Source organism: Thermobifida cellulosilytica TB100 (assembly GCF_001517975.1).
Taxonomy (GTDB): domain Bacteria; phylum Actinomycetota; class Actinomycetes; order Streptosporangiales; family Streptosporangiaceae; genus Thermobifida; species Thermobifida cellulosilytica.
In genome coordinates this window covers 130,158-179,336 of sequence record NZ_KQ950185.1, presented here as the reverse complement: position 1 = coordinate 179,336, position 49,179 = coordinate 130,158, and the positions used below count along the sequence as shown (strand labels likewise).

Annotated in this window: 44 protein-coding genes and 2 pseudogenes; 20 read left to right on the top strand and 26 right to left on the bottom strand. The window is 70.7% G+C overall.

The features are described 5' to 3' along the window. Positions 1-96: 96 nt before the first annotated feature. The 11 genes from hrpA to AC529_RS16480 all read left to right on the top strand — a co-directional run bounded on the left by hrpA (position 97) and on the right by AC529_RS16480 (position 13,095). On the top strand, positions 97-4,062 hold the full coding sequence (gene hrpA / locus AC529_RS16530) for an ATP-dependent RNA helicase HrpA (protein ID WP_068758265.1): 3,966 nt from the start codon (positions 97-99) through the stop codon (positions 4,060-4,062). A gap of 620 nt (positions 4,063-4,682) precedes the next feature. Further along, complete coding sequence (locus AC529_RS16525; RefSeq protein WP_068758264.1) at positions 4,683-6,263, top strand: ATP-binding protein; 1,581 nt, start codon at positions 4,683-4,685, stop codon at positions 6,261-6,263. Between the two features lie 46 nt (positions 6,264-6,309). Then, on the top strand, positions 6,310-6,732 hold the full coding sequence (locus tag AC529_RS16520; protein WP_068758263.1) for a roadblock/LC7 domain-containing protein: 423 nt from the start codon (positions 6,310-6,312) through the stop codon (positions 6,730-6,732). Between the two features lie 45 nt (positions 6,733-6,777). After that, on the top strand, positions 6,778-7,140 hold the full coding sequence (locus tag AC529_RS16515) for a DUF742 domain-containing protein (protein WP_083948355.1): 363 nt from the start codon (positions 6,778-6,780) through the stop codon (positions 7,138-7,140). Positions 7,141-7,150: 10 nt separating this feature from the next. Continuing rightward, a complete protein-coding gene (locus AC529_RS16510; protein ID WP_068758261.1) occupies positions 7,151-7,714 on the top strand; it encodes a GTP-binding protein in 564 nt (187 codons plus the stop codon). A 267-nt stretch (positions 7,715-7,981) separates the two neighbouring features. After that, positions 7,982-8,710 carry a thioesterase II family protein gene (locus AC529_RS16505; RefSeq protein ID WP_068758260.1) on the top strand — a complete coding sequence of 243 codons (729 nt, stop codon included), beginning with the start codon at positions 7,982-7,984 and terminating at the stop codon, positions 8,708-8,710. A 118-nt stretch (positions 8,711-8,828) separates the two neighbouring features. Beyond that, the gene (locus AC529_RS16500) at positions 8,829-9,890 is read left to right on the top strand and encodes a lactonase family protein (protein ID WP_068758259.1); all 1,062 of its coding nucleotides are present in this window, start codon (positions 8,829-8,831) and stop codon (positions 9,888-9,890) included. A gap of 229 nt (positions 9,891-10,119) precedes the next feature. Then, positions 10,120-10,710: a biotin transporter BioY gene (locus AC529_RS16495; protein ID WP_068758258.1), complete on the top strand. Its 591-nt coding sequence runs from the start codon at positions 10,120-10,122 to the stop codon at positions 10,708-10,710. 16 nt (positions 10,711-10,726) lie between these two features. Then, a complete protein-coding gene (locus tag AC529_RS16490; protein WP_068758257.1) occupies positions 10,727-11,410 on the top strand; it encodes an energy-coupling factor ABC transporter ATP-binding protein in 684 nt (227 codons plus the stop codon). Then, entirely contained in the window at positions 11,407-12,003 is a 597-nt protein-coding gene (locus tag AC529_RS16485) for an energy-coupling factor transporter transmembrane component T family protein (protein ID WP_068758256.1), read from the top strand. Before AC529_RS16490 ends, AC529_RS16485 begins: the two co-directional genes overlap by 4 nt. Before the next feature lie 192 nt (positions 12,004-12,195). After that, positions 12,196-13,095 (top strand): serine hydrolase, encoded by a 900-nt coding sequence (locus AC529_RS16480; RefSeq protein WP_394326452.1) that lies wholly within the window; start codon positions 12,196-12,198, stop codon positions 13,093-13,095. Between the two features lie 18 nt (positions 13,096-13,113). On the opposite strand, the gene AC529_RS16475 is transcribed toward AC529_RS16480, so the two are convergent. The 3 genes from AC529_RS16475 to fabG all read right to left on the bottom strand — a co-directional run bounded on the left by AC529_RS16475 (position 13,114) and on the right by fabG (position 16,273). Then, positions 13,114-14,247, bottom strand: coding sequence for an acyl-CoA dehydrogenase family protein (locus AC529_RS16475; RefSeq protein ID WP_068758254.1), 1,134 nt, complete (start codon positions 14,245-14,247; stop codon positions 13,114-13,116). Beyond that, positions 14,244-15,446, bottom strand: a complete 1,203-nt coding sequence (locus AC529_RS16470) for an acyl-CoA dehydrogenase family protein (RefSeq protein WP_068758253.1) — start codon at positions 15,444-15,446, stop codon at positions 14,244-14,246. The genes AC529_RS16475 and AC529_RS16470 overlap by 4 nt, the downstream gene beginning before the upstream one ends. 68 nt (positions 15,447-15,514) lie before the next feature. Next, a complete protein-coding gene (gene fabG / locus AC529_RS16465) occupies positions 15,515-16,273 on the bottom strand; it encodes a 3-oxoacyl-ACP reductase FabG (protein WP_068758252.1) in 759 nt (252 codons plus the stop codon). 604 nt (positions 16,274-16,877) lie between these two features. On the opposite strand from fabG, the gene AC529_RS21010 reads away from it, so the two are divergent. Continuing rightward, a complete protein-coding gene (locus tag AC529_RS21010) occupies positions 16,878-17,222 on the top strand; it encodes an ATP-binding protein (protein ID WP_232306788.1) in 345 nt (114 codons plus the stop codon). A gap of 238 nt (positions 17,223-17,460) precedes the next feature. Beyond that, positions 17,461-18,292: pseudogene (locus tag AC529_RS16455) on the top strand (helix-turn-helix domain-containing protein). A gap of 68 nt (positions 18,293-18,360) precedes the next feature. Here AC529_RS16455 and AC529_RS16450 read toward each other — a convergent pair. From AC529_RS16450 to AC529_RS16425, 6 genes are all read right to left on the bottom strand, one after another. After that, positions 18,361-18,594 (bottom strand): DUF397 domain-containing protein, encoded by a 234-nt coding sequence (locus AC529_RS16450; RefSeq protein WP_068758250.1) that lies wholly within the window; start codon positions 18,592-18,594, stop codon positions 18,361-18,363. Positions 18,595-18,884: 290 nt separating this feature from the next. After that, the gene (locus AC529_RS16445) at positions 18,885-19,832 is read right to left on the bottom strand and encodes a metal ABC transporter substrate-binding protein (protein WP_198156461.1); all 948 of its coding nucleotides are present in this window, start codon (positions 19,830-19,832) and stop codon (positions 18,885-18,887) included. 67 nt (positions 19,833-19,899) lie between these two features. Next, a complete protein-coding gene (locus AC529_RS16440; RefSeq protein ID WP_068758248.1) occupies positions 19,900-20,568 on the bottom strand; it encodes a potassium channel family protein in 669 nt (222 codons plus the stop codon). 18 nt (positions 20,569-20,586) lie between these two features. Further along, positions 20,587-22,008, bottom strand: coding sequence for a TrkH family potassium uptake protein (locus tag AC529_RS16435; protein WP_068758247.1), 1,422 nt, complete (start codon positions 22,006-22,008; stop codon positions 20,587-20,589). Positions 22,009-22,154: 146 nt separating this feature from the next. Next, positions 22,155-23,399, bottom strand: coding sequence for a Na+/H+ antiporter NhaA (nhaA, locus tag AC529_RS16430; RefSeq protein WP_068758246.1), 1,245 nt, complete (start codon positions 23,397-23,399; stop codon positions 22,155-22,157). A gap of 188 nt (positions 23,400-23,587) precedes the next feature. Then, on the bottom strand, positions 23,588-24,487 hold the full coding sequence (locus AC529_RS16425) for a cation diffusion facilitator family transporter (protein ID WP_068758245.1): 900 nt from the start codon (positions 24,485-24,487) through the stop codon (positions 23,588-23,590). Positions 24,488-24,592: 105 nt separating this feature from the next. Between AC529_RS16425 and cmtR the strand changes: the two genes are divergently transcribed. Then, a complete protein-coding gene (gene cmtR, locus AC529_RS16420) occupies positions 24,593-24,931 on the top strand; it encodes a Cd(II)/Pb(II)-sensing metalloregulatory transcriptional regulator CmtR (RefSeq protein WP_198156460.1) in 339 nt (112 codons plus the stop codon). A 27-nt stretch (positions 24,932-24,958) separates the two neighbouring features. Here cmtR and AC529_RS16415 read toward each other — a convergent pair whose 3' ends face one another. Both AC529_RS16415 and AC529_RS16410 read right to left on the bottom strand, forming a co-directional pair. After that, positions 24,959-25,741 (bottom strand): (2Fe-2S)-binding protein, encoded by a 783-nt coding sequence (locus AC529_RS16415; protein WP_068758243.1) that lies wholly within the window; start codon positions 25,739-25,741, stop codon positions 24,959-24,961. Beyond that, a complete protein-coding gene (locus AC529_RS16410; protein WP_068758242.1) occupies positions 25,738-26,223 on the bottom strand; it encodes a MarR family winged helix-turn-helix transcriptional regulator in 486 nt (161 codons plus the stop codon). Before AC529_RS16410 ends, AC529_RS16415 begins: the two co-directional genes overlap by 4 nt. A 229-nt stretch (positions 26,224-26,452) precedes the next feature. Between AC529_RS16410 and AC529_RS16405 the strand changes: the two genes are divergently transcribed. Further along, positions 26,453-29,653, top strand: coding sequence for an efflux RND transporter permease subunit (locus tag AC529_RS16405; RefSeq protein ID WP_068758241.1), 3,201 nt, complete (start codon positions 26,453-26,455; stop codon positions 29,651-29,653). 179 nt (positions 29,654-29,832) lie between these two features. Next, positions 29,833-30,072: a hypothetical protein gene (locus AC529_RS16400; RefSeq protein ID WP_068758240.1), complete on the top strand. Its 240-nt coding sequence runs from the start codon at positions 29,833-29,835 to the stop codon at positions 30,070-30,072. Here the strand turns inward: AC529_RS16400 and AC529_RS16395 are convergent. Further along, on the bottom strand, positions 30,061-30,504 hold the full coding sequence (locus AC529_RS16395) for an ATP-binding protein (RefSeq protein ID WP_068758239.1): 444 nt from the start codon (positions 30,502-30,504) through the stop codon (positions 30,061-30,063). The genes AC529_RS16400 and AC529_RS16395 overlap by 12 nt on opposite strands. Positions 30,505-31,113: 609 nt before the next feature. Between AC529_RS16395 and AC529_RS16390 the strand changes: the two genes are divergently transcribed. The 4 genes from AC529_RS16390 (at position 31,114) to AC529_RS16375 (ending at position 37,570) form a co-directional block, all read left to right on the top strand. After that, entirely contained in the window at positions 31,114-33,162 is a 2,049-nt protein-coding gene (locus AC529_RS16390; RefSeq protein WP_068758238.1) for a PhoX family protein, read from the top strand. 147 nt (positions 33,163-33,309) lie between these two features. Next, the gene (gene mgrA, locus AC529_RS16385) at positions 33,310-34,383 is read left to right on the top strand and encodes an L-glyceraldehyde 3-phosphate reductase (protein WP_068758237.1); all 1,074 of its coding nucleotides are present in this window, start codon (positions 33,310-33,312) and stop codon (positions 34,381-34,383) included. Between the two features lie 50 nt (positions 34,384-34,433). Then, positions 34,434-35,339: an ABC transporter permease gene (locus AC529_RS16380; RefSeq protein WP_068758236.1), complete on the top strand. Its 906-nt coding sequence runs from the start codon at positions 34,434-34,436 to the stop codon at positions 35,337-35,339. A 92-nt stretch (positions 35,340-35,431) separates the two neighbouring features. Next, complete coding sequence (locus tag AC529_RS16375) at positions 35,432-37,570, top strand: dipeptide ABC transporter ATP-binding protein (protein WP_083948350.1); 2,139 nt, start codon at positions 35,432-35,434, stop codon at positions 37,568-37,570. A gap of 31 nt (positions 37,571-37,601) precedes the next feature. Here the strand turns inward: AC529_RS16375 and AC529_RS16370 are convergent, their stop codons facing one another. From AC529_RS16370 to AC529_RS19745, 14 genes and pseudogenes are all read right to left on the bottom strand, one after another. After that, positions 37,602-37,985, bottom strand: coding sequence for a hypothetical protein (locus AC529_RS16370; RefSeq protein WP_232306787.1), 384 nt, complete (start codon positions 37,983-37,985; stop codon positions 37,602-37,604). Positions 37,986-37,994: 9 nt separating this feature from the next. Continuing rightward, positions 37,995-39,326 carry a hypothetical protein gene (locus AC529_RS16365; protein WP_232306786.1) on the bottom strand — a complete coding sequence of 444 codons (1,332 nt, stop codon included), beginning with the start codon at positions 39,324-39,326 and terminating at the stop codon, positions 37,995-37,997. 89 nt (positions 39,327-39,415) lie between these two features. Further along, the gene (locus tag AC529_RS16360) at positions 39,416-40,354 is read right to left on the bottom strand and encodes a MinD/ParA family ATP-binding protein (RefSeq protein ID WP_232306785.1); all 939 of its coding nucleotides are present in this window, start codon (positions 40,352-40,354) and stop codon (positions 39,416-39,418) included. A gap of 388 nt (positions 40,355-40,742) precedes the next feature. Beyond that, positions 40,743-41,513, bottom strand: a complete 771-nt coding sequence (locus AC529_RS16355) for a hypothetical protein (RefSeq protein WP_068758235.1) — start codon at positions 41,511-41,513, stop codon at positions 40,743-40,745. A gap of 40 nt (positions 41,514-41,553) precedes the next feature. Beyond that, entirely contained in the window at positions 41,554-42,213 is a 660-nt protein-coding gene (locus AC529_RS16350) for a C40 family peptidase (protein ID WP_083948348.1), read from the bottom strand. A 24-nt stretch (positions 42,214-42,237) separates the two neighbouring features. After that, positions 42,238-42,768 carry a hypothetical protein gene (locus tag AC529_RS20195; RefSeq protein ID WP_157080236.1) on the bottom strand — a complete coding sequence of 177 codons (531 nt, stop codon included), beginning with the start codon at positions 42,766-42,768 and terminating at the stop codon, positions 42,238-42,240. Positions 42,769-42,818: 50 nt separating this feature from the next. Continuing rightward, a complete protein-coding gene (locus tag AC529_RS21005; RefSeq protein WP_232306784.1) occupies positions 42,819-43,865 on the bottom strand; it encodes an OmpA family protein in 1,047 nt (348 codons plus the stop codon). Between the two features lie 116 nt (positions 43,866-43,981). Next, a complete protein-coding gene (locus AC529_RS16340) occupies positions 43,982-44,686 on the bottom strand; it encodes a pilus assembly protein TadG-related protein (protein WP_068758234.1) in 705 nt (234 codons plus the stop codon). Positions 44,687-44,727: 41 nt separating this feature from the next. Continuing rightward, positions 44,728-44,967: a hypothetical protein gene (locus tag AC529_RS20610; RefSeq protein ID WP_068758233.1), complete on the bottom strand. Its 240-nt coding sequence runs from the start codon at positions 44,965-44,967 to the stop codon at positions 44,728-44,730. A 124-nt stretch (positions 44,968-45,091) separates the two neighbouring features. Beyond that, positions 45,092-45,748: a LuxR C-terminal-related transcriptional regulator gene (locus AC529_RS16330; RefSeq protein ID WP_068758321.1), complete on the bottom strand. Its 657-nt coding sequence runs from the start codon at positions 45,746-45,748 to the stop codon at positions 45,092-45,094. 26 nt (positions 45,749-45,774) lie between these two features. Next, positions 45,775-46,989, bottom strand: coding sequence for a sensor histidine kinase (locus tag AC529_RS16325; protein WP_068758232.1), 1,215 nt, complete (start codon positions 46,987-46,989; stop codon positions 45,775-45,777). Between the two features lie 4 nt (positions 46,990-46,993). Continuing rightward, complete coding sequence (locus AC529_RS16320; protein ID WP_068758231.1) at positions 46,994-47,902, bottom strand: type II secretion system F family protein; 909 nt, start codon at positions 47,900-47,902, stop codon at positions 46,994-46,996. Between the two features lie 35 nt (positions 47,903-47,937). After that, the gene (locus AC529_RS16315) at positions 47,938-48,867 is read right to left on the bottom strand and encodes a type II secretion system F family protein (RefSeq protein WP_068758230.1); all 930 of its coding nucleotides are present in this window, start codon (positions 48,865-48,867) and stop codon (positions 47,938-47,940) included. After that, positions 48,864-49,179 (bottom strand): annotated as a pseudogene (locus AC529_RS19745) (CpaF family protein); the annotation flags it as partial. The pseudogene AC529_RS19745 and the gene AC529_RS16315, both read right to left, overlap by 4 nt.

Below are 49,179 nucleotides of genomic sequence, written 5' to 3'. Positions count from 1 at the left end.
CCCGCTTCCGGTCCCCCGGGGGCGGCCCCGACACCGCGGTGCGACCCGGGCCGCCCGGGAAAAACCGGTTGGCACGGTGCCTATGCTGGCTGTGCGATGAAAACGCCGTCCGTGAAATCCCCGCTTGCCGACCTGCGGCGCCGCCTGCCCGGCCTCATGCCGCGCGACCGCCACCGACTGCGCCGCCGCATCGACGGCGCGGAGAAGATCCGCGACCTCGACCGACGCCGCTCCGTCGCCGCGGAGATCAGCGCCGACATCGACGACTGCGAGGCCAGGGTCGAACGGCGCCGCTCGGCCTTCCCCTCGATCGACTACCCGCCCGAGCTGCCGATCAGCCAGCGCAAGGACGACATCCTCGCCGCGGTGCGCGACCACCAGGTGGTGGTCGTGGCGGGGGAGACCGGATCCGGCAAGACCACCCAGCTCCCCAAGATCTGCCTGGAACTGGGGCGGGGAGTCCTCGGACAGATCGGCCACACCCAGCCGCGGCGGCTGGCCGCGCGCACCGTCGCCGAGCGCATCGCCGAGGAGTTGGGCACCACGCTGGGCGAGGGCGTCGGCTACAAGGTCCGCTTCACCGACACCTCCAGCGACAACACCCTGGTCAAGCTGATGACCGACGGCATCCTGCTGGCCGAGATCCAGCGGGACCGGATGCTGCGCGACTACGACACCCTCATCATCGACGAGGCCCACGAGCGCAGCCTCAACATCGACTTCATCCTCGGCTACCTCAAGCGGCTGCTGCCCCGCCGCCCCGACCTGAAGGTGATCATCACCTCGGCCACCATCGACCCCGAGCGCTTCTCCCGGCACTTCGACGACGCGCCCATCATCGAGGTCTCGGGCCGCACCTACCCGGTGGAGGTGCGCTACCGGCCGTTGGCCGCCGAGGCGCTGGTGGACGACGACGCCGACGCCAACGCCGTCACCGACGACCGCGACCAGATCCAGGGCATCTGCGACGCCGTGGACGAGCTGTGCGCCGAGGGCCCCGGCGACATCCTGGTCTTCCTCAGCGGCGAACGCGAGATCCGCGACACCGCCGAGGCGCTCGGCAAGCACCTGGCCCGCCGCTACCCCGAGGGCAGCCCGCAGGCCGTGGACATCCTGCCGCTGTACGCGCGGCTGTCCGCGGCGGAGCAGCAGCGCGTGTTCCGGCCGCACTCCCGGCGGCGCGTCGTGCTGGCCACCAACGTGGCCGAGACCTCGCTGACGGTCCCGGGCATCAGGTACGTGGTGGACCCCGGAACCGCCCGCATCTCCCGCTACAGCCACCGCACCAAGGTGCAGCGGCTGCCGATCGAGCGGATCTCGCAGGCGTCGGCCAACCAGCGCAAGGGCCGCTGCGGCCGGGTCGCGGAGGGCGTCTGCATCCGGCTGTACTCGGAGGAGGACTTCCTCTCCCGCCCGGAGTTCACCGACCCCGAGATCCTGCGCACCAACCTGGCCTCGGTCATCCTGCAGATGGCCGCGCTCGGGCTCGGCGACGTCGCGGAGTTCCCGTTCGTGGACGGCCCCGACCGGCGCCAGGTCAAGGACGGTGTCGCGCTGCTCACCGAACTGGGCGCGCTGCAACAGGCGGAGGACGGGCGGACCCGGCTCACCCCGCTGGGCCGCAGGCTCGCCCAACTGCCCATCGACCCGCGGCTGGGCCGGATGGTCCTGGAGGCCGAACGCAACGGCTGCGTGCACGAGGTCATGGTCATCACCGCGGCGCTGTCCATCCAGGACCCGCGGGAGCGCCCGGTCGAGCAGCAGCAGGCCGCGGCCCAGAAGCACGCCCGCTTCGCCGACCCGGAGTCGGACTTCCTGGCCTACCTGAACCTCTGGAACCACCTGCGCGAGCGGCAGCAGGAGCTGTCGGGCAACCAGTTCCGGCGCATGTGCCGCGAGGAGTTCCTCAACTACCTGCGGGTACGGGAGTGGCAGGACATCTACTCCCAGCTCAAGCAGATCGTGCGGTCCCTGGGCATCGAGGTCAACACCGCGCCCGCCGACTCCAAGCGCATCCACCTGTCCCTGCTGTCGGGCCTGCTCTCCCACATCGGGCTGAAGGACCCCGAGAAGCACGAGTACCTGGGGGCGAGGGGCGCCCGCTTCGCGATCTTCCCCGGCTCGGCGCTGTTCAAGAAGCAGCCGCGGTGGGTGATGTCGGCCGAGCTGGTGGAGACCTCGCGGCTGTGGGCGCGCGTCAACGCCCGGATCGAACCCGAGTGGGTGGAGGAGCTCGCCGGCCACCTGGTCAAACGCACCTACAGCGAACCGCACTGGGAGAAGCGGCGGGGCGCGGTCATGGCCTACGAACGGGTGACGCTGTACGGGGTGCCGCTCGTCACGCAGCGCAAGGTCGACTACGGCCGCATCGACCCGAAGACGGCGCGGGAGCTGTTCCTCCGGAACGCCTTGGTGCAGGGGGAGTGGGACACCCGGCACGAGTTCTTCCACGCCAACCGCAGGCTCCTGGAAGAGGTCGAGGACCTGGAGCACCGCGCCCGCCGCCGCGACATCCTCGTCGACGACGAGGTCCTGTTCGACTTCTACGACCAGCGCGTCGGCGCCGAGGTGGTCTCGGTCCGCCACTTCGACAGTTGGTGGAAGCGGGTGCGCCGCACCCAGCCCCGCCTGCTGCACTTCGACCGGTCGATGCTGGTCAGCGACGCGGCGGGCGAGGTCACCGAGGAGGACTACCCGGACTTCTGGCAGCAGGGCGAGCACCGCTTCCGGCTCACCTACCAGTTCGAGCCGGGGGAGGCGGCCGACGGGGTGACCGTGCACATCCCGCTGAAGGTGCTCAACCAGGTCAGCGCCGAGGGGTTCGACTGGCAGATCCCGGGCCTGCGGGAGGAGCTGGTGACGGCGCTGATGCGGTCGCTGCCCAAGGCGATCCGGCGCAGCTTCGTCCCGGTGCCCGACCACGCCGCCGCGGTGCTCAAGCGGCTCAGGCCTCGCACCGAGCCGCTGCTGGAGGCGCTGTCCCGGGAGCTCACCGCGATGGGCGGCCCCCGGGTCACGGTCGACGACTGGCAACTGGACCGGGTGCCCGACCACCTGCGGATGACCTTCCGCGCCGTGGACGAGAAGGGACGCTCCCTCGCCGAGGCCAAGGACCTGGAGGAGCTGCGCCGCCGCCTGCAACCGCGGCTGCGCGAGGCGATCTCGGCCGAGGCCGCCGGGATCGAGCGCACCGGACTGACCTCCTGGGACTTCGGTCCGCTGCCCCGGACCTTCGAGCGCCGCACCGCCGGGCACGTGATCAGGGGCTATCCGGCGCTGGTGGACGAGGGGACGAGCGTGGGGGTGCGCATCTTCGACAACGCGGCGGCCCAGCGGCACGCCATGGTCGCGGGCACCCGGCGGCTGCTCATGCTCACCGTGCCCTCCCCGGCCCGGTTCCTCCAGGGCCACCTGAGCAACCAGAGCAAGCTGGTGCTCAGCCGCAGCCCGCACGGCTCGGTGGCCGCGCTCTTCGACGACTGCGTGGCCTGCGGCGTGGACGCGCTGGTCGCGGAGGCGGGCGGTCCGGTGTGGGACCCGGACGCCTTCGCGAAACTGCGTGAGCACGTCCGGGTCCACCTGGTCGAGCGGGTCATGGACATCCTCGCCACGGTGGAGAAGATCCTGGCCGCGGCGCAGCGGCTGGAGAAGCAGCTCAAGGGGACCACGAGCCTGGCGGTGCTGCCGTCGGTCACCGACATCCAGAACCAGCTCGGCGCGCTGGTGGGGCCGGGGTTCGTCACCGCCGTCGGGTACCGGAGGCTGCGGGACCTCGTCCGCTACCTGCGGGGGATCGAGGTGCGGCTGTCCCGGCTGCCGCACAACCCCCGGCGGGACCAGGTGAACACGGCCAAGGTGGCGCAGATGCGCCAGGCGTACCAACAGCTCCTGGACAGCCTGCCCCCGGGGGTGCCGCCCGGCCCGGAGCACGAGAGCATCCGCTGGATGCTGGAGGAGCTGCGGATCAGCTACTTCGCGCAGGAGGTGGGCACCGCCCACGCGGTCTCCGACAAGCGCATCCTCAAGGCCATCAGCGAGGTCCGGTCGGGAGGGGGCGGCTGAGCACCGCCCCGCAGCCGCGGGCGCCGGGGCCGCTCCCGGCATTCCGATTCCCGGGAAAACGGCAAATGGCGGAGAGGGCCGTCGTGGAATTCTTCGGGGTGTCGGTGCTTTCCCGGAAAAGGACAGGAGAGTACGCGGCGTTCGCTGTTCCGGCTGGACGGAACGACAAGCACATATGCATCCAGATTGTCTAAAGAATCGAGAAAAAGTGACGAGTGTCACTCTTCTGTCGGTGTGAGAGAGTGGTGCCCTCTCTTCAAGAATGCCGGAGGAGCTGCGCTGCGGCGCGGCCCTGCGGAGCCGGGACGGGCGGCCGCCGGCTGTTGCGGAGTGTGACGGAAAGGTGGGTTGCGGTCACCGCCGATCAGCTTGGAAAACGTCGGCTTTGCCGAAGGGCTAGGCTTTTCTGTGCTAGTGTGACCGCCGATTCACTCTTTATCAGCATTTAGGCGGCATGCTGTCAGGAATGGCGGTCACGTCCCGTGGCCGACGCCGTCGTCCCTGCGCACGGTGCTCCTGCCGTACGCAACCGGCTACGGCGCGACCCGTGAGAGTGGATGCCCTTACCGCAACCGCGCCGCCGATGTCAAACAGCCCCCGCAATATTGAGGAGATGTGCCGTGGCACAGGTGCCGTCACCAGGTGAGCACACGGGGCACCCCCTGTCGCACGCGCCGCAGGCGGAGGCGGACTCCTCCCGTGACGGGAGGTCGGGGACAACCCGCCGCCTGTTCTCCCGGATCTTCGCCAGGCTCGGTAGGACGCCGAAGCACTCCCCCGGCTCCGAGGCGGTCCCGTACGGCTATCCGGCTCCCCAGGGCTACCCGCAGGGACAGCCGTACCCCCCGCAGGAGGGCTACCACCCCTACCCGCAGGGCTACCCGTACCCGCAGGGCTACCAGCCCTATCCGCAGGAGTACTTCCCGCCGACGCCGTACGGCTACCCCCCGGTGCAGCCGTACGCCCCCCACGGCCACCCCCCGGCCCCCTACGGAGGGCAGCAGGACCCGGCGGCACCCCCGGCGCCCGCGGCCCCGGCGGAGCAGTACGCCCCCGGCTACCAGGCGCCGCCCGCCGTGCAGCAGGAGCCCGAGCCCGCGGCCGAGCAGGCCGAGACGGCGCCCCGGGCCGAGGCCGTCCAGGAGGCCGTCTCCCAGGAGCAGGCCGCGGTCCAGGAACAGCCCGCCGTCCAGGAGCAGGAGGACGCGCACCGCGACCGGCTCGAGGTCTCCGAGAACGACGTCACCAGCGCGCTGGTCAACCTGGCCATGCGCGACCTGACCCTGGTCGAGTCGCTGCTGGACATCGTCGAGGAGCTCGAGGACACCACCGAGGACTCCGAACTCCTCGAGAAGCTGTTCAAGATCGACAACCTCGCCACCCGGATGCGGCGCAACGGCGAGAACCTGCTCATCCTCGCCGGCCAGGACACCGGGGACCCGCAGATGGAGCCCGTCTCGCTGCTGGACGTCTGCCGTGCGGCGATCTCCGAGATCGGCGACTACGACCGGGTCCGCCTGGGCCGGATCCCCCCTCTCTTCATCGAGGGCCGGGTGTCCGACGACCTCAGCCACCTGCTGGCCGAACTGCTGGACAACGCCACCGCCAAGTCCCCGGACTACGCCCAGGTCGTCATGAGCGCCCAGAGCATGGGCGACGGGCGCCTGCTCATCACCGTCGAGGACGAGGGCATCGGCCTCCCCGAGGACCAGCTCGCGGAGATCAACCGGCGCTTGCAGTGCGCCCCGGTCCTGGACGAGGACACCCTCCGGCACATGGGCATGTTCGTGGTGGGGCGGATCGCGCACCGGCACGGGTTCCAGGTACAGCTGCAGGCGCGCGCCTTCCGCGGCATCAGCGCCCATGTGGTCGTGCCGACCGAGCTGGTCGGCGAGGAGGGCCCCAAGCCCGAGCCCGTGTTCGAGACCGTGACCGCCGCCCCAGCAACGATGAGCCCGCCCGCCATGACCTCCCCCACACCGCGCCCGCCCAGCAGGGACGACGGCCCCGCCTTCACCGCTGCGGGACTGCCCCGACGCGGCGCACACCGCAGCAACCGAACACCTCTTCCCCTGCCGGGCACACCGGTCCAGGAGGCGGCGGACGAGCCGGAGGACGCCGAGAGCCGGGCCGCGCGCATCCGCGCGGACCTCGCGGAGTTCCTCGAAGGCGAACGCGCCGCCACCGAGAACGAGCGATGAATGCCCCGTGCAGCCACATCCCCGCCACAACAGGAGCAGGACGGACATGGACAACCGCTTGAGTGAGAGCGCTGAGAACTTCACCTGGCTCGTCTCCAACTTCGTCTCCGAAGTGCCAGGCGTCGAACACGCGATCGTGGTCTCCTCCGACGGCCTGCTGCTGACCGCGTCCCGGGACTTCCCCGAGGAGCACGCCGAGCAGCTCGCCGCGATCGCCAGCGGTCTGCAGAGCCTGGCCGAGGGCACCGCGCGGATGTTCGGCAAGGGAGACTCCGAGCAGCTCATCCTGCGGATGAAGCACGGCTACCTGTTCGTCATGTCCATCAGCGACGGTTCCTCGCTGGCGGTGCTGACCTCCAAGGAAGCCGACATGAAGATCGTCGCCTACCAGATGACCCTGCTCGTGGAGAACGCCGGTCACGTGCTCACCCCGCAGCTCCGCTCCGAACTGCGCGAGATCGTCCGCTGACCCCGGTGACGGCGCTGGGCGAAAGATGAAGAGGAAGCCATTTCCATGAGGAGTCACCGCAGACGACGGAGAGCGCGCATCCGCCCGTACACCTTCACCGGCGGACGCACCCGGTCGCGCCATCCGCTGATGGTGCAGACCCTGGTCTCCCGCGCGGACGAACGGGTCGAGCCGCCTCGCAACCTGATGCCGGAGTCGGAGCGGATCTACCGGTTGTGCGCGCAGGTGCGCTCGGTGGCGGAGATCTCGGCGGAGCTGAAGCTGCCGCTGGGCGTCACCCAGGTGCTCATCAGCGACCTGGCCGACCAGGGACTCGTCTACATCCACCCCACGATCACCGGGCACAGCCCGTCCGAGAACCAAGTACTGGAAAGGGCGCTCCGTGGCCTCGAACGTCTCTTCCAATAAGCGCCCCTCTGTGGCGTCGACCAAGATCGTCATCGCGGGAGGCTTCGGCGTGGGCAAGACGACACTGGTCGGCTCGGTGTCGGAGATCCCGCCGGTCACCACCGAGGCGGTGATGACCGAGGCGAGCGTCGCCCACGACGACGTCTCCGCCACACCGGACAAGGTCACCACCACCGTGGCGATGGACTTCGGCCGCCTCACCCTGGACGACGAGCTGATCATGTACATGTTCGGCACCCCGGGGCAGGCGCGGTTCTGGTTCATGTGGGACGACCTAGTGCGCGGGGCGATCGGCGCGGTCGTGGTGGTCGACGCCCGCCGGCTGGCGGACTGCTTCGACGCGATCGACTACTTCGAGAAGAAGCAGGACATCCCCTACCTCATCGCGGTGAACAAGTTCGACGGGAAGCTGGACTACACCCTCGAGCAGATCCGGGAGGCCGTCGAGGTCGGCCCCGAGGTGCCGATCGTCGAGTTCGACGCGCGCGACCGCTTGGAGAGCGGCAACGTCCTCAAGACGCTGCTGCGCTACACGCTCTCGCGGGCCAGGGAGCGGCAGCGGGAGGCCGACTGAGCCTCCCCGCGCCCGGAGCCGCGTCCGGGACGGGCGCCCGGCCGCACCGTCGGGCCTGTGGCCTCCCGCAACGGGGGAGGAGGGCCACGGGCCGCAGACGGGGCCGCCCGTCCGTCGGCTCCGTCGCGCGGGCGACCGCCCCGCTCCGGCGGCCCCGGAGGCGGCGCGGTCCTGCGACCGCCCCTTCTCCCCGCCGGGTGTCCCGCAAAAGAAAAGTGGGTAGGTTTGCGGCGTTGTGTCTAGAAAAGGGAAACGAGGCCCGAACCTATGAACCAGGCACGGACCAGCCCGTCGACACGCCCCGGTGTGCACCGCTTCGCCGAACCGACCGCCGAGGCCGACCTCGTCTGCTTCCTGCACGCGGGAGGGCTGCCCACCGCCTACCGCCCCTGGGCGGCCGAACTGGGTGACAGGTTCACCGTGTGGGTCGCCACGGTACGCCACCAGAAGGCCACGGGTGCCGCATCCGACCCGTGGTCCGACTACGTCCGGCAGCAGACCGACGCGCTGGAGGACCTCGACGGCCCGCTCACCCTCTACGGCCACAGCCTGGGCGCGCTCTCGGCCTACGAGACCGCCCGGGAACTGCGGCGGCGCGGGCGGGAGGTCACCCGGCTGGTGGTCAGCGGGGCGGACGCGCCGCACCTGCCGCGGAAGGTGGACCTGCCCACCGATCCGGTCGCCCTGGTCCACGCCGTCGCCGACTACTACGGCGGGATCCCCGAGGTCCTGCTCCACGACGAGGAGCTGGCGCGCGCCTTCGGCGAGGAGATGAGAACCGACTTCGCGGCGGTCTCCGCCTACACCTGGCGCCCCGGACCGCCGCTGGACGTCCCGCTGACCGTCGTGGGCGGCACCGACGACCCCGTCGTCACCGACGAGGGACTACGCGCCTGGCAGCAGCACACCACCGGACCGTTCCGCCTGGAGCGGCTGCCCGGCGGACACTTCTTCACCGACACCCAGCGCCGGGCGCTCCAGGACCTCCTGGACTGAACACGCCTCCGGACCGCCGCCCCCGGTGAACGGACCGACACTGTCCGGATCGGGGGCGGCGGCATAGAGTGTCGCTGGCCCCGGAAGGCGGGGGCGTGCGACAACCGGAAGGAACCCGATGACACGACGCCGGCTGCTGTGGATCGGCTCCTACACACCCGATTCCGGAATCACGGGCAGCGCGGCGGGGGTGCAGAGCGTCTGGTTGGACACCGGAAGCGGCACCCTGGCCGAGGCGGAACTGGCGGTCCCGGCCAGCGGCCCCTCGTTCGTGGTCCGCTCCGCCGACGGGCAGCGGCTCTACGCGGTCAACGAACTCGGTGAGGGGCGCGTCAGCGCCTTCAGCGTCACCGGGCAGCGGCGGCTGGCCGATCTGGGCGGCGCCCCGACGGACGGCTCCTACCCCTGCCACCTGCTGGCCCACCCGGCGGGACGGCACCTGATCGCCGCCAACTACGGAGACGGCAGCGTCAGCGTGCACCCCCTCGGCCCGGACGGCGTTCCCGGGAAACCGGTCCAGCGGCTGACCCACACCGGTTCGGGACCCAACGCCGAACGGCAGGAGGGACCGCACGCGCACAGCGTCTACCCCGCCCCGGGCGGCACCCACCTCCTGGTCGTCGACCTCGGCACCGACGAACTGCGCTGCTTCCCCTTCGACGCCGCCGCCGACCGCCCCGCCGGACCGCAGCACGTCGCGGCCCGCCTGGCGCCGGGCAGTGGTCCGCGCCACCTGGCGGTGCACTCCTCCGGCCACCTGTACGTGGCCGGAGAACTGGACTCGCGGGTGCACGTCCTGCGCTTCGACCCCGCCGCCGCGCGGGCCGAGGCCGTGGAGTCCGTGCCCGCGACCGGGGCCGAGGGGGACAACTACCCGGCGGAGATCGCGCTCTCCGCGGACGAGCGCCGCCTCTACGTCGCCAACCGGGGCGCCGACACCATCGCCACCTTCGAGGTGTCGGCCGACGGGACCCGGGTGCGCCACCTGGCCGACACCCCCACCGGGGGAGCCTGGCCGCGCCACTTCGCGCTGGTCGACGGGTACGTCGTGGTGGCCAACCAGAACTCCGAGACGCTGACGGTGCTCGCGGTGGACCCGGACGACGGTGTCCCCCGACCGCCGCACCACACCTTCGAGATCCCCACCCCGGTGTGCGTGCTGCCCGCCCAGGCCGGATGAGCCCGCGCCGCGCCGACGGGAGGCGACGCCAGTCGGCGCGGCGGGCCGCCTCCCCAGGAGCGGGACGAAGGTCACGACGGTGCGGAAAACCCGGGAGGTCCTTGGACAGTCCCCACAACTTCCTCGCCGGGAAAGCTGTCCCACTCCCCATTCCTCCTGCTCACGGTCGAGTGGCCACAATAGGGCTGGAGATTTCCTCCAAAATCCCGACAAGTACGAGGAGTGGCCCATGACCGTCTCCCCACCGCCCGCCCCCCGCTACCGCGGCCTGGCCACGCGCGACCTCGCACTCATCGCCCTGTTCGCCGCCCTGCTCGCCGCAATGAGCCTGGTGCCCGGGATCCCCGTCGGCAGCGTGCCGATCACCTTGCAGACCCTGGTCGTCGTCCTCGCCCCCAGCATCCTCGGTGCCAAACGCGGCGTCCTGGCGGTCGTGACCTTCCTCGCGCTGGCGGCGGCCGGACTGCCGATCCTGTCCGGCGGGGCAGGAGGACTGGCCTCCTTCGCCGGAGCCTCCGGCGGCTTCCTCGTCAGTTGGATCTTCGTCGCGCTGTTCATCGGCCTGCTCACCGACCGCATGCTGCCGAAGTACCGGTTCTGGCGCGGCCTGGTGATCAACCTGGCCGGCGGAATCGTGGTGTGCTACCTGATCGGCGGCCCCTGGATGGCGCTGGTCGCCGGACTGGACCTGACCGCCGCCCTGGTCGCCCTGGCGGCCTTCGTGCCCGGCGACGTCGTCAAGGTGGTCGTGGCCACCCTCATCGCGACCAGCGTGCACCGCGCCTACCCGGTGCCGCCCGCGGGCAACCGGGTCGCCTGAGCGGGACTGGTGACCCATGATCCGGCTGGAGAACGTGACCCACGCCTACGGCGACCGGGTGGTCGTCGACGGCGTCTCCCTGGAGCTGAGCGAGCACCGCATCGGCCTGATCGGCGCCAACGGGTCGGGCAAGTCGACCCTGGCGCGGATGCTCAACGGCCTCGTCGTCCCGGACGCGGGCCGGGTGCTCGTCGACGGCCTGGACACCCGCACGCACGCCCGGGAGGTCCGCCGCCGGGTCGGCTTCGTGTTCTCCGACGCCGACACCCAGATCATCATGCCCACGGTCGCCGAGGACGTGCGGATCGGACTGCGCGGCAGCGGACTCGGCCGGGCCGAGATCGAGGAGCGGGTGGACGCGGTCCTGGCCCGGCACGGTCTGGCCGACCACCGCGACCACCCCGCCCACCTGCTGTCCGGCGGGCAGAAGCAGATGCTGGCCCTGGCCTCGGTCATGGTCACCGAACCGCGGGTCCTGGTCTGCGACGAGCCGACCACCCTGCTGGACCTGCGCAACGTGCGGATCGTCACCGAGACCCTGCGCGCCCTGCCCCAGCAGGTCATCCTGCTCACCCACCACCTCGACACGCTCGCCGGGTTCGACCGGGTGCTGGTCATGGACGCCGGAAGGATCGTGTTCGACGGCGCTCCCGAGGCCGCCGTCGAGTACTACGTCGACCTGATGGGGCAGCACTCGTGAACACGATCGGCCTGTACGTCCCCGGGACCTCGCTGCCGTACCGGATTCCGGCCGGGGCGAAACTGCTCGTCCTGCTGGGCGTGGTCACCGTGCTGCTGGTGCTGGGCGACCCCTGGGTGTCGCTGGGGGCCGCGGCCGCCGTCGTCCTGCTGTACCCGCTGTTCGGACTGGCCGGCCACCTGTGGCACGCCTTCCGGCCGGTGCTGCTGTTCCTCGCGGTCGTCGCGGCCTTCCACCTCCTCCTCACCGACGCACAGACCGCGGTGCGCGTCTGCTCCCAGCTCGCCGCGGCCGTGCTGCTGGCCGGACTGGTCACCCGCACCACCCGGGTCAGCGAGATGCTCGCCCTGTTCGAGCGCCTGGCCCGGCCGCTGCGGCGGGTGGGGGTGCGTCCGGAGCGGGTGGGGCTGGTGCTGGCGCTGACCATCCGCTGCATCCCGATGGTGGCCCAGTCCTGGCGGACCTCGCGCGAGGCGTACCTGGCGCGGGGCCTCAGCGGCGGAGCCCACCGCATGGTGGTGCCGGTCATCGTGAACCTGATCCGCTCGGCCGAGGCGCTCGGCGCGGCCATGAACGCCCGGGGCATCGACTAGGGCGGCCCGCGGAGCCGGAACGCGCGCCGCCGCGGCCCGGGACGACACGGCGTTTCCCGGGGTGAACGCCCGCCTCCGCTGTGGCATGGTGGGGGAACCAGTCCGCATCGCGGACCCGTTTCATTTTTTCGAAGGCGTTTCGACATGCGAAAGCGTTCGGCGTCGCCCGCCCATCCGCCCGAATCCGTGCCGTTGCGCGGGGCAATCCTGGGGACGGTGCTCTTCCTGCTCGCCACGACGGTGCTCGCGGTGTTCTCCCCCGGCGCCTCCCGCTCCCCCGAGCCGCTGCTGCGGACGAAGCCGTCTCCCCCGGAGCAGACCGCACCGGAGCCCGAACCGCAGCCGCCGCCCCTGAGCGCGGACGAGTACGACAGGCTCACCCGCACCCTGGACGGCTACCTCACCGGACGGGACTGCCGGCTCTCGATCGCACTGCACGACCTGCGCAGCGGCGCCACCTACTCCTACGGCGCGGACCGGACCTACGCCACGGCGAGCCTGGCCAAGCTCAACATCCTCGCGCTGCTCCTGCTCCAGGCCGACGACGAGGACCGCGAGCTCTCCGCCGACGAACGCCGCCTGGCCGCCGAGATGATCCGCTACAGCGACAACGACGCCGCCGACGAACTGTACGCGCGCATCGGCTTCGACCAGGGGTTCGTCGCGGGGAACGAACGGCTCGGGCTGCACGCCACCGAACCCGGCGCCGGCGGCGTGTGGGGCGCCACCCGGACCACCACCACCGACCAGCTCCGCCTGCTGCGCGCCGTCTTCACCGGGATGAGCCCACTGTCCGAGCGCAGCCGCGACTACGCCCGGGAGCTGCTGGGAAACGTCGCACCGGAGCAGGCGTGGGGCGTGTCGGCGGCAGCGGGCGAGGGCGACACGGTGGAGCTGAAGAACGGCTGGGTGCCCCGCAGCAGCGACGGGGACCGGTGGACCGTCACCAGTGCGGGGCGCGTCGTGAGCGCCGACCACGAGTACCTCATCGCGGTGCTCTCCGACCACCACCCCGACTACTTCAGCGGGATCGAGTGCGTCGAGCACGCCGTGGCCACGGTCGTCGCCGCGGTGGACGGCGGCGACGCCTAGCGGCAGGCGCGGGCCGCATCACGGCGCGGGAGGCAGGTCCACCAGTTCGGCGATCCTGGCGCGGTGCCGGTCGGCCGTGCCGAGGGCGATGGCGGAGCTCTTGGCGCGCTTCAGGTACAGGTGGACCGGATACTCCCAGGTGAAGCCGGTGCCCCCGTGCAACTGCACCGCCTCCTCCGCGGCGCGCACCGCCACCTCCGACACGAACGCCTGCGCCAGGGCCGCGGCCAGCGGGGCGTCCGGCGAGCCGTCGGCCAGCGCGCCCGCCGCGTTGCGCACCACCGCCCGGGCCTGGGAGAGGGAGACCCACAGGTCGGCGAGCCGGTGCTTGAGGGCCTGGAAGGACCCGAGCGGGCGGCCGAACTGCACCCGCTCCTTCAGGTGGGCCACGGTCGTGTCCAGCGCCCACTCCGCCGCGCCGAGCTGCTCGGCGGCCAGCAGCGCCGCCCCCGCCACAAGGGCGGACTCCAGCGCGTCGGCCGCTCGCCGCCCGGAGGCCACCGCCACCGCCGCGGCCCCGTCCAGGCGCACCTCGGCCAGCGGCCGGGTCTGGTCCAGGCTCACCACGGGAGTGCGCACCGCCCGGTCGGCCTCCACCAGGTACAGGCCGGGGCCGTCCGCGGCCACGGCGGGCACCACCAGGACGTCGGCGGTGAGTGCGTCGGCCACGCCGGGGACGGTTCCGTGCAGGGTCCCGCCCTCGGCTCGCACCAGGGTGGGGAAGTCCGCTCCGGGTGCGGTGGACAGCGGCACCGCCAGAGCGGCGGTGCGCCCGCCCGCGGCCAGGTCGGCCAGCAGCGCGCGGACCGGCTCCCGGCCGTCCAGCGCGGTCAGGGCGGAGGTGGCCAGCACGGCGCTGCCCAGGAACGGCACCGGGGCCACGGCGCGCCCCAGCTCCTCGGCGACCACCGAGCTCTCGCGCGCCGTGGCGCCCGCCCCGCCCAGGTCCTCGGCGACGGACAGGCCGGCCACCCCCAGGGCCGCCAGCTCCCGCCACAGCGCGAGGTCGGCGGCCTCGGCCGGGTCTCCCGGACCCGACACCCGGTCCAGCACCGACCGCCACGGGCACCTGTCGGCCAGCAGCTGCCGCACGCTGGCGCGCAGCTCCTGCTCGACGTCGCTGTACAGCAGGTTCGGCTCGGATGTGCTCACCTCGGCAGGTCCTTCCAGGCGACGTCCTTGTCGGTGCGCGGCTCGGCGGGCAGGCCCAGGACGCGTTCGGCGATGACGGTGCGCAGGATCTCCGAGGTCCCGCCCTCGATCGAGTTCCCCCGGGAGCGCAGGTAGCGGAAGCCTGCGCCACGGCCCAGCAGGTCCGGCCCGTCGGGGCGGCGGAACGACCAGTCGTCGTAGGTGAGGCCGTCGACGCCCAGGAGTTCCAGTTCCAGCCCGCTGATGCGCTGGTTGAGCTCGGCGAAGGAGAGCTTGACCGCCGACCCCTCGGGGCCGGGCTGGCCGACGGCCGTCTGCTGGCGCAGCCGTTCCCTGGTCAGCCGGGCGGCCTCGGCGGCCACCCACAGCCTCAGCAGCTCCTCGTGCAGCCCGCGGGTGCGCAGTTCGGGGCGGGTGCGCCACAGGTCGCTGACGATCCCGATCAGTCCGCCCTCGCGGGGCTCGGGACGGCCGCCGATGGAGACCCGCTCGTTCATCAGGGTGGTCAGGGCGACCTTCCAGCCCTGGCCGACCTCGCCGAGCCGCAGGCTGTCGGGCAGCCGCACCCCGTCCAGGTAGACCTCGTTGAACTCGGCCTCCCCGGTGATCTGCCGCAGCGGCCGCACGTCCACGCCCGGAGCGGTCATGTCGCAGATGAAGTAGGTCAGCCCGCGGTGCTTGGGCACCTCGGGATCGGTGCGGGCCAGCAGGAGGGCCCAGCGTGCCCGGTGGGCCAGCGAGGTCCACACCTTCTGGCCGTGGACCACCCAGTCCGCGCCGTCGCGGACCGCGCGGGTGCCCACGGCGGCCAGGTCCGACCCGGCGCCGGGTTCGCTGAACAACTGGCACCAGACCTCCTCGCCGGTGTAGAGCGGCTTGAGGAAGCGGTCCCGCTGCTCCCGGGTGCCGAAGGCCGCGATGGTGGGCGCGGCCATGCCCAGGCCGATGACCAGGCCCTCGCGGCCCGCGGGGACGAAGCCGTGGCGTTCGAACTCCGCGTCGACGACGTTCTGCAGGGCGCGGGGAGCGCCCAGGCCGCCCGCGCCCACGGGGAAGTGCACCCAGGCCAGGCCCGCGTCGAAGCGGGCGGCGAGGAACTCGGTCTGGTCGGTGGCGGCGGGGTCGTGCTCCGCGACGAACTCGGCGACCCGGCGGCGCAGTTCCGCGGCGTCCGGCGGTGTTCCGGTGGATGGTGTCACGACGAACCTCTTCCGGGGAGACGGTGCGGCCCGGCGGGCGGGCCGGTGCGGCCCGCCCGCCGCGGCGCCTAGTCCAGCGGGCCGCCGGCCACGTAGATGACCTGGCCGGACACGTATCCGGCCTCCTCGCTGGCGAGGAAGGCGACGGTGGCGGCGATGTCCTCGGGCACGCCCACCCGGCGCACCGGGATCTCGGCGGCGCGGGCGGCCTTGAACTCCTCGAAGTCCACCCCGATCCGTTCGGCGGTCGCCCGGGTCATCTCGGTGGCGATGAAGCCGGGAGCGACGGCGTTGACGGTGACGCCGAACTTGCCGAGCTCGATGGCCAGGGTCTTGGTGAAGCCCTGGATGCCGGCCTTGGCGGCGGAGTAGTTGGCCTGGCCGCGGTTGCCCAGCGCGGAGCTGCTGGACAGGTTGACGATGCGGCCCCAACCCTGCTCGGTCATGTACGCCTGGGCCGCCCGCGACATCAGGAACGTGCCGCGCAGGTGGACCCGCATGACGGTGTCCCAGTCGTCGTCGGTCATCTTGAACAGCAGGTTGTCGCGGATCACGCCGGCGTTGTTCACCAGGATGGTCGGCGGGCCGAGCCGTTCGGCGGTCGTCTTGACCGCGGCGTCGACCTGGTCGGTGTCGCCGACGTCCGCGCCGATCGCGATCGCCCTTCCGCCGGCCTCGGTGATCGCGTCCACGGTGGCCTTGGCGCTCTCCTCGGTGAGGTCGAGCACCGCGACCGCGTGCCCTTCGGCGGCCAGCCGCCGGGCGGTGGCGGCGCCGATGCCGCGTGCCGCACCCGTGACGATCGCGACGCGAGGGGTCTGGGACATGGTGGCTCCTCCAAGTGACGATAGGCGGACCGGTCCTGGTCCGGGCTGTCCAGTGCGCGGTCGAAGCGATCCTAGCCATTCTTACCGACCGGATGGTATGTCGGGGTGGCTCTCCCGGCGCCGCTCCGGACGGCACCCCGCCGGAGGGCGGGCGCCTCGCGCGGCGGCGGGGCGGTGCCGCCGCCGCGGAGCGGCCGGTGTTTCCTCGGAGTGCGGGGTCACCGGGGAAAGGTTCCCGGCCCGGAACCCCGCAGACGGAATCGCGGTCTTTTTTGTCCGCACTTCAACTGATAGAAGGGCGTGAATGTTCTAGGATGCCTCTCAGGAGGCTCGTGCACGTGCATTCGGACCTTGCATTTGCATAGTCCTCGAACCTGTGAGCGATCGAGACGACGGCAAGGGGACCGCGGTGACCGGACAATCTACCCAGAGGTCTGTCAGGGGGGCGCCGAGACAGGAAGCAGCACCCACGCCGACTCTCGACGCGACGGAACGGGCCTGGTGGCTGCCTGCCCTGCGCAACGGGACGCCCTGCTGGGGCAGCCATCCGGGGACGGCGAGCTACGACAGCCTGGTGTGGCGCCTGAATCCGGACTACGGAGCCGTGAAGATCGCCCGCGACCTGGCCGCGGGGGCGCTGCGCGACTGGGGAATGGCCCACCACACCAGCGACGTGGAACTGGTGGTCTCCGAACTCGTCACCAACGCGCTGCGCCACGCCCGCACCGAAAACGGTCGGGAGAGTATCGTCCAGCTCAGTGCCCTGCGCCGGGGGGCGGAGCTGGTCTGCGCGGTCCGTGACGGCAGTGACCGGCTCCCCCAGCAGAAGGAGGCGGGCTTCATGGCCGAGAGCGGGCGCGGCCTCCACCTGGTCTCCTGTTTCAGCCGTACCTGGGGAGCGGTCCGCACGGCCGTCGGAGGCAAATTCGTCTGGGCGCTTTTCTGCTGACCGGAGAATATGACTGCGGTTCGGCGGAACGCCGGACGATATGCGCGGTCATCGGACGGTCTGCTCCGTGGAACGGCGCAAAAACTGAACTCTCTGGCGATATCGTGTAACCATTGGAACGGTAGTGCACGGGCCGGTGTCCCGGTGTGACCGGTTCCGACCAGACCAAGAGGGTGGGGAGGCAGCAGCGGTGAGCGTGGCCCAACCGGAGCCGGGCAGCGGCCCGACCGTCCGCCGGATACTGCTCGGCTACCAGCTCCGCCAGCTGCGCGAGTCCAAGGGGGATCTCCCGGGCGGACGCCGCCTACAAGATCCGCGGGTCCGAGTCCAAGATCAGCCGCGTCGAGCTGGGCCGGGTCGGTTTCAAGATCCGCGACGTCGAGGACCTGCTCACGTTCTACGGCGTGGAGGACCCCGCCGTTCGGGCCTCCTTCCTCACCCTGGCCCGCGAGGCCAACGAACCCGGTTGGTGGCAGAAGTACGGGGAGTCCCTCCCCGCGTGGTTCCAGTCCTACGTCGGCATGGAGGAGGCCGCCACCCAACTGCGCGTCTACGAGACCCAGTTCGTGCCGGGCCTGTTGCAGACCGAGGACTACGCCCGCGAGGTCATCACGCGCGGCGGCAAGAAGAAGCTGGACGACACGGCCAGGGACCGGATCGCCACGCGGATGCGCAGACAGGAGCGCATTCGGAAGAACCGCAACGTCAAGCTCTGGGTGATCATCGACGAGCCCGCTGTGCGGCGTCCGGTGGGAACGCCTGCAATCATGCGCGCGCAATTGCAGCATCTCTACGAGCTCAGCCACGAGCCCAACATCACGTTGCAGATCGTCCCGTTCCACCAGGGGGTGTTCGCGGCCGAGACCGGCTCCTTCACCATCCTGCGCTACCCGGAGTACGACCTGCCCGACATCGTCTACGTGGAGCAGCTCACCGGGGGCATCTTCCAGGAGAAGCGCTCCGACGTCGAGCAGTACACCATGGCCCTGGAGTGGCTGGCGGTCGTCGCCGAGCGTCCCGAGCAGACCCGCAAGCTGTTGCAGCAGATGATCCGGGAGCTGGAGGACTGAGTCCCCGGGGCGCCGGTGGAAACAACAAAAGGCCCCAGTGCAGGTGTGCACGGGACCGAGAGGGCTGGTTAGCCGAGCAGGTTGTCGAAGTCGCCGTCCTTCGCCCCCAGGATGAGGGCGTTGATCTCGGCCTGGGTGTAGATCAGGGCGGGACCGTCGGGGAAGCGCGAGTTGCGCACGGCGATGGAGCCGTCCGAGAGCCTGGCCATCTCCACGCAGTTGCCGATCGAGTTGCTGCGGCGGCTCTTCTGCCAGGTGACGTCGCCCAGTTCGGTGGCGGGAATACCGTTGTAAGCGTTCATGTGCACGCTCCCTCTGTCAGTCTTCGTGCGGGGTTGCCACTGTGCGCATGCCTTTGCATCGTCAAATGCACGTGCATTCGCATGTGACTTTGCTCAGGATAGCGCATGGGTATGTGATTTCCCGGTGAAACGGCTGAGGTCGCGGCAGACCACGGCGACCCCGCGCGCGTTCCGCGGGGCCGCGATGCTCTGAAATCGAGTGACAAAGACCGATAAGAAGGACGGGTGCCGGCGGGGGAAGCAACCCGATTGTTATGGACCCGGACGAGGGCGGGCGGGGACCGCAGTGCTCAGGAACAGTCCAGCGCGGCGGTGAGAGCGTCCAGGTTCGCCCGCATCACCGACGGGTAGTCCGTGCCGGGCGACTCCTCGGTGAGGCTCTCCAGGGGATCCAGCAGCGAGACCTCGATGCCGGCCTCGTCCGCGACGGTCCTGGCGAGGGAGGGGTCGGTCAGGGGAGAGGTGAAGATCGTCGTGGCGCCGTGCTCCTCGACGGCGTGCACCACCTCGGCGATCCGGCCCGGTGAGGGCTCGGTGTGGCTGTCCAGGCCGGTGACGCCGATCTGCTCCAGACCGTGGGCGTCGGCCAGGTAGCCGAACGCCGCGTGGGCCACCACCAGTTCGCGCCGTGCGCACCCGGACAGGCCGGAGGCGTACGCGCTGCCGAGGTCGGCCAGCTCCGCGGTGACCGCATCGCGGTTCTCCCGGTAGACGTCCGCGTGCTCGGGGTCGGCCTCGCCCAGCCGGTCGGTCAGCGCTTCGGCGAGCACGGCCATGCGCTCGGGGTCCAGCCACAGGTGCGGGTCCAGGCCGCCGTGCTCTTCCTCTCCGTGCTCTCCGTGGTCCTCCTCGTGCTCGTCGAGCTCCAGTTCGGGGGCCGGGAGCAGGTCGACCACCTCGGCCGCGTCGAGGGAGCGGTCCGCGGCGTGCTGGCTGACCGCCTCGTCGATGGCGGGCTGCATCCCCCCGATGTGCAGGACCACGTCGGCGTCGCCGATCGCCCCGATCTGCCGGGGGGACAGTTCCAGTTCGTGCGGGTCCGTGCCCGCCTCCGCCAGGTTGGTGACCGTGACCGCCTCGCCCCCGATCCGGGAGGCCAGCCACTCCAGTGGATAGACGCTGGTGACCACCTGGGTCCCCGAGGCCCCGCCGGTGCCGTCGGAGCACGCGGTCAGGGAGGCCAGCAGCGCGCCCGCGGCACCGGCGGTGATCACTTTCGTCGTGATTCCTGAGTTCATGGAACCATCATCACGAAAGTGAAAACCATTGTCAATTTCGGTTGTATGTCCGCTTTGCTGGCTGTCGCTACCGCAGCTCGGCGAACCGCTCCACGTCGTTGGTCCTGCCTGCGACGATGATGATGTCCCCCTTCTGGGGGACGGTGTCCGCCGTGGCGTAGGTGAACGACTCGCCGTGCCGCTTGATGGACACCACGGTGATCCCGTGGGTGGCCCGCACCCCGCTGTCGCCCAGCCTGCGGCCGATGATCTCCATGGGGGCGCGGGTCTTGCCGAGGGCGAAGTTCTCCTCGATCTCGACGTAGTCGAGCATCCGCCCCGACAGCAGGTGGGCGACCCGCTCGCCCATGTCGTGCTCGGGCAGCACCACGTGGTGGGCGCCGATCTGCTGGAGGATGCGGCCGTGGCGCCGGTTGACCGCCTTGGCCCAGATGTTCGGCACGCCCATGTCCACCAGCAGGGACGTGGTCAGGATGCTCTCCTCCAGGTGGCTGCCGATGGCCACCACCGCCCGGGAGAACTCGTGGGCGCCGATCTGGCGCAGTGCCTCGTCGTCGGTGGTGTCGGCGACGACGGCGTGGGTGAGGGTGTCGGCGTAGGACTGCACCCGGCGCGGATTGTTGTCCACGCCCAGCACCTCCCAGCCGTGGGCGACCAGCTCCTCGGAGAGGGAGCCGCCGAACCGGCCCAGGCCGATGACGAGTACCCGCCGGTCGTTGCTCGTACTGCGGGGCACGGGTTTCTCCTAGGTGTGTCAGCCGATGATGGGACGGCCCTCGGGCAGATCGTAACGTCGGGTGCGCTCCCGCAGGGCCAGGGCGGAGGCGAAGGTGATCGGGCCGAGGCGCCCCGCGAACATCAGTATGGTCAGCAGGATCTGTCCGTGGGTCGGCAGAGCCGGGGTGATGCCGGCGGACAGGCCGACCACCCCGAAGGCCGAGACCACCTCGAACAGGATCTCTTGCAGGGTGAAGGGCGAGGTCGCGGTCAGGTAGATCGTCGCGAAGGCGATCCCCGTCATCGACAGGAAGGTCAGGCTGAGCGCCTGGCGGACCGCGCCGGAGGAGAGCCTGCGGCCGAAGGCGTGGACCTGCGGATGGCCCCGGACCTCGGCCCACACCACGAACCAGATGACCGCGAACGTACTGGTCTTGATGCCTCCGGCGGTGCTCGCGCTCCCCCCGCCCACGAACATCAGCATGATGGTGACGAACAGGGTGTGCGACTCCATGGCGGCCACGTCCACCACGTTGAAGCCGCCGCTGCGCGGCATGACCCCGTGGAACGCGCCGTCGAGCAGCTTCTGCGGCCACGGCAGCGGCCCCAGGGTCGCGGGGTTGCCCCACTCCAGCGCGGTCACCGCGACCATGCCGCCGACGAACAGCAGCAGCGAGGTCCACACGGTCATCTTGGTGTGCAGGCTCCACCGCCGCGGCGTGCGCAGGTGCCTGCGCAGCTCCAGCAGGACCGGGAAGCCCAGCCCGCCGAGGACCGTGGCCAGCGCGATCGGCCCCAGGATCAGCGGGTCCCCGGAGAAGCGGGTGAGGCTGTCGCCGTAGAGGGACAGTCCGGCGTTGTTGAAGGCCGACACCGCGTGGAACAGTCCGCTGTAGGCCGCCTCGTCCAGTCCCATCCCGTGCGCCAGCCACATCCGGGGGACCAGCACCAGGGTGAGCAGGGCCTCGCAGACCAGGCTGGTCGCCACGATCCGGAGCACGATCTCGCGGGCGTCCCCCACGTTCAGGGTGCGCTGCTCGCTCTGCACCGACAACTGCATGCGCAGCCCGAAGCGCCGGATGACCACCAGGCCCAGGACCGAGGCCAGGGTCATGATGCCGATGCCGCCGACCTGGATCAGCGCCAGGATGACGCCCTCGCCCAGCGGCGACCAGTGGTCCCCCAGGGCGACCACGCTCAGCCCGGCCACGCACAGTGCGCTGGTCGCGGTGAACAGCGCCTGGGACAGGGTGGTGGTGCCCGGGTCCTGCTGGGAGGCGGGCAGCATCAGCAGGCCGGTGCCGAGGACGATCACCGAGGCGAACAGCAGGACCAGCACCCGGGCGGGCCTGCCCCAGACCGCGCGGGACAGGGCGGCACCCGGGCCGCTGGAGCCGAGCGGCAGGCGGTGCGACAGGCGTAGGGTCCAGCTCCGCAGACCACGCAGTCTCTCCCACATCCTCAGTTCGCCGTCCTCACCACAGCGATCGCCGGACGCGATCGGCACGGAAGATCGAAGTTGGCGCCGCGCTCCGAGCGGGCGCGTCGACGTGCGTTCCCTGGGACGGCGCCGGACCCGCCGGGGTTCCCACGTCCGCGGAGCGGTCAGGAGGAGTCGGCGCGCTCGCGCGCCGAGCGGTAGTGGGCGTTGCGCACCGCCAGCACCGAGACGGCCAGCACCGTCGCGGCGAGCGAGGCGAGCAGCACCCCGGCCTTGGCGTGGGCCAGGATCTCCGGCTGGCCGGAGAAGGACAGTTCGGTGATCAGCAGGGAGACGGTGAACCCGATGCCCGCCAGCATGGCCATCCCGACGATGTCGACCCAGCTCAGCGACGGGCTCAGCTCGGCCGAGGTGAGCCGGGTGGTCACCCAGGAGCCGCCGGCGATGCCGACGGTCTTGCCGACGACGAGCCCGGCCAGGATGCCGAGCGAGGCGGTGTCCTCGAACAGCGCGCCCAGCCCGCCCTCGAAGGCCACGCCCGCCGACATCAGCGCGAACACCGGCAGCACCAGACCCGACGACCACGGGCTCAGCAGGTGCTCGACGCGGTGGCTGGGCGCCTCCGTCTCACCGGCCAGCGGCACAGTCCGCATGAGCAGCCCCATGGCCACCCCCGCGATGGTGGCGTGCACCCCGCTGGCGTGCACCAGGATCCAGACGGCGCAGGCCAGCGGAAGGTAGACCACCCAGTTGGGCAGCGCGGAGGCGTTGAGCCGGGCGGCGAGCCCGCGGCCGCGTTGCAGGTAGCCGAAGACCGCGAGCAGCGCGGCCGCGCCGAGCAGCGGCGGGAAGGACAGGTGGTCGGTGTAGAAGACCGCGATGACCACGATCGCGCCGAGGTCGTCGACGATCGCCAGGGTCAGCAGGAAGGTGCGCAGGGCTGGGGGCAGGTGGCGGCCGACGATCGCGAGCACCGCCACCGCGAAGGCGATGTCGGTGGCCATCGGGACGCCCCAGCCGACCAGCCGGACCGGGTCGGAGGCGTTGAAGGCGGAGTAGATCAGCGCGGGGACGGCCATGCCGCAGAGCGCGGCGACGATGGGCAGCATCGCCCGGCGGGGGTTGCGCAGCTCCCCGTGGACGAACTCCTGTTTCAGCTCGTTGCCGACGACGAAGAAGAAGACGGCGAGCAGGCCGTCGGCCACCCACGCCTCCACCGAGAGGTGGAGGTGGACCGCCTCGGGGCCGAAGGAGAAGTCCCGCAGCGCCTCGTAGGAGTGCCCGAACGGGGAGTTCGCCCAGAGCAGCGCGACGGCGGCCCCGCTGATGAGCAGGAGGCCGCCCACGACGTCGGAGCGGAGCAGCGCGGCGATCGTGCGGAACCTGCCGCCTGTCGTGTGCGTGGTCATGCCGCTTCCCTCCGGGCGATCGTTCGTCGGACACCTCGCCGACCAGACTTCCCGGCACACCAGGGCGCAGACCACGCGATCCCGGTCACCGGGTCCGCGGGCCCCGGGCAACTGTGCCATGCCCGCGGCCTCCTGTCCAGGGAACAGCCGATCGCCTGGTCAGCGGACCAATCCTAGGCTCCCGGCGGTCACCGGTGCCGGGCACCCTCGTGCTGCGCGTGCCCCACCGGCTCCACCTGGAGGGTGGAGTGGTCGATGGAGAAGTGCCGCGACAGGCACTCGTGCAGCCGGTCCAGGAGCCGCCCGGTGTCGGAGAGGGCGGAGTCCTCGACCACCACGTGCGCCGACAGCACCGGGACGCCCGAGGTGATGGTCCAGGCGTGCAGGTCGTGCACGTCCAGGACGCCGGGCTGGGTCCGCAGGTGGCGGCGGACCTCGCCGAGGTCGACGTCGCGCGGCGCGGCCTCCAGCAGGATGTGCAGGGCCTCGTCGAGCAGGTGCCAGGCGCGCGGCACGATGAACAGCGCGATGGCGAGCGACGCCACGGAGTCCGCGCGCTCCCAGCCGGTTGCCCAGACGACCAGGGCGGCCACCACGACCCCGGCCGAGGACAGCAGGTCGCCGAGCACCTCCAGGTAGGCGCCGCGCAGGTTGAGGCTCTCGGACTGGCCGCGGTGCAGCAGCACCAGGGCGACCAGGTTGGCGGCCAGGCCCACCGCGGAGAAGGCCAGCATGGCGGGGGCGGACACGGGCTCGGGGTCGATCAGGCGGCGGACCGCCTCGTAGCCGATGAACCCGCACAGCGCGAACAGCAGCAGGGCGTTGGCCGCGGCGGCCAGGATCTCCGCCCGTTGCAGGCCGAAGGTGCGCTCGGCGCTGGACGGCCGGTTCGCGATCCACACGGCGAACAGGGCCAGGGCGATCCCGAAGGAGTCGACCGCCATGTGCCCGGCGTCGCCCAGCAGGGCGAGGCTGCCCGTGGCCAGGCCGCCGACGACCTGGAGCACCATGACGCCGATCGTCAGTCCCAGGACGAGCAGCAGGCGCCCGCGGTGCGCTCCCGCGGCGGTGTGGTGGTCGTGCCCCATGCTCCCTCCCGTTCCGGCCCGGCGCCGGTCGGGCACCGATGGTTCAGTCACCACTGTTTATACAGCGAAGGCTGTCTATACAGCAAACAGTGTAAAGTGATAATCATGTTGACCCCCGACCAGCGCTTCGCCGCGATCCAGCGCCTGGGCCGGGCGCTCGCCGACCCCACCCGGTGCCGCCTGCTGCTGGCCCTGCTGGACGGCCCCGCCTACCCCGCACGGCTCGCCGACCAACTGGGACTGACCCGGCAGAACGTCTCCAACCACCTGGCCTGCCTGCGCGAGTGCGGTCTGGTGCGCACCGTGGCCCAGGGGCGGCAGACCCGCTACTCCCTGGTGGACGACTCGCTGCGGCACGCCCTGGAGGACCTGCTGCACGTGGTGTGGGGAACGGCGGTGGAGCACACCCCGCCGGGCGAGAACCTCCCGGTGACGGTCGACTGAGCCCCGGCGAGCGGTATCCGCCGCCGGTCAGCCGGACATGGCCTCCCGCCACTGGCGCGCCCGGGCGCCCTCGTCCAGCAGCGCGCAGTCCCCGCACTTGCCGCCGCCCGGCACCCGGTAGTACAGGCAGCAGGACCGGCGCACGAAGAACCGGTGCGGCCGGTCGGCGTCGGGCCGGACCACCTCGCCCAGCCCGGCCAGCGGCGGCCGCCGCAGGAGCGCGGCGGCGACCGCCGCGGCGCGGTCGGCCCACTCGGGGCGTTGCAGTGAGACCATCATCACCGCGCCCCCGACCGCGGCGGCGACGTTGCCCCACAGCAGCCGCTCCGAGACCCGGAGCCGACCGCGCACCGCGGCGCCGAGCCGGGCCAGGTGGCGCTCGACCAGCGGCTCCCACAGCGCCTCGGCGACCTCGTCGGCGTCGTCCGGTGCGGCCGCGGCGCGGCGGGGGCCGCGCAGCCACGAGGTCACCCGTTCGGAGCCCTCCAGCCACAGCAGCGAGGCCGGGGACGCCTCCAGCACCGCCCCCGCGCAGGCCGCGGCCAGGGCCGGGGAGACCAGGCGGGCCGCGAAGCCCAGATGGGTCACCGAGGCCGCCACCCGCGGCTCGACCGGTCCGTACCGGGCCGTCAGCCACGCGACGCGGGCGTCCAGCACGCCGGGGTCCTCGTACAGCTCCGCGAAGGAGCGCAGCCCCGCGGGCGCGTCGCCGTCGACGGGACGCAGGTCGAAGTAGCCGCCCAGGGCGGCCAGCGCCCCGAACACCTGCCGGTCGTCCGGGAGCCGCTCGGGGGCGGTCGGCGGCGTCACCTCTCCTCCGCGCGGGCCGGAGCGGTGCGGGAGGAGTCGAGCAGCGCCTGGTACACCGCCTCCACCCCGCGGACCAGGCCGCGCAGGGTCTCCACGTCCAGGGAGCGCAGTGCCGCCAGGGTGCGCTCGCGGCTCGTCCCCCACATGTCGTCGATGAGGGCGCGCCCCTTCTCCGTCAGGTCGACCCGGCGCACCCGCCGGTCCGCGGGGTCCTCCCGGCGCAGGACGAGCGAACGCGCCGACAGCCGGTCCACGATGCCGGTGAGTGTGGCAACACTCACACCGATCCGCTCGGCCAGTTCGTGGGTGGGTGTGTTGCCGTCGACGGCCAGCGCCACCAGGACCTTGAGCTGCTGGATGGTCAGCGTGGTGCTCAGCAGCGGCAACGAGCGGTCCCGTACGAACAGCCTGAGCTGGCGTACTTCCAGGTCCCGCAGGCGCTCGATCAACTCGCATTTGGCATCAGACGTGTCGCTGTCCATCCCGGTTCCCGCTCCCCGCCCTGATCGATAACCGATCATTCCCTGATATGTCCCTGATTTGTATCACTCTGGCATGATCTTCAATGCCATGCGAAGTATCGTGGGGACGCGTGCCCGGCTGAACACCCGTATGGCCTTCCTGTAGCGGCGCTGGCCGGACCAGACGCGACCGCTCATCACGCGGTGCCCAACTCTGACGTGAACCATTCTGGTTGAGGAGCCTTTACCCATGTCCAAACTGGCCAGGCTCAGCCTCGGCAACCGGGCGCTGATCCTGCTGATCACACTCAGCGCACTCGTCTTCGGTGCGATCACGGCAGGGTCGATGAAGCGCGAACTCATGCCGTCGTTCGACATCCCCATGGCCGTGGTCGGCGCCCAGTACCAGGGGGCCTCGCCGCAGGTCATGGAGACCGCGGTCACCGAGGTGCTGGAACAGGCCGTCAAGGGCGTCCCGGGGGTGACCGGCTACACCTCCACCTCCAGCACCGGTTCCGCCCAGGTCATCGCCGAGTTCGACTACGGCGACTCCACCGACGACGCCGTCCGCGCCATCCAGCAGGCCGTGGACCAGGTCGAGCCGATGCTCCCCGAGGACGTCGACCCCTACGTCATGGCGTTCGGCACGGACGACATCCCCGTCGTCATGCTGGCCGTCGGAACCGGCGACGACGAGAAGGCCCAGAAGCTCGCCGAGCCCATCGAGGAGCTGCTCGTCCCCGAACTGGAGTCCATCGAGGGGGTCCGGGCCGTCCAGGTCACCGGCGTGCGTGAGTCCAACGTCGTCATCACCCCCGACGAGGACGAACTGGAGGACGCCGGCTACACCGTCGCCGACCTCACCAACGCGTTGCAGGCCAGCGGCCGACTGCTGCCCGGCGGCCAGATCACCGAGGACGACCGCACCCTCACCGTGACCACCGGCGGACGCCTGGAGTCGGTCGAGGAGATCGAGAACATCTGGCTGACCCCCAGCGGAGCCGCCGCCGCGGCGCTGCCCGGCATGCCCGGCGCCCGGACCCCCGACCCGGTCAAGCTCTCCGAGGTCGCCGACGTCGAACTCGTCATGGACGAGGCCAGCAGCATCACCCGCACCAACGGCGAGCCCAGCCTCGGCGTCATGGTGACCAAGACCCCCGACGGCAACACCGTCGAGGTCTCCGAGCAGGTCCAGGCGCGGGTCGCCGAACTGGAGGACCAACTGGGCGAGGACACCAACATCACCGTGGTGTTCGACCAGGCCCCCTACATCAACGACTCCATCGTCGCCATGGCCGAGGAGGGGCTGCTGGGCCTCGGCTTCGCCGTCCTCGTCATCCTGGTCTTCCTGCTGTCGGTCCGCTCCACCGTCGTCACCGCGGTGTCCATCCCGGTCTCCCTGCTCATCGCGATCCTGGGCATGTGGGCCTTCGACTACACCCTCAACCTGCTCACCCTGGGCGGGCTGACGGTGGCCGTGGGACGCGTGGTCGACGACTCCATCGTGGTCCTGGAGAACATCAAGCGGCACCTGGGCTACGGCGAGGAGAAGTACACCGCCGTGTTCACCGGCGTGCGCGAGGTGGCGCTGGCCATCACCTCGGCCACGCTGACCACCATCGCCGTGTTCCTGCCGGTCGGGTTCGTCGGCGGCCAGGTGGGCGAGCTGTTCCGGCCGTTCGCGGTGACCGTCAGCATCGCGCTCGCCGCCTCGCTGCTGGTGTCCCTCACGATCATCCCGGTGCTGGCCTACTGGTTCATGAAGCCCAGGGTCGTTCCGCCCGAGGAGGTGGAGCGCGTCAAGGCCGAGGAGTACCAGCGCGAACTGCGCTCCCCGTTGCAGCGCGGATACCTGCCGGTGATCCGCTGGGCCACCCGCCACCGGTGGGTCACCCTCCTGGCCGCCGTCGTGATCCTCGTCGGCACCTTCGCGATGACCCCCTACATCAAGACGAACTTCATCGAGGACCAGGGGCAGAACACCGTCAGCGTGGTCCAGGAGCTGCCGGTCGGCACCTCCCTGGAGGCCGCCGACGCCGAGGCCGCCAAGGTCGAGGAGGAGTTGGAGAAAGTCGCCTGGATCGAGTCCTACCAGGCGACCTTCGGCAGCGGCGACATGCTGACCGCCATGTTCGGCGGCGGCGCCAGCTCCATCACCTACACCATCACCACCGACCCCGACGGCGACCAGGCCGCCTACCGGGAGGAGCTCCGGGAGATCCTGGAGGAGATCGACACCGAGGCCGAGGCGCGCATCGACGCTGCCAGCGGCTTCGGCTCCGCCCTGGAGGTGGTGGTCCGGGCCGACGACCCCGACACCCTCACCGAGGCCACCGGGCTGGTCGAGGAGACCCTCCGCGACATCCCCGGCGCGGCCGACGTGCAGAGCAGCCTCGCCGCCACCCAGCCCGCCTTCGAGGTCCGCGTCGACGGCGAGAAGGCCGCCGAGGAAGGGCTCACCGAGGCCCAGGTCGGCCAGGCCGTGACCGCGGCCTTCCAGGGCACCACCGTCGGCACCGCGACCATCGAGGACGTCCAGTACGACATGGTGCTGCGCGTGGACGACCGGCCCGCCGACGTCGAGGCGCTGGAGAACCTGAAGATCACCACCCCCTCCGGCAAGGAGGTCAAGCTCTCCAAGGTCGCCGAGGTGGAGGAGGTCCTCCAGGCGCCCGAGCTGAGCCGCAGCGACGGGTTCCGCAGCGCGACCGTCACCGCCACCCCCACCGCCGACGACCTCGGCCGGGTCACCAGCGACCTGTACCTGGCGCTGGAGGAGCTCGACCTGCCCGAGGGCGCCACCGCGACCATCGGCGGGGTCAGCGAGGACCAGAACGAGGCGTTCGCCCAGATGGGGATCGCCATGCTGGTCGCCGTCGTGATCGTCTACCTGATCATGGTGGCCACCTTCAAGAGCCTGCGCCAGCCGCTGGTGCTGCTCGTCTCCATCCCGTTCGCCGCCACCGGTGCGCTGGGCCTGCTCCTGGTGACCGGCATCCCGCTGAGCCTGCCCGCCCTCATCGGCATGCTGATGCTGATCGGCATCGTGGTCACCAACGCGATCGTGCTCATCGACCTGGTGAACCAGTACCGCGAGGAGGGCATGGAGCTGCGCGAGGCCGTCGTCGAGGGCTCCCGGCACCGTCTGCGGCCGGTTCTCATGACCGCGCTGGCCACCATCGGCGCGCTCACGCCCATGGCCCTGGGCATCACCGGCGGCGGAGCGTTCATCTCCCAGCCGCTGGCGATCGTGGTCATCGGCGGCCTGGTCAGCTCCACCCTGCTCACCCTCGTCCTGGTCCCGGTGCTCTACACCATGACCGAGGCGGCCAAGGAGCGCAGGGAGGCGCGTCGCGCCGCCAAGCGGGAGGCCGCGCTCGCCGCGGCCCGCGCCGAGGCGGGACAGACGGCGGTCGCCCGGGAGGAGGCCAAGGAGGACGCCGCGAGCTGATCAACGGGTGCGGTCCTGAGCGGCCGCGACCGACCGGGGCCGCCGCGCACGCGGCGGCCCCTTCGTCATGCCGGGAATCACCCGGACCAGTTTTCGGTCACTCTCCGTAAGATTAATGATGCGTTGAGTTGATGAACTGACTTGTGAAAAGCGGGTTACGGAGGGCAAGCTTTCGCCCCATGGGAACCAGCAACACCGATCTCGACGAACTCGTCCGCGAAGAACTCGGCGCGGAGCCCTCCCAGGAGGCCAAGGACTACGCCCGCCGCCTCTACGAGAAGTACCGCCTGCCCGACACCCTCCACACCCCCGTCGAGTCCCGGACGGGCACCGAGACCTGCCGCGCCGCGCTGCCTTCGGTCGTGCCGCAGCCAGCGGCGGAGAGCAGCCGTCCCGCGGGAGGCTCCTCAGGAGTCTGACGCGGGGTCCCAGACCAGCTCGAACCAGACCGTCCGCCCCAGGCCGTCCGCGCGGGCGTCCACCCCCCACTTGGCCGCCAGCGCCTCCACCAGGTCCAGCCCCCGCCCGTGCTCGCTGACGTCGTAGGGGTCGCGGTGCTGGGGGCGGGGCAGCTCCGGGCTGCCCAGGTCCCGGACCTCCACCCGGGTCCAGCCCGCGGCGGTGTAGACCACCACCTCGAACTTGCCCCCGGGGGCGCCCGAGGAGCTGTGGGTCACCGCGTTCGTGGCGATCTCACTGGTCAACAGGGTGGCGGTGGCGAGTTCGGGACAGTCGCCGAGCTGACGCGCCACGAAACGGCGGGCGTGCCTGATCTGGTTGGCCAGACCGGGGAAGCGGCGTCGGGCGGGGATACCGCGTGCCTCGGGGTGGGGAAAAGAACGCTCGTGCATGGGCTTCGCCGGTGCTTCGGAGGACAGGTGGAAAACAGGACCGGTACGTTGGCGGGGGACCAAGGCAGGCGGCCGGGTCGAGGACTGCGCTGTCGGCAGATCGGTCATGTGATCACTCCCCAGGGACATGGGAGGGGGCCATGCCGTCGGTAGGGCCGCGTGGACCGCCCTGTTCGGCCGACACCACGATGGGGGTCCGTCCATGCCCGGCAGGGTCACGGCGCGAGCGTGGTCAGCCCAGGAAAACGGTCCCGCGGGGTTACGGGTGAGCGTCGTGGCGTTATGGACTTTTCTCCACCGAAAAGAATACGGGCGGCAATCGCCGATGAGCCAGGTGGGGTGTACCAAAAGAGAATCAGGCGCAACAAAACGTGATGATCAATCGATAGCGGGCGAGCTGCACCCCGCCCGCGCGACTCCTGACGCCCGCCGCAACCGGTGACGCCGAATTGCGGCGGAGTTCACGGCGTGTTCACGGTCCCGACCGGCATTTCCGAAACCGTGGGGAGGGTTCGACGGTCCGCCACGCGCCGACGGCCTGTCGTCCCGCAGAGGCCCGGCGTCGGTGCGGTGGCACAGGACACCTCGTGCACCCGACCAGGAGGACACGTGACCGAAACCGCCTCCCGCCGACCGCTGCCGGTCGTCGGCCCCGCCGGAGGACGGGCCCGGGCGACCTGCCGGTTCCGCTGCGGTGACGCCTGCTACCACGAGGCCCCCAACACCAGCGACAACGCCTACTTCGGAGACGTCTACGCCGGCCTGCTGTCCCGGCGCGGAATGCTGCGCTCCGGCGCGGTCGGCGCCGCGGTCGCCGCCCTGGCGGTGGGCGGCGCCGCACCGGCGGCCGCCGGGCCCGGCAACGGCGGCCGCCACGCAGGCCCCCGGCTGGAGTTCACCCCGGTGCAGCCCAACGCCGACGACCGGGTCACCGTGCCCTCCGGATACCGCCACCGCGTCGTCGTGCGCTGGGGCGACCCGGTCGTCCCCGGTGCCCCCGAGTTCGACTTCGCCCGCCAGACCGCCGAGGCGCAGGAGAAGCAGTTCGGCTACAACTGCGACTACGTCGGCTTCTTCCCGATCGGCTCGCGGCGCGCCCTGCTCTGGGTGAACCACGAGTACACCAACGAGAGCCTGATGTTCGCCGGCTACACCGACGGCTCGGACGCCGACGAGGAGCAGATCAGGATCGCCATGGCCGCGCACGGCGGATCCGTGGTGGAGATCGAGCGGACCGGCGACGCCGGGGAGTGGCGCCTGGTCACCAGGGGACGGCGCCCCTACAACCGCCGCATCACCGCGACCACCCCGATGAAGCTCACCGGCCCCGCGGCAGGGCACGCACTGCTGCGCACCGCGGCCGACCCCTCCGGCACCAGGGTGCTGGGCATGCTCAACAACTGCAGCGGCGGCACCACCCCCTGGGGGACCGTGCTGACCGCCGAGGAGAACTTCAACCAGTACTTCGTGGGCGGCGAGGGCGCGCCGGAGGAGGCCAAACCCGCCCTGCGACGCTACGGCATCGCCACCTCCGGCGACACCCGCCGCGGCAACCGCCGGTTCGACCGGGTCGACGAGCGCTTCGACCTGTCCAAACACCCCAACGAGGCCAACCGGTTCGGCTACATCGTCGAGATCGACCCGTTCGACCCCCACCACCAGCCGCGCAAGCGCACCATGCTCGGCCGGTTCAAGCACGAGGCCGCCACCGTCCGGCTCACCGAAGACCAGCGGGTCGCCGTCTACATGGGGGACGACGAGCGTTTCGACTACATCTACAAGTTCGTCAGCGACAAGAAGCACCGCGCCGGTGCGCGCCGCCACAACGACACCCTGCTCGACTCGGGCACCCTCTACGTCGCCCGGTTCACCGGCAACAGCCCCGCCGAACAGATCGACGGCTCCGGCGCCCTGCCCGAGGACGGCGCGTTCGACGGGACCGGCGAATGGATCCCGCTGTGCGACGCCCAGCGCAGCTACGTCGACGGCTTCACCGTCGCCGAGGTCCTGGTCCACACCCGGCTCGCCGCCGACAGGGTCGGCGCCACCAAGATGGACCGCCCCGAGGACATCGAGGCCAGCCCGGTCACCGGCAAGGTGTACTGCGCGCTCACCAACAACTCCGCCCGCGAACCCGGCCAGGCCGACGAGGCCAACCCGCGCGCCGCCAACCGGCACGGCCACGTCCTGGAGATCACCGAGCACCGCAACGACTCCGGCGCCACCACCTTCACCTGGACCGTGGTCCTCGTCTGCGGCGACCCCGAGGACCCCGCCACCTACTACGCCGGATACGACAAGTCCAGGGTCGCCGCGATCTCCTCCCCCGACAACCTCACCTTCGACCGCGCCGGCAACCTGTGGATCTCCACCGACGGCCAGCCGGGCACCCTGGGCGTCAACGACGCCCTGCACGTGATGCCGGTCGAGGGACGCCACCGCGGCGAACTCAGGACCTTCGCCACCGTCCCGGTCGGCGCCGAGTGCTGCGGCCCCTGCATCACCCCCGACGACCGGACCGTCTTCATCGCCCCCCAGCACCCGGGCGAGAACGGCACCCTGGAGCACCCCACCAGCACCTGGCCCGACGGGGACTTCCCCCGCCCGTCGGTGGTCGCGATCTGGCACGCCAAGGGCAGGAAGGTGGGCTCGGCCTGAACCGCCCGGCCCGCGCCCCGGCCCCTCCCGCCGACGGCGCGGACCGGGACGGCCACCGCCAACCCCCCGCCCCGGGCGGCCCTCGAAACGTTCAAACCGCGGCGGGGCCGCCCGCCCGGCGGGACGGAACATGGCAGGATCGCTCCCATGGTGCACAGAGGTGACGTTCCCCGGATCGACGTTCCCTCCGCCGGGATCCACCGGGCGGACCCGCAGCGCTACGACGGCCGCATGCCGTACCGCAGGACCGGACGCAGCGGACTCGACCTGCCCGCGATCTCGCTCGGACTGTGGCACAACTTCGGGGACGACCGCCCCCTGGAGACCCAGCGCGCCATCCTGCGGCGCGCCTTCGACCTGGGCATCACCCACTTCGACCTGGCCAACAACTACGGCCCGCCGCCCGGCGCCGCCGAACTCAACTTCGGCCGCATCCTGCGGGAGGACTTCCGCGCCTACCGCGACGAACTGGTGATCTCCACCAAGGCCGGGTGGGGCATGTGGCCCGGCCCCTACGGCGACGGCGGCTCCCGCAAGTACCTGCTGGCCAGCCTCGACCAGTCGCTGGCGCGCATGGGCCTGGACCACGTCGACATCTTCTACAGCCACCGCTACGACCCCTCCACCCCGCTGGAGGAGACCATGTCGGCACTCGACACCGCGGTGCGCTCCGGAAAGGCGCTGTACGCGGGCATCTCCTCCTACTCCCCGCAGCACACCGTCGAGGCCGCGGCGATCCTCCGGCAGATGGGCACCCCGCTCCTCATCCACCAGCCCTCCTACTCCATGGTCAACCGGTGGATCGAGGAGGGCCTCCTCGACACCCTCGAGGACGAGGGGATCGGCTGCATCGTCTTCTCCCCGCTGGCCCAGGGCATGCTCACCGACAAGTACCTCGACGGCGTCCCCGCCGACTCCCGCGCCGCGGCGGGCAAGTCCCTCTCCCCGGACTGGCTCACCGAGGACAACCTCGCCCGCATCCGCGCCCTCAACGAGATCGCGGCGCGCCGCGGGCAGAGCCTCGCCCAGATGGCGATCGCCTGGACCCTGCGCGACCCCAGGGTGACCTCCGCGCTCATCGGAGCCAGCAGCGTCCGGCAGCTCGAGGAGAGCGTCGCGGCGGTGCGGTCCCCGGAGTTCACCGACACCGAACTGGCCGAGATCGACCGGTACGCCTCCGACATCGGCGTCAACATCTGGCGCACCTCCAGCCACGCCTGACCGCGCCGCCGACCGCCCGCGCGGGAGGCGCTCCGGGGAAGGAGACGAGCATGCCCAGGCCGGGAACGTCCGGCACCCTGCCGTACGAGACCCCTGCGCGCCCGCCCGGCCGCCGGTCCGCGGCGCCCCCCGCGCTGCTGCGCCGCCCCCGCGTCCTCGCCGGAGCGGTCCTGCTGGCCCTCCTGGCCCTGCTGGCCTGGCTCGGCCCCCTCGCCGCGCCGTGGGGGTTCACCGAACGCGACCACACCAGCTTCCTGCAGCCGCCCTCGCCCCGGCACTGGTTCGGCACCGACGCCACCGGCCGCGACCTGTACGTCGTCACCCTGGTGGGGCTGCGCAAGTCGCTGGTGATCGGGCTGCTCGTCGCGGTGCTCACCACCGCGGCCGCCGCGGTCGTGGGCGCGGTCTCCGGATACTTTCCCGGGCTGCCCGACCGGGTGCTGACCTGGCTCACCGACCTGGCCCTGGTCGTGCCGCCCCTGCTCGTCCTGGCCGTGCTGTTCCCCGTGGCCGAGCGGGGCGGCTGGCTCGCCCTCGTCCTGCTGCTCGCCGCGTTCGGCTGGATGGTCACCGCCCGGATGGTGCGGGGGGCCACCCGCTCGCTGCGCCGACGCGAGTACGTCCGAGCCGCCCGCTACCTGGGAGCGTCCCCCACCGCCATCATCGTCCGCCACCTCCTGCCGAACCTGTCCGCGCTGCTCGTCGCGGACGTCACCGTCAACGTCAGCGCCGCGGTCATCGCCGAGACGGGACTGTCCTACGTCGGACTGGGCGTGCAGCCGCCCGACGTCTCCCTGGGCACCCTCATCGCCGACGGCACCCGGTACGCCACCACCCACCCCTGGATGTTCGGCTTCTGCACCGGACTGCTCGTCCTCCTCGTCCTGGCCGTCAACCTCCTCGGCGAGGGCCTCCACGACGCCCTCACCCGCGACACCCCCGCCCCCCGCCTCTGAACGCGGCGTCCCGACGGCAGGCCGACCACCCCGCAGGCCCCGGACGGGCAGCCCTCTCCGGGCCGGGACCGCCGCAGCGGCCACGGTCTAGGATGCACACCGTGACCGGAACCGAGACGCACCCCGAACCGGCGTCTCCGCCCGAGACGACCCCCACGCGCCCGCCGGGCGAGCCCGTGCTGTGCGTCGAGGACCTCCACGTCACCTTCCCCGGAACCGGTCCCGGCGGCGACGTGCGAGCGGTGCGCGGCCTCAGCTACCGGCTGCACCGCGGCGAGATCCTGGGCGTCGTCGGAGAGTCCGGAGCCGGGAAGTCGGCCGCCGCCCTGGCCGTACCGGGACTGCTGCCCGACCACGCCCGGGTGTCCGGCTCGATCCGGCTCAACGGACAGGAACTCCTCGGCCTCGACGAGCGGAGACTCGCCGCGGTGCGCGGCAGCACCGTCTCCATGGTCTTCCAGGACCCGCTGGCGGCGCTCACCCCGGTCCGCACCGTCGGCTCCCAGTTGGCCGAAGCCGTCCGACTCCACCAGCCCCGGCTCTCCCGGAGACAGGCCCGGGACCGTGCCGTGGCACTCCTGCGCAGGGTCGGCATCCCCGACGCCGACCGCCGCGTCGACTCCTTCCCCCACGAACTCTCCGGAGGAATGCGCCAGCGCGTCATGATCGCCATGGCGCTGGCCAACGACCCCGACGTCATCCTCTGCGACGAACCCACCACCGCCCTGGACACCACCGTCCAGGCCCAGATCCTCGACCTGCTCGCCGCGGTCCGCCGCGAGACCGGCACCGCGATCGTCGTGATCACCCACGACCTCGGCGTGGTGGCGGAGATCGCCGACCGGGTGCTGGTCATGTACGCCGGACGCCCGGTGGAGACGGGAACCGTGGCCCAGGTGTACCGCCGCCCCCGCATGCCCTACACCATGGGCCTGCTGGGCGCCCTCCCGCGCGTGGACACCCCCGACCCCGTGCCGCCGACCCCCATCCCGGGGACACCGCCGCCGCCCACCGAGCCGCACCGCGGCTGCCCGTTCGCGCCGCGCTGCCCCGTCGCACTCCCGCGCTGCGGCACCGACCCGCCCGCACTGCTGCCGGTGGACCCCGCCCCCCACGACCCCGGGCACCGCGCGGCCTGCCACCGCACCGCAGAGATCACCGCCCGCGGCTGGACCCCGGCCGACCTCTACCCGCCCCCCGAACACCCCCGGCCCGCCGCACCGGCCCCCAGGGACCGGCGGCCCGTCGTGCTGGCCGTCGACAACCTCGTCAAACACCACCCGCTGCACGGCGGAACACTCCTCAGACGCCGGGTGGGCACCGTGCGGGCCGTCGACGGGATCAGCTTCGACCTGCGCGAACACGAGACCCTGGCCCTGGTGGGGGAGTCCGGCGCGGGCAAGACCACCGTCCTCACCGAAATCCTCGAACTGACCCGTCCCGACCACGGCAGGATCACGGTGCTGGGCCGCGACACCGGCACGCTCACCCCGAAGCAGCGGTTCGCCCTCCGCCGCGACCTCCAGGTCGTCCTCCAGGACTCGTCCGAGGCCCTGGACCCGCGCATGACGGTCGCCGAGATCGTCGCCGAACCGCTGCGCGTCCACCGCCACCCCCGCAGGCAGGTCCCGCACCGGGTCCGGGAACTGCTGGCCCTGGTCGGCCTGGACGACTCCCACGCGCGGCGCCGCCCGGCCCAACTGTCCGGAGGGGAGCGCCAGAGGGTCGGCATCGCCCGCGCCATCGCCCTGCAACCCCGGCTGCTGCTGCTGGACGAGCCGGTGTCGGCACTGGACGTGTCCGTGCGCGCCGGCATCCTCGCCCTGCTCGCGGAGCTGCGCGCCCGACTGGGACTGTCCTGCCTGGTCGTCGCGCACGACCTGGCGGTGGTCCGGCACATCGCCGACCGGGTCGCCGTCATGCACCGGGGCGTGCTCGTGGAGATCGGCGACACGGAGTCGGTCTACACCGCCCCCCGCCACCCCTACACCCAGGCGCTGCTGGCCGCGGTGCCCGTTCCCGAGCCCGCAACGGACCGCCGAGCCGCCCGCGCCGTCGCGGCCGCCGAGCCGCCCGACCCCGCCGCGGCCCCGTCGGGGTGCCGGTTCCGGACCCGATGCCCCCGGTACCTGTCCCTGACCGAAACGGACCGGCGGCGCTGCGAGACGCAGCCTCCCCGGCCGCGCAGGCTCGGGGACGCCGACCACCAGGTCGCCTGCCACCACGCCTGAGCGGCCGGGGACCGCGGGGCATCGGCACCGCTCAGGGGCGCAGCGCCCGCCCCAGCAGCCACCCGGCGACCGCACCGGCCAGGGACAGCGACGCGGGAGCCAGGAACAGGTCCCAGTCGGGCGAAGGCCGCGACGCCACGAGGGCGGAGTCGACGAGGAGCGCTGCCACCGGCGCACCCAGGGACGCCGCGGCGTCGCGGACCCCGCGGTCGCGGTGCGGGCCGCGGTGCACCAGGGCGGCCAGGGCCGCGGCGACGAGAGCGCAGACGAAGCCGGAGGAGCCGTACCACAGCACGACCCCGTCGAAGGAGGACAACTGCTCGGCGGGCGCGGCCCGCAGGATCACCCCCGCTCCCGCGGTGTTGCAGACGAACCACGCCACCAGGCCGACCAGCCAGCAGACCACCAGGTTCACGTCGCCTCCTCAGGCGCAGGTCTCGTAGGGGACGTACAGGCGGGTGCCGTTCACGGGAGCGCCCAGGTACTCGGCGCCGACCACCGTCAGCGATTCGTCCCCCCAGGTGCCGCCCAGTCCCAGGCTCACCCCGAGCTTGACGTTGCCGCTCAACTCGTGGATGTTGCTGTCGTCGTCGTAGCGCACCCGCGAGGTCCGCCCCTCCTCGAACAGCCACCGCTCGAACGGTCCCGGATCGTCCCCCAGCTCGGTGGGGGCCAGCGAGTCCCAGGTCAGCGGAAGCACCTGGTCGTCGACGACCCAGCCCATCCACTCCTCGACCATGGCGCGCTCCTCGGCGGTCTCCACCGCCAACTCGGTGGTGGTCATCGTGACCCCCGAGCCGTCCGCGGCGAGCTGGACCAGTTCCACCCCGGTGATCCGCCCCTCGGCGTCGCGGGTGACGGTCATCGTGCCGGTGCGCTCCCCGCTGGGCTTCCAGTCGTCGACGACCCAGTCCGCGCCGATGCTCGCCGTGCCGCCGAGCGAGTACGTGGTGGACACGCTCCCGTCGCGGGAGTCCACGGACTCGGTGAGCGCCGCCGTCACCCCGACCGCGCCCTGCACCTGCAGTTTGGGGCTGAGCGACCAGCCCTGGACACCCTCGCCGCTGTCCTTGTCACCGTTCCGCTTGCGTTCGTTGCCGACGTTGAGTCCGGCGTGGCCGTCGACGCCCAGCTCGGCCTCCACCCCGGTCCGGACGATGTCCGGGGCGGGGATGTCGGGCCCCCAGATCAGGTCGACCCCCCAGCCGATGATCGGGCTGACGCTCTTGGTGATGTCGATCCGCTGCCGGGTACGCAGGTCGTCCATGAGCTGCTCGGCCTCCTCCGGACTGTCGAAGACCCAGGTGCTGCCGTTGGGCACGCTCAGGCCGCCGCCGACGCTGACCTCCGCGCCGAGCTGGAACGCCCTGGTCACGTTGAGGCTGGCGCCCGCCCCCAGGGAGGCTTCCAGTTTGGCCGTGTCCACGAGGGTTACACGGGTCTCGCCGTCGGAGAACGACTCGGTGATGAACGAGAACTCCTCGCCCAGGGTGACGACGACCTCGACCTGGTAGCCCGACACGTCCGTCATGCGGGTCTGCAGGCAGCGCTCGGGCTCGTAGTCGGCGTCGGCGGCCTCGGTGGACGCTTCGCAGCCGTCGAGCCGCAGGGCCAGGCAGACAGCGCGGGCGAGGCCGTCCGCCACAGGGCGGGGCAGCGCCACCACGGCGACGGCCGCCGCGATCGCGCAGACGAGCAGCAGGACGGCGGCGTACTCGATGAGGCTGCCGCCGCGGTCGCTTCGGGGCCAACGCATGCCGGGGACTGTAGGGATTGCCCCCTGTGGGCGGATAGCAGCCTAGGCTCCAATTCCAGGTGGGTCCGCGGGCCCAGCGGAGGCGGCGGTCAGCGGAAGACTGAGGCGACCTCGGCGGCCAGCTCCAGATAGGCCAGGTGGGTGGCGTCGCGCAACCGGGCCAGGTCCACCGGCCCGCCCTCCGCCAGGTGCGGGTCCTCGGGGATGCGCAGCACCCGGCGGCAGCGGTCGGAGAAGTGGCGTTCCAACTGGTCGAGGTCGATCCCCGTGGTCTTGCCGACCCGGGAGACGACCGCCACGCAGGAGCGGGCGAGTGCGGCGTGTCCGTTGGTCTCCAGCCAGTCCAGGGTGGCGGAGGCGCTGCGCGCCCCGTCCACGGAGGGCGGGCAGACCACCACGATCTGGTCGGCCGATGCCAGGATCGCCCCCATCGCGGGGTGCAGCATGCCGGTCCCGCAGTCGGTGATGCAGATCGAGTAGAAGCGTTCCACGATCCCCGCGATGTGGCGGTAGTCGCCGTCGCTGAGGGGCCGGTGCGCGTCGGGGTCGGCACCGGAGGAGAGGAACTCCAGGCGGGACGGCGCCTGCCCGGTGAAGCTCCGCACGTCCGAGTAGCGTTTCAGGATCTCCCGGTGGGCCACCAGGTCGCGGGCGGTGCGCTGGGTGCGCAACTGGGTGTGCAGCCGTTCGGTGAGGGTGCCCCCGTGCGGGGTGGCGTCCACCGCGATCACCCGGTCTCCGCGCTCTTCGGCCAGCACCGACCCGAGACCGACCGCGGTGGTGGTCTTGCCGACGCCGCCTTTCATGCTGAGCACGGCGATCCGGTGGTGGCCGCCCACCACGGGGCCGCGCACCAGGGCGCGCAGTTCCCGGCGGCGCCGCTCCACCTTGGACTCGCCCGGGTTGATCAGGCCGTGGCTGGCCGTGAACACCAGGCGCCGCCACCCCTCGCTCGGGGGGCGCTTGGCGGGACGCAGCAGCGACTCGGAGGTCAGGTCCGCGGCTGTTCCCGGACGCGGCACGTCCACAGGAGGCTGGTGGGAGTCCGGATATCGGCGGCCGTCGGCCGGATCCGGTCGGGGAGAGGAAGTTGGAGTCACGGTGCAGCGCTTTCTGCCACCGCGGCCCGCGGCCGCGGACCTACGGGAACGCGCCCGCATTTTACGCATTCCGACTGTCAAAGCACAGGGCTACGCCGACCCAAACGGTTCTGGGCCTCTGGGCCCAGCCGAAGCCGGGAAACCACGTGGGCCTGGGGCCACCACATCGGTGCCCCGGCCACTGGGCGGAGCGGCATCCCTCCGCCTGCGGTTTCCCCGCACCGCCGGAGAACCGGCCGGCGGCCGGCCTTCTGACCGCAGCAGGCACCGAAAAGGCACCGTGCCCTGTCGGCCGTCCTCCTCCCGGGGGCGGGGACTACTCGTCCTCCGCCCACGGCAGCGGGCCGCTGCCGAACTCGTAGCAGGGACTCTCGTACATGGTGACCGGTTCGGGGTAGGAGACGCCGCCGTCGGTGCTCTCCGAGCAGCGCCACGGATAGTAGGCCCCGCTTTCGGGATCGAACCGGTGGAAGAACTTCACGTACCGCTCGGCCCACTCGGGGTTGTCGTCCCCCAGGTAGGCGACGACCTCGGTGGAGCCGTCGTCGTCCAGGTCCGTCGTCTCCACGGTGCGCTGCCCCGCGGTCAGCGGGCCGCTGAGACTGAACTGCGTGACGCTCTCCGGAAGGTCCGGGCGCAGCCAGGAGACCTGTTGCAGGCCCGCCACCCCGGCGTACTTGGTCAACAGGAAGAACGTGCCGTCCTCCGCGACGGTCCAACTGTCGTCGAAGTCGGCGGGAGGCAGGGGGACGAACCCGGTGGGAGGCTCGTTGAGGTTGCTGGCCACCAGTGCGCCGTTCTCGTCGAACAGGAAGATCCTGGTGGTCTTGGTCGCTCCGGTCACCGGGTGGGCCTCGAGTTCGGCCTCGGCCACCAGCGCGCGCACCGGAGCGTCCTGGTAGGTCAGGCCCTCGACGGTGTGGACGTCGGCGGAGCATCCGGAGCAGCCGAGGTCCCGGACGAGCTGCGCTTCGGCGGACAGCGGTTCGGCGGACGGCTCCGGGGCGGCAGAGCCGTCGGAGACGCAGCCCGTCCCGGCGGCGAGCAGGACCGCGGCGACGACGACGCGGGTACGGAAGGAAGGCATCAACCAGTCCTGACAGTGTGGGCGAGCGGCCGACTGCGGGTCACTTCTGGGGAACCCGTGCGGCGCTCACCCAACGGGACTCCCAGTAGGGGTTGCCGAGCACCTGCGTGACGTTCACCGGGTTGCCGGCGTGCACCATCTTGCCGTCGCCGATGTACATCCCGACGTGGGTGGGGGGCGGACCGGGAATGGTCTGGAAGAAGATCAGGTCGCCCGGTTGCAGTTCGCTCTTGCTCACCGGGGGAAGGGCGGCCTGCTGCTGCCACGTGGTCCGGGGGATCTGCACGCCCGCGGCGCGCCAGGCCCCCTGGACGAGTCCGGAGCAGTCGTAGCCGTGCGGACCGGTGCCGCCCCACACGTACGGCAGTCCCTGCTTGGACAACGCCCACTCGACCGCGACCCGGGCGCTGCCCTCACCGATGACCTCACCGCCGTAGTAGCCGACGGGAAAGGTGAAGACGTATTCCTCGGGCTCCTCCGGCCGCTGGACCTCCGTCCAGGTCTCGCCCCCGCACTCGGGCCCCTCCACCAGGCACACCATCTCGCGGACGCTGTCGTGGAAGGTGGCTCCGATCGGGGACTGGGCGACGGCGAGGATGATGCCGGCCACCACAAGCAGTACGGCCCCGACCTCCACGAAGGAGGCGCCGCGGTCGTCCGTGGCAGCGGGGTGGAACCGGGGGGAACGTGAACTCGCCACCGGGGAACTCCTTGGTCAGAGAGATCAACTGACGGGAACGTCCTTGATGGGAAGGAAGCCGGGGATCTCGATGGTGACTTTGTCGACCTCAGGGGGAAGTCGGTAGGAAGCCCAGTAGGTGTTCTGAGCTCCAGGACCTGTAATAAGGGCGAACTGTTTGGTGTTGGAATAGTCGGCGCCGGCGCAGAGACATTCTCCTGCCGAGTCGATGTAGGGGTGGAATCGGATCCCGCTACTCTCGTCGAGAAGTACCAGGCCGCTTGCTTCGGCTGTCCCTAGGTAGTTGTAAGTCTCGTTCTGAAGATAGCTTAGGCTTATGTAGGTAGAACTCTTGTTGTCGAGAGTCCAGATGAGTTGAGCGTAGTCACCGGTTTCGCTGCGTTTTAGTTCTCTGATTTTGATGACTGCGCCGCTCCAGTTGTTGTTGCTTGCCTCGCTGGAGCCGAGCACTGTCTCTTCTGAGGTGCTGGAGGGTGAGGGCGATCCGTTCGGCTGCTTGTTTTCGTCGGCGTATGAGGAAGAAGTGACCAGCAGAGTCAGAGCGATGGGAATCATCAGTGCGCTGGCAGTGATTCGAGGGAGAAGGCGATGAGACACGGGAGCTCCTACTTGGCGAAGGTGACGGTGACCCGACGGTTCTTCCGCCGACCTTCTTCGGTGTCATTGTTGCCCACCGGGTCGTTGGATCCGTGGCCAGCGGTTTCGAACTGGATTCCGTCTCTGGTGACCAATTCTTCGAGTGCTTGACGTACGGACTCAGCCCTTGCTTCGGAGAGAGGGATGTTGATGCTGTCGTCCCCGGTGTTGTCGGTGTAGCCGTCGATGTGGACGGTGGTGGCAGAGGAAGTGTCAATCTCTTCGGCCACGCCCTTCAGGATCTCTTCAGCTTCAGGCGTGAGGTCGGACTCGTTCAGCTCGAAGAGAACGTCGGAGGAGAGTATCACCTGGTTCTCCTCGCTGGAATCCGCTCGTGAGGTGCCGCTCTCGATGTCGTCCTGGAAAGCTCTGAGGTCCAGGATCTGGGGTTCTCCCACGGGAGTCTGGGCGATCTCTTCTTTAGTTCCTGTCGCTTCGATGATTGGAATGTCGAGAAAGTCTGGAGTTACCGGAGTTGTGACTGCTACTTTGTCGACTTCGGGGGGAGGGGAAGGAAAAGCCACCCAGGCGTTGATGGAGTCTCCGGAGGCCAGTAACTCTTTCCCATTCCAAGAGTAGCAATGACAGGTTTTTCCGTCGGTGAGTTTGAGGGGCATGTATCGTTTCTGGTTGACTGTGTCTACCAGTGACACTCCGTCTGGAGTGCTTTGCTGTCCATTGACATTGGAAAGACTGAAAATTACGTAGGCGTCTTCAAAACCTTCGTTTTTTATGGCTATCGACAGCACGACCATCTCTTCGCTGATGCGCTCCAGGGAGATGATGCTGAATCGTAGATTCGTTCCTTCAGAGCTGGCGGTGTAAGTCGAGGTTGCTACAGGGCTAATTTCATTGGAAGGTGTTTCGGTGCTGTTCGGTGTTCCGTCTGCTGATGGGGAAGGAGTAGAGGTTTCCGAGGTAGTTACGCACGCGGAGAGCAGGACTGCACTCAATGCCATGGGGAGAAACAGCCTGGCTGTGCGGGGAAGACCAGATGGAGGGAACGGTTGATCCACGGTGCAGTCTTCCAATCAAGGTGCGAAGCTTGGTCGGCTTGTCTAACAGAAGAGTCGGGAATTATATGAGTCGTAGTGGGAGAGTTTATAGAAAACCCTGAAAGGGTGGCGCTTGATTAAGGTGAAGATGAGGAGTCCTCCTCTTCAGCCGGGTCAGAGACGCCGAAGGGCTTGTAAAGGTACCGTCCTTCCTTTGACACCAGGCGGATCTCGATAAGTTGCCTGGCGTGCTGTTCGCTGCGGATCACTTGGCCGTCGCAGGCAACGCCGACGATCCGGTACTCTGTGCCGAAGACGTAGTTGCAATCGGGCATGACCATCTCGGCTATGGCTGCGGCGTTTCCAAGGCGGACGAACCCTTCCTCCTCGTTCGGTTCGGTTTCGTCGCAGACCGTGTCGGACCAGCCGCGGCTCCGGTCCTCCAGCAGTTCCTTGCGGCAGTTCGCGCCACGGACCTCCACCCGGACGAAGTTGCCGAGCTGTCCCATGCTGTTGTCGCTGGCCCGGATGTCCTCCAGAATCGCCCCGTTCTTCTGGGCGTACTTCTCCGCCTGGGCACGGCCAAGGCCGGGGTCGTAGAGCCGGTAGTACGGGATCTGATGGTTGGCCAGCATCTCGGCCGCGTTGTCACGGGCGACCGCAACCGCGGCCAGTGCGGCGGCATCCGCTGCGGTCTGGGAGCGGCTGCGCAACTGGTTGGCGTCGCCGAGACGCACGAAGAGCATGATCAGTGCTACGAGAGACAGCGTCAGGCCGACGAGCAGGAACAGGCTGGCCTGCCCGCGCTCGTCGGCCGATGGAGACTTAGGTGCGAGGCCCATAGGGGAAGCAGGGTTCCGGAACGGCTTGTTGGCCGCTGTAGCTAGTCGTTGCCGGATCCGCTGGCGGCGGCGGGGTTGAGGATTCGTCCGATTTCGGTGGTTATGGTTGTCGAGATGCTGTTGGGGATATTGACGGCGAATACCGCCACGGCGATTGCGGCCACCAGCACGATGAGCCCCGCGTACTCCACGAAGCTGGCTCCCCGGTCGCTGCGGTGGTGCTGTCGGCGGGTGAGGGCAGTCCGGGCCCTGCGGCGAAGGGAGCGGATCGGGTTCGGCACGAGAACTCCTTCCGAAGACCATTTCCCCGTTTTCCTATTGACAGTTCATCAATCTAGAGTCTGACAGGTCGGGTGCCTAGGGCCTGCGGGCCCAAAAGATCGGACCTGGGAAGAGCTGGACAAATCATCCGGAACCCGGCGCGGTGTGGCCGTTCCAGCGGGCTATCGCCGCCGCTCGACTGGTCACTCCGAGTTTCCGGAAGATGCGGTTGATGTGATTCTTCACGGTTTTCTCGGACAGGAAAAGCTCTGCGGCGATCTCTGCATTGGACAGGCCGCGCGCTATCGCCGCGAGCACTTCGGCCTCCCGTGGGGTCAGGCCCAGGGATGCGGGGTCGACCGGGCCGCGAGGGACAGGGAAGGAGCGGAGGGAGGAGACCAGGGCGGTCGCGGCGACCGGGGAGAGCGGGTTGCCGTTGCCGTGGACCACCTCGCGCAGGGCCCGGGTCAGCTCGTCCAGGGTGAAGTGGCCGTGGACCAGGTAACCGGAGGCCCCTCGGAGCAGCGCGGTCTGGACCACCTCCGGGGCCTCGGTGTGGGTCAGCATGACCACCTTGGTGAGGGAGGCGAGTTCCTCGATCGTGCTGACCCCGTCGCGCACCGGCATGCGGACGTCGAGCAGGACGACGTCGGGGCGGAGCTTTCGGGTCTGCTCGACGGCTTGGACGCCGTCCCCCGCCTCGCCTATGACCCGGATGTCGTCGGAGGTCTCCAGGAGGGTGACCAGACCGGCGCGCACGACGATGTTGTCGTCCACGGCGAGAACGGTGATCGGCGACATGGCGGAGACACCTCTCTCGGGCGGGGTCACGGGGAGTCCTCGCTGCTCTGGGAAGGGGGCGCCAGCGGCACACGCAGGACCACCGTGGTCCCCTCGCCCGGAGCCGTGTCGATGCTCAGACGGCCTCCGGCGCGGGCCGCGCGTTCCCGCATGCCCACCAGACCGTAGTGGCCGGGAGCGGACGAGCCGGGGTCGAAACCCCGTCCGTCGTCGCGGACGGTCATGACCAGGTGCCCGGCGTCGGTGGAGAGCTCCACGGCCACGGTCTCGGCGGCAGCATGCCGGTCGATGTTGGTGAGCGCCTCCCGGAGGATCGCGACGGTCTCGTGGCGTGCAGTGATCAACAGCGGCATCGGTGCGCCGCAGGAGTGCAGTTCTACCTGAATCCCCGTTGTTTCGGACCACTCACGCAGCACCGTGGCGACCTGGTCGGCGATGGGCAGGTCGGCGGAGCCTTCACGCAGGTCGGTGATGAGTTTGCGGGCCTCCTGCGCGGCGGCCTCGGCGGCGGACACCACCTGGGCCGCGGCGGCCGCCGCACGTTCCGGGTCCTTGCGCAGCCAGATCGGCAGAGCCTGAGCGGCCATGGCTGCGCCCTGCAAGGTTTTGGCCACCGAGTCGTGCATGTCCCGGGCCAGCCGGGCACGTTCCTCCGCGGCGGCCGCCGCGCGCTCGGCCGCGCGCCTCCGCTCCTGTTCCAGGGCCAGTTCCTCGAAGAGGCCACGCAACCGCAGCCCGATGTACCCGGCGGTCGGGTAGAGCAGCGGCTGGACGACGACGAGCTGGATGTTCTCCCAGAACGTTTCCGCCGGGGCGGACAGACTCGCCAGGTACAGGAACAGGGCTGTCAGGTAGCCGAAGATCTGCGCCGCCGAGACGCCTGCCACTCCTCTGGTCCCGTACAGCACCCCGGCGGCGGCACTGGTGAGCACCGTGGCGAGGAAGAAGGCTCCCGAGGGGCCGACCACGGCCAGGATCGCCGAAGCGACCAGGGTGTCAGCGGCGATCAGCACCGGGTGGCGCACCACGTGGACGGAGAGCCGCTCCCAGTAACGGGCGAGCAGCCAGGACAGCACCGCGTAGCTGACCAGCATGAGGACGATGCGGACGGAGATCCGCTCCGGGGGAAGCAGGAGCAGCGCGACACCGGTGAGCAGGAAGCGCAACTGGACGAGCAGCCGGGTCAACCCGGTCAACCGTTCCAGCGGTGCTCCTCGCTCCTGCCCGGTCACGGTGCCCATGGCATCACCCGAAGATGGCCGACAGGTCGATGCCGGAGCCGAGGAACAGGCCGCCGCCGATGATCAGCAGCAGCCCGGGCAGCATGGTGGCCGCGGTGACCACGGTGACCTGGGGGTTGAGCTTCTGCGCTCTGCGCCGCAGGAACTGGGCGTCCTCCCGGCGCATGTCGGCGCTGATCGCGTGCAGCGTCTGCACCAGCGGTGCACCCAGGTCCTCGGACTGCTGCAACGCCGTGATGAACTTGCCCAGAGCCTCGTTGGAGTTGCGCTCCCGCAGCGCGGCGAACGCCTCCCGTCTGCTGGTCCCCAGTTCCATCTGGCGCAGGGCCAGTTGGAACTCCGAGGCCAGCACGCCCGGCATGGAGTCGGCCACCCGGGCCAGCGCCTGGCGGAAGGCGAGCCCGGCTCCCACCGTGACCGCCAGGACGTCCAGGAAGTCGGGAAGCTGCCGTTGGATCTCGTCCTGGCGCCTGCGCTGCGCCGAGTACAGCGAGAGGTCGGTGAGCGAGGCAAAGGCCAGCACCACCACGGCGAGCATCGGCGAGCCGTTCAGGAACAGCAGTACCGCCAGGCCGCCGTAGAGCAGCACCTCGCCAGCCTTGCGCTGCGCGTAGCGGCGCACGGTGAGGCCGTCGGGACGTCCGGCCGCGTCGATACGCGCCTGGACTCTCGCCTGGCCGTCCTCGCCCAGCCAGTCGAGGACTATCGAACCGAACGGCCGTCCGATGAGCTCGGTGATGCGGTGCAGGACGAAGGTTCCGTCGCTCTTCCGCTTCGGAGGGGCGGCGACGAAGCTGCCCGCGACCTCGCTCCCGCGGGTCGCCAGGTGCAGGCCCCACACGAACAGGGCCACGCAGAGCGCGCCGAGCAGACCCAGGAGCAGGGAGGTCAGAGGGGTCAGGAGGATGGACATCGGCGTGAACTCCGTGCGTCGGTCAGGCTGCGGGCTCAGAAGTCGATACGGGACATGCGCCGGATCACCACGAACCCGACGGTGAAGAGGGTCAGGGCGGCGCCCAGGACGGCGAGGCCGGCGAAGCTCTCGGTCATCCGGGCCACGGTGCCGGGGGCGATCGTGTTGAGCAGGAAGAGCGACCCCACGCCCATGATCAGCAGCGTCCACGCCGTGTTGGTGGTCTCGCTCAGGATCGTGCGGACCTCTCGCCTGGTCTCCTTGCGGTGCTCCAGGGTCTCGGCGATGGTGCGCAGCGCGGTGACCAGCGCGCCGCCGGAGCGGGCCGACACCAGCAGGGTGGAGATCAGCACGCCGATCTCCCGGGAGGGCATCCGCTTGCGCAGGTCGTTGATGGCGCTCTCGAAGGGCTGGCCCAGCTTGAGCGACTCGGCGACGTGGCGCAGCTCCGCCCCGGCCGGGTCGGCCAGCTCGTCCGCGGCCATGTCGATCGCGGTGGGCAGCGACAGGCCCGCCTGGGTGGCGTTGGACAGCACCCGGGCGAGTTCCGGCAGTTGCGCGGTGAACGCCTCCCGGCGCTTCTCCTCCTGGCGGCTCAGGTAGGCGAGGAACAGGTAGCCCACCAGGACGGCGGCGAGCAGGCCCAGCACCGGGGCGAGGACCTGCCAGACGATGACGACCGCGGCCACGGCGCTGGCCGCCACCAGCAGCACGAAGGAGGAGACCTTCATCCGGACGCCCGCCCGGGCCAGGCGGAGCTGGATCTGGCGGCCGAACTCGGTCCGGCGCAGCCGCACGTCCAGCCGGGCCATGGGGGTTCCGGCGCGCCGTTCCACCTCGGCCAGCGCGCTGCGCGAGGCCAGCAGGCGGCGCTGCGCCACACCGTCCAGGAAGACGCTGACGCCCCACACCGCGACGGCGAGCGTGACGATCGTGGCGAGCAGGATGGCCAGGGTGTAGTTCACAGTGCGCCTCCGGGATAGGGGAAGCCGTCGGCTGAGGGGGCGGCGCGGACGCCGAACGCCGCGGGGATCGTCTCTCCTGCGATGTAGAGGCGCTCGGCGATGTGCCGCGGCAGCGGGAAGCGGCGGAACTCCCCGGTGACCCGGCGGTTCACCTCGTAGCGGTCCGCCTGGAACCGCAACAGCGGCTCCAGGCGGAACTCCTCCTGCCGGGTGGAGGCCACCACCGACACCTCCGCCACCCGCCGCGAGCCGTCCGGGTAGCGCGACAGGTGCACGATGACGTCGACCGCCGCGTTGATCTGGTCGCGCAGC

Bases quoted from the DNA above. Each gene is read 5' to 3' on its own strand.
- AC529_RS16425 (WP_068758245.1), bottom strand. From the start codon at position 24,487: ATGGGGCACGACCACCACACCGCCGCGGGAGCGCACCGCGGGCGCCTG.
- AC529_RS16450 (WP_068758250.1), bottom strand. From the start codon at position 18,594: ATGAACGCTTACAACGGTATTCCCGCCACCGAACTGGGCGACGTCACC.
- AC529_RS16340 (WP_068758234.1), bottom strand. From the start codon at position 44,686: ATGGGCCTCGCACCTAAGTCTCCATCGGCCGACGAGCGCGGGCAGGCC.
- hrpA (WP_068758265.1), top strand. From the start codon at position 97: ATGAAAACGCCGTCCGTGAAATCCCCGCTTGCCGACCTGCGGCGCCGC.
- AC529_RS16410 (WP_068758242.1), bottom strand. From the start codon at position 26,223: ATGGACAGCGACACGTCTGATGCCAAATGCGAGTTGATCGAGCGCCTG.
- AC529_RS16490 (WP_068758257.1), top strand. From the start codon at position 10,727: ATGATCCGGCTGGAGAACGTGACCCACGCCTACGGCGACCGGGTGGTC.
- AC529_RS16500 (WP_068758259.1), top strand. From the start codon at position 8,829: ATGACACGACGCCGGCTGCTGTGGATCGGCTCCTACACACCCGATTCC.
- AC529_RS16375 (WP_083948350.1), top strand. From the start codon at position 35,432: ATGCACACCGTGACCGGAACCGAGACGCACCCCGAACCGGCGTCTCCG.
- AC529_RS16435 (WP_068758247.1), bottom strand. From the start codon at position 22,008: ATGTGGGAGAGACTGCGTGGTCTGCGGAGCTGGACCCTACGCCTGTCG.
- AC529_RS16400 (WP_068758240.1), top strand. From the start codon at position 29,833: ATGGGAACCAGCAACACCGATCTCGACGAACTCGTCCGCGAAGAACTC.
- AC529_RS16405 (WP_068758241.1), top strand. From the start codon at position 26,453: ATGTCCAAACTGGCCAGGCTCAGCCTCGGCAACCGGGCGCTGATCCTG.
- AC529_RS16325 (WP_068758232.1), bottom strand. From the start codon at position 46,989: ATGGGCACCGTGACCGGGCAGGAGCGAGGAGCACCGCTGGAACGGTTG.
- AC529_RS16365 (WP_232306786.1), bottom strand. From the start codon at position 39,326: ATGCGTTGGCCCCGAAGCGACCGCGGCGGCAGCCTCATCGAGTACGCC.
- AC529_RS16330 (WP_068758321.1), bottom strand. From the start codon at position 45,748: ATGTCGCCGATCACCGTTCTCGCCGTGGACGACAACATCGTCGTGCGC.
- mgrA (WP_068758237.1), top strand. From the start codon at position 33,310: ATGGTGCACAGAGGTGACGTTCCCCGGATCGACGTTCCCTCCGCCGGG.
- AC529_RS16445 (WP_198156461.1), bottom strand. From the start codon at position 19,832: ATGAACTCAGGAATCACGACGAAAGTGATCACCGCCGGTGCCGCGGGC.
- AC529_RS16515 (WP_083948355.1), top strand. From the start codon at position 6,778: ATGAGGAGTCACCGCAGACGACGGAGAGCGCGCATCCGCCCGTACACC.
- AC529_RS16495 (WP_068758258.1), top strand. From the start codon at position 10,120: ATGACCGTCTCCCCACCGCCCGCCCCCCGCTACCGCGGCCTGGCCACG.
- nhaA (WP_068758246.1), bottom strand. From the start codon at position 23,399: ATGACCACGCACACGACAGGCGGCAGGTTCCGCACGATCGCCGCGCTG.
- AC529_RS16380 (WP_068758236.1), top strand. From the start codon at position 34,434: ATGCCCAGGCCGGGAACGTCCGGCACCCTGCCGTACGAGACCCCTGCG.
- AC529_RS16505 (WP_068758260.1), top strand. From the start codon at position 7,982: ATGAACCAGGCACGGACCAGCCCGTCGACACGCCCCGGTGTGCACCGC.
- AC529_RS16355 (WP_068758235.1), bottom strand. From the start codon at position 41,513: ATGCCTTCCTTCCGTACCCGCGTCGTCGTCGCCGCGGTCCTGCTCGCC.
- AC529_RS16520 (WP_068758263.1), top strand. From the start codon at position 6,310: ATGGACAACCGCTTGAGTGAGAGCGCTGAGAACTTCACCTGGCTCGTC.
- cmtR (WP_198156460.1), top strand. From the start codon at position 24,593: ATGTTGACCCCCGACCAGCGCTTCGCCGCGATCCAGCGCCTGGGCCGG.
- AC529_RS16320 (WP_068758231.1), bottom strand. From the start codon at position 47,902: ATGTCCATCCTCCTGACCCCTCTGACCTCCCTGCTCCTGGGTCTGCTC.
- AC529_RS20195 (WP_157080236.1), bottom strand. From the start codon at position 42,768: ATGATTCCCATCGCTCTGACTCTGCTGGTCACTTCTTCCTCATACGCC.
- fabG (WP_068758252.1), bottom strand. From the start codon at position 16,273: ATGTCCCAGACCCCTCGCGTCGCGATCGTCACGGGTGCGGCACGCGGC.
- AC529_RS16395 (WP_068758239.1), bottom strand. From the start codon at position 30,504: ATGCACGAGCGTTCTTTTCCCCACCCCGAGGCACGCGGTATCCCCGCC.